The organism is Micromonospora sp. NPDC047793 (assembly GCF_040642635.1).
Classification (GTDB): Bacteria; Actinomycetota; Actinomycetes; order Mycobacteriales; family Micromonosporaceae; genus Micromonospora.
In genome coordinates, this window is record NZ_JBEYSG010000003.1 from 57,672 (window position 1) to 115,342 (window position 57,671).

Here is a 57,671-nt window from a genome sequence, read left to right on the forward strand (position 1 = left end):
GCAGCGCGAACACCAGCCCGCCACCGATGAACCGGGCCGACACGTCCTGCCGCTCCATCCGGTAGCCCACCGACGAGCCGATGTCGGCGTACGCCTCGCGAAGTTCGGCGCTGCTGCCCGCCTCGTAGTAGCCGCCCCCGGACTGCTCCGACACGACCCGCAGGGTCTCCCCGTCGACCGGGACGCGCTGTCCCGCGCCGATCTGGCCGTCGAGCGTGCCGAAGGAGATGGTGTCGACCGGTACCCCGGCCTCCACCGCGTCGCCCGCCGCCGAGGTCGGGTTGCGCCCGGTGGTGTTGGCCCCGTCGGAGAGGATCACCACCCGGGCCGGCGGCGGCTCGTCGACCGCCTGCGCGTCAAGCGTGCGGATCGACTCCAGCGAGGCGTCGATGGCGTCGCCGATCGCGGTGCCCTGCACGCCCGTGACGCCCTCGTCGAGCCGGTCGATGCCGGCCGCCATCATCTCCCGGTCACCGGTCGGCGGCACCATCACCGAGGCGCTGCCCGCGAACGCCACCAACCCCACGTTGAACTCCTCCGGCAGGTCCGCGACGAACTCCCGGGCCGCGTCCTTGGCCGCGACCAACCGATCCGGCGGTACGTCGTCGGCGAGCATGGACCGGGACACGTCCACCGCGACCATCACGGTGGCCCGTTCACGGGGTACGCGCACCTCGTCGGTGGGCCGGGCGAACCCGACCACCAGCAGCGCCAACATGGCGATGAACAGACCGGCGGGCACGTGTCGCCGCCACGCCGGGCGGGCCGGCGCGACCTTGTCCAGCAGCCGCAGGTTGGTGAACCGCACCGCGTACCGGCTGCGTCGCCGCTGCATCACCAGGTAGCCGACGACCAGCGCGACCACCCCGGCGAGCAGCCACAACCTTTCCGGAGACTCCCAGCTCACGCTTGTCCTCCTCCACCGGGTCGGGTGGCTCGGGCGAGCCGTCGTTGGGCGTGGACGTGGCGGACGATGTCGGCGATCCAGTCCCGGTCGGTGCTCAGCGGCAGGTGTGACGCACCGGCCCGACGCAACGCCCGGGTCACCGCCAGGCGCTGGGCGGCGGCGGCCGCCGCGTACCGCTCCCGCAGCTTGCGGCTGCCGGTGGACACCTCGCGGCGCTGGCCGCTCTCCGGGTCGACGAGCGTGATCAGGCCGACGTCGGGCAGTTCCAGCTCGCGCGGGTCGCGGACCTCGACCGCGAGCACCTGGTGCCGGGCGGCCAGCCGCCGCAGCGGTCGCTCCCAGTCCGGCGGCGGCCCGTCCGCGCCGCTCATCCCCTCGTCGGGCAGGCCGTCGAGGAAGTCGGAGACCACCACGGCGAGACCGCGCTGACCGGCGGAACGGCGCAGCCCGTCGATCGCGTCGGCCAGCGGCACCGGCTGGGTGGCGGGCCGCCCCCGGGGCACCTCCATCAACGTCCGCAGCAGATTGATCAGGTGGTGGCGTCCGGTGCGGGCGGGGAAGCGGCGTACCCCGGCGTCACCGAGCAGATGCGCGCCGAGCCGGTTGCCGGTGCCGGCGGTGAGGAACCCGACGGCGGCCACGGCCGCCACCGCCAGTTCCCGCTTCTCCAACTCGGCGGTGCCGAAGTCCATGCTGGGCGTGGCGTCCACGAGCGTCCAGGTCGTCAACTCCCGGTCCGCGTCCACGGTCCGCACGTGCGGCACGGCGGTACGCGCCGTCACCGACCAGTCCATCCGTCGGACCTCGTCCTCACCGGCCCGGTACTCGCGGCTGCCCGCCGGCTCGCTGCCCGGACCGGGCAGTAGCCCCAGGTGCTGGCCGTGCAGCAGCCCGTCCAGGCGGCGGTTGATCGTCAACTCCAGCCGGCGCAACCGACGCTGCGGCGCGAGCCGCCCGACACTGGTCGTGTGCGCGTTCACGCCGCCGCCCCCAGGCCGGGCCCCTGCTGCTCCTGCGCGGGGGCGATCTGCGGCGGCGGCACCGCCTCCACGATCCGCCGCACCAGCTCACCGGCGTCCACGTCGTCGGCGACCGCGTCGAAGCTGAGCACCAGCCGGTGGGTCAGCACGTCGGCGGCGATCTCCCGCACGTCGGCGGGAAGGACGTAGTCGCGGCCCCGCAGCAGGGCCAGCGCCCGTGCCGCGGCGACCAGGCCGAGCGTGGCCCGTGGGCTGGCACCGTACGCGAGCTGGTCCGCCACGTCGGCCAACCCGAAGCGGCGCGGGTCCCGGGTGGCCAGCACCAGGCGGACGACGTACTCGGCCAACGCATGATGGACGAACACCTCCCGCGCCCGGGCCTGGAGCGCCGCGAGCCGGGCCGGGTCCAGCACCGGCCGGGCGGCCGGCGTGCTGGTGCCCATCCGATAGAGGATGCCCAGCTCCTCGTCGTCGGTCGGGTAGTCGACCACCACCTTCATCAGGAACCGGTCCCGCTGCGCCTCCGGGAGCTGGTACACCCCCTCGGACTCGATCGGGTTCTGGGTGGCCAGCACAAGGAACGGAGTCGGCACCGGATAGGTCCGCCCACCGAGCGACACGTGCCCCTCGGCCATCACCTCCAGCAGCGCCGACTGCACCTTCGCCGGAGCCCGGTTGATTTCGTCGGCGAGCACCAGGTTGGCCATCACCGGTCCCAGTTCCACGTCGAAGCTCTCCGTCGACGGGCGATAGATCCGGGTGCCGAGGATGTCCGACGGCACCAGGTCCGGGGTGAACTGGATCCGGGCGAAGCTGCCACCCACCGCCGTGGCCAGGGTCTCGGCGGCGAGCGTCTTCGCCACCCCGGGTACGCCCTCCAACAGGCAGTGCCCCCGGGCCAACAGTGCGGTCAACAGCCGCTCCACCAGCCGGTCCTGGCCGACGATGACCCGCTTCACCTCGAACAGGGTCTGTTCCAACAGTCGGGCCGCCCCGGCGTGCTCGCCGATGACGTCGAATTCGCGGATGTCGGTCGTCGTCACGCACTCGCTCCTCGGTTGCGTCAGGGACGCGGGTACCCGACCTGCGGGGGAGGCCGGGACCCGCTCCTGACCCATTGGGCCAGAGCCCCCCGAAAGCCAACCGAACGACGACCGTGAAGGCCGGGCACCGCCAGGCCGATGGACCGGATTCGGCGAGTGGTGGGGTGCCATGTGGACGCGGTGGTGTGGTGCACAGAGCGTCTGGGCAGGTGGAGTGGGGTGTGCGGGCGCTATCGAGCTGATGGCGCAGACGGATCGCTTTGTGGGATGGCTCGCCGTCGCGCACGCCGACGCCCGCGGTGACAGCACAAACGGTTCAGCTCGACAGGGCTAATACCCACACATGTACGCCGTCTCCGGTCGCGAACTGATTCACCAGATGAGCGGGTGGCTCACCCCCGCCAAGATCACGCTCGATCCTGGACCGAGTGGCATCCCAGCGCCACGATAACCACTCGATCCAGGATCGAGCACGACCTCGATCCCAGCGCGCGAGTGGGCTGGCGCAGTGCGCTACAGCGGTAGCGGGTTCCGGCCTCCGACCTCCAGCATCGCCCGCCTGCCTCCGCCCTCGCGCCCGCTCCACGCCTTCCCGCCCTGCCCAGCCTTTCCCTCCGCCCCTGCACTCCTACGCCGATCATGGAGGCGTGGTCGCTGGATTGTGCCGATACGCCCAACTCCTAGCCGCCACGACTCCATGATCGCGGGGGCGCAAGGCGCGGGCCTGGATGATCAAGAAGTTCTGGTCGTTCACACCGAGGTGGCGTGATGAAAACTTCTTGATCAACTCGCCGGGGGGCCGGGGCGGGGGTCCTGTACCCCCGTGGCCCGTATGAGTTCATCGAGATCGGCGCAACTTCGGTGAAGTTGCTGCCTCGGGGGCGCCTGGAGGCCGCAACCTCGGTGAAGTTGCGCGGATCTTGTTCGGGCCGGCGCAAGCGGACGGCAGGTGAGCATCCGGTGTGCCGAGCCGGTTGCCCGCCGTGACCCAGGTGCCCGCCGTGCCTGGCGTGCCTGCCGCCTTCCTGCCGTGCCGTGACACGTGCCCGCTGTGCTGGGGCGCGCGCCGCCGCAGCGTGCGTGCTCGCCCGCCGTGCGGTGCGCGCGCCACACGACGGGCGCTCGCCCGCTGTACGCGTTGCACACCACGACGGGCTCGCCCGCCGTGGTGTGTCACGCGTCCGGTCAGGGGCGGTTGCGCTGGGTGCGGTAGCGGCGGATGAGGGCGGCGGTGGAGCTGTCCAGCGTCGTCAGGTCGGGTCCGTCGCCGTTGAGCAGGGGAGCGAGCTGGTTCGCCATCACCTTGCCGAGTTCCACGCCCCACTGGTCGAAGGGGTTGATGTCCCAGATCGCGCCCTCGGTGAGGACGATGTGCTCGTAGAGGGCGACCAGTTGGCCGAGGGTCGCGGGGGTGAGGCGGTCGGCCGTGATCGAGGTGGTGGGGTGGTTGCCCACCATCACCTTGTGCGGTACGAGGTCGGCCGGAGTACCCTCCGCCGCGACCTGCTCGGCGGTGCGGCCGAAGGCCAGCGCGGCGGTCTGGGCGAAGAAGTTCGACATGAACAGGTCGTGCATGTCGCCGATCTCGTGATTGGGTTCGCTGAACCCGATGAAGTCGGCCGGCACCAGCCGGGTGCCCTGGTGCAGCAGTTGATAGAAGGCGTGCTGGCCGTTGGTGCCCGGTTCGCCCCAGAAGATCTCGCCGGTGTCGTACGCCACGGGCTGCCCGTCGGTGCGGACCGACTTGCCGTTGCTCTCCATGGTGAGCTGTTGCAGGTAGGCCGGGAACCGGTGCAGGTACTGCGAGTAGGGCAGCACCGCGTGGGTCTGCGCGCCGAGGAAGTTGGCGTACCAGATGTTCAGCAGGCCGAGCAGCACCGGGGCGTTGCGGGCCGGCGGTGCGGTGCGGAAGTGCTCGTCCATGGCGTGGTAGCCGGCCAGCATCTCGTCGAAGCGCGCCGGGCCGATGGAGAGCATCACCGACAGGCCGACCGCCGACGGCAGCGAGTAGCGTCCGCCGACCCAGTCCCAGAAGCCGAACATGTTCGCCGGGTCGATGCCGAAGTCCGTCACCCGCTGGGCGTTGGTGCTGACCGCGACGAAGTGCCGGGCCACGGCCTCGTCGCCCGCGTCGAGTCCGGCCAGCAGCCAGCGTCGGGCCTGGTGGGCGTTGGCCAGGGTCTCCTGGGTGGAGAAGGTCTTCGACACGATCACGAACAGCGTGCTGGCCGGGTCCAGGTCGGCGGTGGTGTCGTGGATGTCGGTGGGGTCGATGTTCGACACGAACCGGCAGGAGATGCCGGCGTCGCGGTACGCCTTGAGCGCCTCGTACGCCATCACCGGTCCGAGGTCGGAGCCGCCGATGCCGATGTTGACCACGGTGCGGATCCGCTCGCCGGTGTGTCCGCGCCACTGGCCGGACCGCACCTGGTCGGCGAAGTCGGCCATCCGCTGCCGGACGGCGTGCACGTCGGCCACCACGTCCTGACCGTCCACGGTCAGCGTGGCGTCGCGGGGCAGCCGCAAGGCGGTGTGCAGGACGGCCCGGTCCTCGGTGCCGTTGATGTGCGCTCCGGCGAACATCGCGGCGATCCGGTCGGTGAGCCCGACCCGCTCGGCCAGCGCGGTCAGCAGGGCCAGGGTCTCCTCGGTGACCAGGTTCTTGCTGTAGTCGACGTAGAGATCGGCCACCTCGACGGTCAACCGCTCGCCCCGGTCGGGATCACCGGCGAACAGGTCCCGCAGGTGCGTCGCGCGGATCTCGTCGGCGTGCTTGCGCAGGGCCTGCCACTCGTCGGTGGTGGTGACGTCCGCAGCCATCGGATCGATCGTCTCCTCGCAGGGTAGGCGCGCCGCCGGCGTCGTCCGGCCGGCGGGATGGGACCAGCCTGCCACACGAAGATCGCCGCACCGGGCCGGACGCGGGGTCACCGGTCACGATCCGCGCGGGTGTCGATGCGCTGTGCGCACGGGCGGCGGACGTCGGCGGGGTCGCTGCCCGACGCGGGAACGGACAGGGCAAGGTGGAGGCATGACGACGCCGGCACCGAAGAATCCCGCAGCCGCCTCCGCGACCTCCGCAGCCCTCCGGCAGACGCTGCTGGTGCTGGGCGCCAGCGGGGACCTGACCGGCCGGTTGCTGCTGCCCGGGCTGGGCCGGTTGCTGGCCAGCGGCGCGGTGCCGAATCTGCGGCTGATCGGCAGCGGCATGGACGACTGGGACGACGAGCGCTGGCGTCGCCGGGTGGCGGACTCGTTCGCCAGTGTCGACGCGCAGGGGCCGGTCGAGGCCGACGTACTCCGCGAGACCCGGTACGTGACCGCCGACGTGACCCGCGAGGAGGACCTGCGGGGGCTGCTCAGCGGCTGTGCCGGCCCGGTGGTGATCTTCTTCGCGCTGCCGCCGTTCGTGACCGCCCGGTCGGCCGCCGCGTTGGCCCGCATCGGCGTACCGCCGGGTACCCGGCTGATGCTGGAGAAGCCCTTCGGCGTCGACCGGATCTCGGCGCGTTCGCTCAACGAGCTGCTGGCCACGTTGGTGCCCGAGGACCAGGTGCACCGCATCGACCACTTCCTCGGCAAGTCCACCGTGCTGAACCTGCTCGGCCTGCGCTTCGCCAACCGGATCTTCGAGCCGGTGTTGAACAACACCCACGTGGCCTGCGTGGACATCGTCTTCGACGAGACCCTGGGCCTGGAGGGTCGGGCCGGCTACTACGACCGTGCGGGCGCGTTGGTCGACATGGTGCAGAGCCACCTGCTCCAGGTGCTCGCCCTGCTCGGCATGGAGCCGCCGCCCACGCTGAGCGCGAAGGAGCTGCGCGGGCGCAAGGCGCAGGTGTTGCGGGCCGTCCGCCTGTGGCAGGACGACCCGGTGGCGGCGAGCCGCCGGGCCCGGTACACGGCGGGCGACATCGACGGCCGCCACCTGCCCGCCTACGCGGCGGAGGAGGGCGTGGACCCGGGCCGGAACACCGAGACCCTCGCCGAGGTGGTGCTGGAGGTGGACACCTGGCGCTGGGCGGGCGTCCCGTTCCGGCTGCGCTCCGGCAAGGCCACGTCGGCGGTACGCAAGGAGGCCGTCATCACCTTCAAGCAGCCGGCCCGGGTGCCCGACGGCCTGACCGGGTACGAGGAGCCGGACCGCCTGCGGATCGGGTTCGGGCCGGACTGTCTCGGGCTGAACCTGAACATCAACGGCCCCGGCAACCCGTTCGACCTGGACCAGGTGCACCTGATGGCGGACTTCGGCCCCGGCGAGCTGCCCGCGTACGGCGAGGTGCTGCGCGGCGCGTTCGAGGGCGACCCGACGCTGTCGGTGCGGGGCGACGTGGCCGAGGAGTGCTGGCGCATCGTCGAGCCGGTGCTGGCGGCCTGGAAGGCGGGGAGCGTGCCGTTGCAGGAGTACGCGGCCGGTTCGGCCGGTCCGGACGATTCGTTGCTCGGCCCGGTACGCGGCTGACCAGGGCGACCGGCGGCTGCACCGCGTGAGGGATTCTCACTGATGGTGACAGTGCGATATCTCTCAGCTACTTTTCAGGCACCGGTGCTAGCTTCCCGTCTCGACGGGATCCATGATGGACGGCGCCGATTCCGTTGCGACACAACGGCTGAGGCGTAGAAGTTTCACGTCCGTGCCACGGTCGCGCCTGTGGTCGAGGGAGAAGCTCGTGGTGTTCAAGAAGATGCTGGGTGCCTTCGGGATCGGCGCGCCCAGCGTCGACACGGTCCTGTCCGATCCGGGCACCCGCCCCGGCTCGGTGTTGACCGGCCAGGTGAACCTGACCGGCGGCAACCAGGACGTGGACATCGACCAGGTCGTGTTGAGCCTGGTCACCCGCGTCGAGGTCGACGGCGCGGACGGCGACCACGACGCGACCGTCGAGTTCCACCGGGTGCCGGTCGCGGGCGGGCTGCGCCTCGCGGAGGGGCAGCACCTGGCTCTGCCGTTCCAGATCCCGATGCCGTTGCAGACCCCGGTGACCGACGTCTACGGCCAGCGGCTGCCCGGCATGACCATGGGCCTGCGCACCGAGGTCGCCATCCGTGGCGCGGTCGACAAGGGCGACCTCGACCCGGTGTACGTGCACCCGCTGCCGGTGCAGGAGCGGATCCTCGAGGCGTTCGGGCGGCTGGGCTTCCAGTTCAAGGGCTCCGACCTGGAGCACGGGCAGATCGCCGGGGCGCGCCAGACGCTGCCCTTCTATCAGGAGATCGAGTACTTCGCCGCGCCGCAGTACGCCCACGAGATCAACGAGGTCGAGCTGACCTTCCTCGCCGACGAGCAGGGCGTCGACATCGTGCTGGAGTTCGACCGGCGCGGTGGCCTGTTCACCGGTGGGCACGACTCCTACGGCCGCTACCGCGTGGCGCACGCCGACGCCGACCAGCGGGACTGGGCCGCCGAGGTCGACGGCTGGTTCCGTCAGGCGCTCGACCAGTACCGCACCCTGCACCCCGGCGCGGCCTTCGCCCAGCCCGGCCCGCAGGGCTACGGCCAGCCGGGCTACGGGCAACCCGGCTACGGGCAGCCGGGTTACGGCCAGCCCGCCTACGGCCAACCCGGCTACGGCCAGCCGGTCGGCTACCCGCCGCAGCAGCCCATGTACGGGCACCACCAGGAGGAGCACCACGAGCGGCGCGGGCCGGGCATGGGCGCGGTCGCCGCCGGTGTGGTCGGCGGTGCGGCGCTCGGATTTGCCGGCGGCATGGTCGCCGACGAGGTCTTCGATTCCTTCGGTGACGACGAGGGCGACGACGGCGGCGAGGAGTGACTCGCTGACTCGTCGCCCCGTCGACGTCACCACGAAGCGGGTCTCCACCCGCGACGGCCGCCCGGTCGCCAGGCTCCCCACTGGTGGCCGGGCGGTGTCGTGTGCCGGGTCTAGGTCTAGTGGCTGGTCAGCACCGGTCGGTCCGCCTCGAACCGGGCCCGGGTGAGGAAGGCGAGCCGGGCGCGCTTGTCCGGCATGTCGATCTCCTCGGCCAGGGTGAACCCCTCGGCGAGCAGTCGGCGGCGGGCCGCGTCGTTGCGGACGTCGGGCTCGACGACGATGCGGTCCCGGGTCGGGTCCAGGAACAGGAACCGGGCCAGGGCGGCGCCGACCGGACCGGCCAGCGCGCGGGGCAGGCCGGGCGGCGGGGCGAGCAGCAGGTGCATGCCGATGTCGCCGGGGCGTACGGGATAGCGCTCGCCGACCGGGTCGGCCGCCGGCTGGTACGTCTGGAACAGGCCGATCGGCACGTCGTCGATCCGGATCAGGTACGCGTGATGGGTGGTCAGAGCGTCGACGAACTCGTAGATCTCGCGCACCTCGTCGAGGGTGTGCGAACCCATGCCCCAGAACACCGCGCGGGGCTGGGTGACCCAGCCGTGCAGGAGTTCGGCGTCGACCATCGGGTCGACGGTGGTCAGGCTGAGGGTGCCGAGGTCGGCGATCTTCTCCTGGTACATGCTGCCTCGCTTCGGATGGGCAGAGCGGGTGGACCCTCACGCGGTCGGAGCGCCGGGTCCTCGCCACGATCGGCGAGTTAGGTTAACCTAACCTAACTTTTCGGGACGGTAGCAGGAGGCACGGGTGAAGCGGAACTGGGAGTCGCTGGTCCTCAAGGCGATGGGAGGACGGAACTTCCGACTGACCGTCCTGGACTCCGCGCCGGTGAACGAGCGGTACCAACGTCTGCTGGTCGACGGTGGCGGGTTGCTCCAGGAGTGTGAGGTCCACCCGACGATGTGGATCCGGCTCTGGTTCGACAACGACGGACGGGCGCACCAGCGGGCGTACACGCTCGTCGACCCGGACCCGGAAACCGGCCGCTTCCACCTGGAGTTCGCGCTGCACGACGGCGTCGCCGCCCGCTGGGCCGGCGCGGCCCGCCCCGGCGACACCATCGAGGCCACCGTGCACGGCACCGGGTTCGCCCTGCCCGACCCGGCGCCCCGGCACCTCTATCTGGTCGGGGACGCGGCCTCGCTGCCGGCGGTGAACAGCCTGCTGGACAGCGCGCGGGACATCCCGGCGACGGTCTGGATCGAGTACGCCCACGAGGACGAGAAGGAACTGGCCGCCCGCGCCCGTGCACACCACGAGGTGGTGTGGGTGCCGCGCCGCGACGACGGGCGGCACCTGGTCGACACCGTCCGCGACGGGATGAAGGCCAGCGACGGCGGCTACTACTGGGTTGCCTGCGAGGCGGCCACCGCCCGCAGCATCGTCAAGCACATCCGACGCGGTCTCGGCGTGGGCCGCCAGCAGTTGACCGGGGTGGGCTACTGGAACGCCCGGTGAGCGGCGGCCCCGGCGGGTCTGCGCCGGGGCCGCCGTCGGTCAGCTCGTCGGGAAGTTGTCCGGGGTCCGGATGCGCTCGCGCATGAACGCGCCCGAGGTGGTCAGCATGGACGTACCCGTGTAGTTGCTGCCGTTGCAGGTGCCCGGCCGCAACGCCGCACTGCCCTCGGCCTTGTCGGAGAACGTCCAGTTGGCGTACCCGATCTTCAGCCGGTCGAGCAGGTCCAGCCACTGGGTGCTGCTGGCCAGGTCGGCGGCGCCGTCACCGGTGTAGTCCACCAGGCCGAACTCGGTGACGAACAACGGCAGCCGCGCGGCGGCCCGCTCGACCTCGGCCCGGTAGTTGTCCCGGTGCGACGCGGCGTAGAAGTGGAACGCGTACATGACGTTGCTCGCGTTCACCGGGTTGTTGACGATCTCGGTGTGGTTGGAGCCCTCGGAGACGCCCAGCGAGGACCAGCCCCGGGTGCCGACGATGACCACCGCATCCGGGTCGTTGGCACGGATGACCGGGATGACCTGGTCGGCGTAGTTCTTGATGGTCGACCAGCTCACCCCGTTGGGCTCGTTGGTGATCTCGTAGATCACGTTGTTCTTCGACGCGTGCCGTGCGGACACCGCCGCGAAGAAGGTCTTGGCCCGCTCCAGGTTGTGCATCGGGTCGCCGGGCGTGAGCGTGTGGAAGTCGATCATCGCGTACATGCCCCGCTCGGTGGCCTCCTCGACCAGGGCGTTGACCCGGTTGGTGAAGCCCGCCGGGTCGGTCTCGTACCCGTCCTCCTGCACGTACATGGCGATCCGGAACAGGTCGGCCCGCCAGTCGGTGGCGAGCGCGTCCAGCGAGGCGTCGTTGTAGCAGTTGCCGAACCACTGGAGGCCGTGGCTGCTCATGCCGCGCAACTGGATCGGCCGGCCGTACTGGTTGCAGAGGTTGACCCCGCAGACCCGCAGCTGCCCGTTGACGGCCACCGGGGTCTGCCCGCCGGGCGGTGGGGTGGTCGGTGGCGGCGTGGTCGGCGGGGGAGTGGTCGGTGTGGTCGAGCCGGTGCAGACCGTGCCGTTGAGGGTGTACGAGCTCGGTGCCGGATTGGCGCCGGTGAAGGTGCCGTTGAAGCCGATGGTGGTGCTGGCGCGGGTGGCCAGCGACCCGTTCCAGCTCAGGCTCCGTGCGGTGACCTCGCTGCCGCTCTGACTCCAGGTCGCCGACCAACCCTGCGCCAGGCGCTGGCCGCCGTCCGGGAAACGGAAACCGAGCGTCCACCCGTTGATCGGGTCGCCGACGTTGGTGATGGTCACGCTGGCGGTGAACCCGCCGGACCAGCTGTTCGTCGTGTAGGTCACCGAACAGCCGGGTGCGGCCATCGCGGCGGTCGTGGGCAGGACGGCCAGCGTGCCGAGGGTCAGCGCGCCGACGGCACCGGCCGCGACCAGGAGGCGCCGGGCGCGGCGCGGAGGATGCTTCATGGGAACCGTCGCAATCTGGTCATGGTGGGGTACGGCCCTCCGGCGAGAAAGGACGAAGGCGCGGGAGCGCTCCCACGGCAGCCTACGATGGTCGGAAACACCCGCGCAATATTTAGCGCCGTCGAAGCGAGGTGACGCGGTGACGCCCCGGGAGACTCTCCCGGGGCGTCACCGTGGACGGTGTCGTGGCGCCGAACGTCAGAGTTCACCGGCGGCACGTCGCCGGTCGGCCTCGGCGTCGGCGGCGCCGACCGGCGTCGGGTCGGTGTCGCGCTGCGCCCCGGTCAGGTCGATGTCGGCGCCGGCCCGGGCGGCGTCGGCCGCCGCGTCGTCCGCGCCCACCACCTCGCCGGCATCGGGGTCGCCGTCGGTGCGTGCGAGATCGCCGGCCGCGGCGAACGCGATCGGCGTGTAGCGGGGCTCGGTCATGTCGTCCTCCTCGTCGCCGGTGTGTCGCTCTGGTACCCGCCACCGGCGCGGCCCACACCGCCGTGTGCGTCCACCCCGGACCAGGAAACGCCATTCCTGAACGCGCGATCAGGAGCCTGGAAGGGTTCGTCGATGTCCCGGATCGTTGCCGGATCGTTGCCTCGCTTGCCGTATGGCAAAGATCACGCTGGGTCCCTATGATTGCCCGTTTCCGTGCGGCGGGAAGCGCGAGATTCGCGGACGGCAGCACAGTGGATACTCAGAGTGATTGTTTCCGGTGGGTGACGTGTCCACGGCACGGGACGGTGGCACAGGTGTGCCACCACGATTTGCGCTGCTCACTACCCTGATTCTGATCATCGGTAGTGAGCCTCTCGACTTGACAAGGGTTTCAGATGAGCGACAGCCACTCTCCGTACGGAGGGCAGCCGGACCCGAACGCCGCCCCGTGGGGTAACCCGCCCGGTCCGCCGCCGATGCCGCCCGGCAGTCCGGCGGGCTACCCGATGCCGCCGGGTGCTCCCACGAGCGGGCCGGGCGCCCCCGGCTACCCCACGAGCGGCGCCCCGGGCTACCCCACGAGCGGGCCCGGTGCCCCCGGGTACCCCACGAGCGGGCCCGGCGCGCCGGGATATCCCACGAGCGGGCCTGGCGCCCCGGGGTACCCGTCATCGCCGTACGGCGCACCCACGCCCCCTCCTCCGCCCTACGCCGTCCAGGGCCAGCAGAAGTCCGGTAACCGGAACGTCTGGCTCGGCCTCGGCATCGGTGCCGCCGTGATGGCCGTGCTGGTCGCCTGCGGCAGCACCATCGGCTACTTCATGCTCGGTGACGACGACGAGCCCACGCAGATCGCCGCCAGCACCAGCCCCTCGCCCGACGGCGACAACGGCGGCGGCGAAGGCTCGGAGCCCTCGCCGACGCCGGCCGAGCCGGACAACGACGGCGGCAACGGCAACAACAACGCCGTCACGGCCCGCAACTCCAGCGACTTCAACGCGGTGTGCGACGGCAACCCGGTGCTGAACGCCGCGCCGTACAGTTCCCCCAAGGGCGCCAAGGTCTACACCTTCGCCAACAACCCGGACCGCCCCGGTTCCTGGCTGAGCAAGTCGGTCGGCTTCAACAAGCCGTACTACGCCCGGACCTCCGACTGGGCGACCGTCTCGGTCGTCGGCTGCCTCACCTTCGTGCAGGGCAGCGAGGGCGAGCCGCGCAAGTGCCAGTACAAGGACCGCGACGACAAGCAGATCACGGTCGACTACATCTCCTCGCGCTACACCCTGACCTTCCACAACGCCCAGACCGGCGAGAAGGTCGGCGACGGCGGTCGGATCAACGCCCCGGCCGGGCGCTGCCCGAGCTTCATCTCCTACAACCGGGAGACCCTGAAGTCGTACGCCCAGCCGGACAACGGCGCCATCGAGCTGGCCCTGGACAAGTTCACCTCCTGAGCACAGGCGCCTGACCGGCGGGGGCGGGACCGAGAGGTCCTGCCCCCGCCGTCGTCGTACCGGCAGGCGCGACCGGCACGGGAAGCGTGGTGCCGCACCGGCCGACAGTAAGGGCGACCGAGGAACGGGCCCGCGAATGACCGCCCGCCGACCACGGCGTCCCGGCCGAGTCGCCGTGATGTCCGACCCGGCGGCTAGCCTGTCGTCGTGTCGCGACCGTGCGGACGGAAGGGGTCCTGATGGCTGACGCGGACGACGTCCGTCGGTTGGCGCTCGCGCTGCCCCACGTGGTCGAGAACGACAGCGATGGCTTCGACTTCCGGGTGGCCGACAAGGGGTTCGTCTGGTCCTACCCCGAGCGCCGGCCCGGCAAGCCGCGCGTGATCCGCACCGACGTGGCCGTGCTCTTCGTCGGGGACGAGGCCGAGAAGCAGGCCCTGCTGCTCGGCGAGCCCGACCTCTTCTTCACCACCCCCGGCTACGACGGGCTGCCCCTGGTCATGCTGCGCCTGGCGGCGGTGGGGGTCGACCGACTCGCCGAGCTGGTGACCGACGCCTGGCGGATGCGTGCGCCGGAGTCGCTCGCCGTCGACCTCGACGAGGCCGCCGTCCGTTGACCGCCGCCGTCCGCCCGGCGAGGGGCGGCGGGCAGTGTCGGGTTTCCTCCTCGGGGACTGCACGGCGTGAAGGCCCGGTGACAGACTGGACGACAGTCGATGTCCCGGGGGTGCGCGATGTTCGGTCGGTGGCGCAAGCGGAAGGCACCACCGTCGGGTGCGCGACGACCGACGGGTACGCAACGACCGTCAGGTGAGGCGCGACCGTCGGCCGGGCCGGGCCCTGGGCTGGGGCCGGGGATCAGCGTCACCCCACTGCCCACCGAGACGGCGGCTCGGCAGGCCGCCCAGGGCGGGTCACCGGAGGACATGAACCGTCTCGGGATCACCCTCAAGCTCGGCGGCCGGGCGGACGAGGCAGCGCAGTGGTTCCGCAGGGCCGCCGAGGCCGGCAGCACCGACGGGATGGCCAACCTCGCCCTCTATCTGATGGGTCAGGGACGCAACCAGGAGGCCGCCGAGTGGTTCCGCCGGATCGGCGACCCGCTGGGTGAGGCGTTCGCGCGACGGTTGTCGTCGGAGCCCGACACTCCGCCCGACCGGTGACCGGCATCCCCGACGCCTGGGGGACACCGCAGTACCACCTCCTCGTCGGCGCCTGCGGTCAGGCCGAGGCCCACCACGACAGTTACGAGCGGACCGGGTCACTGCGGGACCTGGAGTTCGCCCTCGCCGTCTTCACCGAGGTGCTGAGGGTCGCCCGGAACGTCGACATCCGCAGCACCGCCGCCAACGGTCTCGGGACGGCCCGCTGGTCCCGCTACGAGCGCTTCGGTGACCTGGCCGACCTGGACGCGGCGGTCGGGTTGTTCCGGGACGCGCTGGCGATGTATCCGAACGAGCGCACCCCCGCCACGCCGTCCTTCCACGCCAACCTCGGTGGTGTGCTGCGGTTGCGCTGGCGGCGTACCGGCGTCGAGGCGGACCTGGTCGAGTCGGTGACCCAGGTCCGCGCGGCGCTGGCGGCGACCGGTCCCACCCATCCGCGCCGCGCGGGCCGGCTGACCAACCTCGCCGACGGGCTGCTCACCCTGTCGCTGCGGTACGACGACTCGTCCGCCCTCGCCGAGGCGGTCGAGGTGTCCCGCGAGGCGGTCACGGCGGCCGGGCCCGGTGACGACCTCGCCGGGATGCTCTCCAACCTCGCCGAGATACTGCGGCTGCGGTACCGCTCGACGAACGGCCGGGAGCGGGTCCTGCTGGACGAGGCGGTCGAGCGGGGACGTGAGGCGGTGGCGGCGGCCGGCGACCGACACCCGCTGCGGGCGCGGTTCGAGTCGAACCTCGCGCTCGTCCTGGTCGACCGGTACGCCGCCGGGCGGCACCCGGCCGACCTGGCCGAGGCGGGACGGCTCGCCGAGCACGCGGTGCGGGCCACGCCCGAGGGGCACCCCAACCGGGCGGAGCGGATGCTCGTGCTCGCCGGCATCCGACGGGCGGAGGTGACCCGACTCGCCGCCGAGGTACCCCGTCTCCGGGAGGCCCGCCGGCTCGCCCGTGCCGCCCGGGACGCGGCGGCGGCCGTGCCCGAGGGGCACTACCTGCGGGCCGATGCCCTGCTCGGCGAGGCCGCCGCGTTGGCGGTGTGGGCGGTGAGCGGCGAGCCGAAGGCGTACCAGGAGGCCATCACCATCCTCCGGCGGGTGGCGCGGGACCCGACCGCACCGGTCCGCGTACGTGTCGAGGCCGCCCGACGGTGGGCCAACGCCCTCCTCGCCAGCAGCCGGGGACGGGACCTCGCCGGGGCCCGGCAGGCGTACCACCTGGCGGTCGAGCTGTTGCCCCGGACCGCGCCGAGGCGTGTCACGCACGCCGACCGGGAACGGCACCTGGGTGCCTTCGTCGGTCTGGCCCGGGACGCCGCCGCCTGCGCCATCTCGGCCGGTGACCCGCTCGACGCGCTGCGGCTGCTTGAACACGGCCGGGGCGTGCTGCTCGGGCACGCCCTGGACGCCCGGACCGAGCTGACCGAGCTGCGTCGACGGCGTGCCGACCTGGCGGACCGCTTCGAGGCGGTGCGGAACGCGTTCGACCGGCCGGAAGGGATCGGTTTCAGTTCCCTGCCGGACGACCTGACGGTGCCCGGCGAGGACCGGCACGCGCTGGCCCGGGACTGGGACGCGCTGCTGGAGGAGATCCGGGGCGTCGACGATCTCGCCGGGTTTCTGCGCCCGCCCCCCGTCGACGACCTGCTCGCCGAGATCGCCCGGCGAGGTCCCGTGGTGGTGCTCAACATCAGTGGGCTGCGGTGCGACGCCCTGGTGCTCGCCGGGGGCGGGGTGCGGGTGGTACCGCTGCGGCTGAGTCTCGACCAGGTGGTCGACCGGGCCCGGCGGCTGCGCGCGGCCGTCACCCGCACCCACCGGCCGAGCATGCCCGCCCCACTGCGCGAGGAGGCCCGGTCCACGGTCGCCGAGACGCTGGACTGGCTCTGGGTCACCGTCGCCGCGCCGGTGCTCGACGTGCTCGCCCCGCCGCCCGGCTCGCGGCTGTGGTGGGTGCCGACCGGGCCGCTGACCAGCCTCCCGCTGCACGCCGCCGGGCCGGCGGACGGACCGGGCGTGCTGGACCGGGTGGTCTCCTCGTACGCGCCGACGGTGCGCAGCCTGGTCACCGCCTGGCGATCCCGCCCGGCGGCCCGGACGGCCGCGCCGCTGGTGGTGGCCCTGCCGCAGACGCCGGGACTGGGCGACCTGCCGAACGTGCCGGCCGAGGTGCGGATGCTGACCACCCGGTATCCGGGCAGCGCGGTGCTCCTCGGTGCGCGCGCGGTCCGGCAGGCCGTGCTCGACGCGCTGCCCCGGCACCCGTGGCTGCACTTCGCCGGTCACGCGGTCAGTGCCGCCGACGGGAGCGCAGACGGGCATCTCGTCCTGCACGACCACGCCGCCGCCCCGCTGACCGTCGCCGACATCGCGCGGCTGCGGCTGACGCGTGCCGAGATCGCCTACCTGTCGGCGTGCGACACCGGGGTCTCCCACGAGGACCTGGACGACGAGGCGCTGCACGTGGCCGGTGCCTGCCACATCGCCGGGTTCCGGCACGTGGTCGGCACCGCGTGGGCGATCGACGACGCCGTCGCGCCCGGCGTCGCGGCCGACTTCTACGCCCGGTTGAGCGGGGCCGACGACGCCGCGTCGGCCCTGCACCAGGCGGTGCGTACGCTGCGCGCCGCGCAACCGGACCGGCCCGCGCTCTGGGCGCCCTTCCTGCACGTCGGTCCGTGACACGATGGTCGATGTGACCGATCGACGTGACGACACCGACCGGGGTGCCACCGAACTCCTCATCGGCGCGCTGGCCGGGTCCACCCTGCTGCCGTTCGTCCAGGCGCTGGCCACGAAGGCGGGGGAGGACGTCTACCAGCTGATCCGGGACAGACTGTCCCGCCGGGCTCGCCGCGACGTGCAGGACGAGATCCGCACCGAGGGCACCGTCACGCTCACCGCTGCCGCCGCGCGGGTGGTGCTGCGGCTGCCGGAACAGGTCACGTCAGAGATGGCACTGCGGTTGGAGAACCTCCCGCTGCCGCCGTACCGGCCCGGCTGGTTGCTCCTGTCGTGGGACGCGACCCAGCGCCGATGGATCACGACCGCGCTGTCCGGGCCGCCGGAGAACGCCACCAGTCTCGACCCCTGACCGTCCGCGCGGCGCGGGTCCACCACCGGCCGGGAACCCGGGTCCGGCTTTTCGATCTTGTTGGTGCCGTGTGACATGGTGGCGGCATGGAACCGCAGGTGGATGCCGAGCGCCGCGCTCTGCCCGAACCCGTCCGGGTCGCCCTGCGGGTGCTGCGCGACTACCGGCCGACCTTCGCCCGGGTACGCGCCCTGGTGCGCAGCATGGTCACCTCGTTCCTGGTGCTCAGCACGACGTTCTGGCTGCTGCCCGGCGTCACCATCAGCGGCCTGGTCGGCCTGCTCTGGCTGGTGGCCCTGGTCACCGGCGTCGGGGCGGTGCTGCGGCCGGTGCTGCTGGCCCTGGCCACCGCGCTCGGCGGACTCGGTGCGTTGACCATCGGCGTGGGCGTCCAGGCCGTCGTCATGTACGTGGCACTGCAACTGGCCCCCGAGGCGCACGTCGCCGGGTTCGCCGTCGCGTTCGCCGCCGCCTGGCTCGCCGTGGCGCTGGCCGCCGTGGTCAACTGGCTCGCCGACGCCGGCACCGACGACACCTTCGTCAGCGAGATGCTGCGGCTGATGAGCCGGGTCCGGCGTTCCACCGACCGTGATGGTCGCCGCTGGTGGCGCTGGCGCCGCAGCGTCCCGGCCCGGCGGGACACGCCCGGCGAGGTCCCGACCGAGGGCCTGCTCGTCATCCAGCTCGACGGGGTGGCCGCCCCGGTGCTGCAGTGGGCGGTCCGGGCCGGCAACCTGCCCACCATGGGCCGGTGGCTGCGATCACGCAGCCACCGGATGACCCGCTGGCACACCGGGCTGCCGGCCACCACGCCCGCCGCCCAGGCCGGCCTGCTGCACGGCGAGTTCGGTCGGGTGCCGGCCTACCGCTGGTACGAGAAGGCACCAGCCGGCCCCGACGGGACCGTGCCGCCCGGACGGCTCGTGGTGACCAGTCGTCCCCGCGACGCGGCCGAGGTCGAGCGGCGGATCTCCACCGGCCGGGGGCTGCTGCGCGACGGTGGGGTGAGCATCAGCACCGCCTTCTCCGGCGACGCCCCCACCACCCTGTTGACGGTCAGCCACGCCGGGTTGCCCGGCCGCTCCACGCCCGGCTATGCGGCGTTCATGACCAGCCCGTACGGCTTCGCCCGGACGGTGGTGCTCGGTGCCGGGCAGGTGCTGCGGGAACTGCACGCCGCCCGGCGGCGACGGGTGCGCGGCGTACAGCCCCGGGCCGACCGGGGCGGCTCCTACCTGGCGTTGCGTCCGCTGGCCAGCCTGCTCAGCGATCTCAACGTGTCGCTCATCGCCGAGCAGATGGCCCGGGGCGCCCCCGTCGTCTTCTGCGACTTCGTCGACTACGACGAGGTGGCCCACCACGCCGGCCCGGCCCGGCCGGAGGCGATGGCGGCGCTGGAGTCGCTCGACCACACCCTCGGCATCCTGCAACGGCTGGCCGCCGAGGCGACGCGGCGCTATCACATCGTGGTGCTCAGCGACCACGGCCAGAGCCAGGGCGCGACGTTCCGCCAGCGGTACGGCGAGACCCTGACCCAGGTGGTGTCCCGACTGGTCGCCCCGGGCGTCGACGAGCCCGCGCCGGCACCGCGCCGACGCCCACGTGGGCCTGGCCGGGACGCGGCGCTCGCCGGTGGCGAGCACGAGACCACCCGCAACGCCGAGGAGCAGGCCCGGGTCGACACCCTGCTCAGCGAGGTGTCCGGCCGCAGCGGTGTGACCGCCACCGCGACCCGGATGGCGGTACGTGCCCGGCCGGAGGCGGCCCGTGGCCCGCACCCGACGACCCACCCGACGCACGAGCAGGCTGCCGCGTCGGGGCGTACCGAACCGGAGACCGTGGTGGTGGCCTCCGGGAATCTGGCGATGGTCTATCTGACCCGGCATCCGGGGCGGCTCACCCGCGAGCGCCTCGACGAGGTGACGCCGGGGCTGGTGGCGGGTCTGGCCGCGCATCCCGGCGTCGGCGTGGTCGTCGTCGACTCGGCCGCCGGAGCGCTGGCGGTCGGCCGGTCCGGGACCCACCGGCTGACCGACGGGCACGTCGAGGGCGACGACCCGCTGCTGCCGTACGGGCCGAGGGCCCGGCACGACCTGCTGCGGCACCAGGGCATCGACCACGTCGGTGACCTGGTGCTGATCAGCTCCGTGGACCCCGGCCTGGAAGAGGTGACCGCCTTCGAGGAACTGGTCGGCAGCCACGGCGGCCTGGGCGGTTGGCAGAACGACGCGCTGCTGGTGCATCCCGCCGGCTGGCCGCAGGAGGGTGAGCTGGTCGGCCCGGACGCGGTGCACCGCCAGTTGCTCGACTGGCTGTCCCGGCTCGGCCTGCGCAGCCCCGACGAGCCCGACGACCCGGCGCACGGGGTGGGCGACGCACCGACCCGGTCCGGCATGGCGGAGGGGCCCGCCGGTACGGCGGCGGGGTCCGACGCGGGGGACGGGCTCGCTCCGGCGGGCCGGCCGGGTCAGCCGACCCCCCGACCGCGTCCGGGGGAGACCGGAGTGCGGTTACCGGCTATGGCGTCGCCGGTGGATGAGCCGGCTCGGGCCGGCGTCGCCCCAGCAGGCTCCACCCCTGAGTGACCAGCAGGACCAGCACGATCGCGGCGAGCACGCTCTGCCACGGCTCGGGGAAGATGGCCCGGCCGAGCACGCCGATCATCGCGTAGAGGGCCGACCAGAGCAGGACGGCGGGCAGGTTCGCCACCGCGAACCGCCGCCAGGTCATCCCGGCCATCGCCGCGGCCAGCAGCACCGGCAACCGGCCGCCGGGCACGAGCCGGGAGACCAGGAGCATCGGGACGCCGCCCTCGCGTACCCGTGCCGACAGCCGGTCCAGCCGTTGCGGCCCGCGCAGCCAGCGCAGTCGCCGGGCGATGCGTTCGCCGCCCCAGCCGAGCACCGCGAAGACCACCAGATCACCGAGGTACGCGCCGAGCGCCCCGGCGAACACGACCAGGAGCACGGTCACCGGGTCCTGGTGGGCGGCGAGGGCGGCGGCACCGCTGACCGCCGCCCCGGTGGGCACCACCGGGACGACCGCGCCGAACATCACCACCAGCGTGAGCCACGCCAGCGTGCCGAGGGCCGCCGTCATGCGCCGGGCACGGTGAGGGACTCACCCGGCTGGAGGACGCGTACCCGGGTGTCGGGGGAGATCCGTCGCGCGTGCCGGGCGAAGTCGTCGCCCGGCTGGAAGAACCGGTCCGGCCGGACCCGGTCGCACCCGATCGGCCAGAAGGTGCCGTAGTGGATCGGTACTGCCCACGCCGCCGCCACCCGCCGGGCGGTCTCGGCCGCGCCCTCCGGGTCGAGGTGGCCCGGGCCGAGTGTGGGTCCCCACCCGCCGACCGGGATCAGCGCCAGGTCGAGGGGGCCGAGCGAGTCCATCTCGGCGAAGAAGCCGGTGTCCCCGGCGAACCAGGTCCGCGCCCGCCCCTCGACGAGGTAGCCGATGGCCGGTGCCTGGTGCCGCGACCAGGGGCCGCGTCCGGCGGGGTGGGCGGCGGGCACGGCGGTGACGGTGACCTCGCCGATCGTGGTCGCCTCGCCGGGGGCCAACTCGGTGTACCGGTCGGCGGTCGCGCCCAGGCCCCGCCGCACCAGCGGCGCGGCCCCGGCCGGGAGGACGAGCCGGGTGTCCGGGGGCAGCCGGCGCAGCGACGCGAGGTCCAGGTGGTCGGCGTGCAGGTGCGAGACGAGTACGGCGTCCGGTGCGGCCGACAACCGGGGAGTGGGTCCCCGTCGCCGCCGCAGGTGGGCGAGCCGGTCGCGGAGCAGCGGGTCGGTGAGCAGTCGGGTGCCGGAGTCCTCGATCCACACGGTGCTGTGACCGTGCCAGGTCAGCTCGACCACACCGTCACCCACCCCGCCCTCGACACGCCTGCCACCGTAACGGGTGCAGGTCGGCACCCCCTCGGCGGCCGTGGTGCGGGGCGGTGCCGGGCTCCCGCCCGACGCGCCAAGAGATAGATGCCTGTCCTTGTCCGTGTGATCGCTCACATGTTAGCGTTCCCATCGGTGGTGATGGTGAGCACGCCCTCTGCGGCTCTCCGGCGGGCAGCCGAGGAATTGATGTTGTCGCTAACACCGCCTCGGTCACGGTCGACCGGCACCGCTCGTCCCGCCGTTCCCGTCCCCGTACGGCTGGTCCGGCGAGCGCGCCACCACCCTTACAGGAGTCCGTTGTGAGCTTCGTGTCCGCGCTGCCGCGCAGCGCCAGAGCCAGACGTGGGATCGCCTGGCTGACGGTTCCCTTGATGATGGTGATCTTCTTCGCCGCTCCGGCGAAGGCGGACAATCCGCTCGTGCAGCACGTCTACACGGCCGACCCGGCGCCACTGGTGCACAACGGCCGGGTCTACCTCTACACCGGACGCGACGAGGACGGCTCGACCTACTTCACCATGCGGGAGTGGCGGGTCTTCTCCTCGGCCGACATGGTGAACTGGACCGACCACGGGTCCCCGATGAACCTGGGGACGTTCGCCTGGGCCGACGCCAACGCGTGGGCCGGGCACGTGGTCCCCCGCAACGGCCAGTTCTACTGGTACGTGCCGGTGCGGCAACGCTCCAACGGGCAGATGGTGATCGGTGTCGGCGTCTCCAGCTCGCCGACCGGGCCGTTCCGCGACGCGTTGGGTCGGCCGCTGGTCGGCAACAACGAGATCGACCCGCACGCCTTCATCGACGACAACGGTCAGGCGTATCTCTACTGGGGCAACCCGAACCTGTGGTACGTCCGGCTGAACTCGGACATGATCTCGTTCTCCGGCAGCCCGACCCAGATCCCGCTGACCACGGCCGGCTTCGGCACCCGCACCGGCAACGCGAGCCGACCCACCCTCTACGAGGAGGGGCCGTGGGTCTACAAGCGCAACGGCGTCTACTACAACGTCTTCGCCGCCGAGTGCTGCTCGGAGTTCATCGGCTACTCCACCGCCCCCGGCCCGACCGGCCCGTGGACCTATCGGGGCACCGTCATGCCGAGGCAGGGCAGCAGCTTCACCAACCACCCCGGCATCATCGACTTCGCCGGGAACTCGTACTTCTTCTACCACAACGGCGCGCTGCCGGGCGGCGGCGGTTACACCAGGTCGGTGGCGGTGGAACGCTTCACCTACAACGCCGACGGGTCGATCCCGACGATGAACATGACCACCGCCGGGCCGCCCCAGGTGGGCACGCTCAACCCGTACGTGACGCAGGAGGCCGAGACCATCGACTGGGCCAACGGCATCGAGACCGAGGTGTCCAGCGAGGGCGGGATGAACGTCGGGTTCATCGAGAACGGCGACTGGATCCGGGTCAAGGGCGTCGCGTTCGGCACCGGTGCCTCGTCCTTCACCGCCAGGGTGGCCTCGGGCACCAGCGGCGGGACCATCGAGCTGCGGCTGGACAGCAGCACCGGCCCGCTGGTCGGGACCTGTGCCGTGCCGGGCACCGGGGGTTGGCAGAACTGGGCGAACACCACCTGCAACGTCAGCGGCGCCACCGGCACCCGCGACCTGTACCTGCGCTTCACCGGCGGCAGCGGCTACCTGTTCAACATGAACAACTGGCGCTTCACCGGCGGCACCGGCACCGGCGGCAACCTGGTCACCAACGGCGACATGGAGAGCGGCACGACCGGCTGGACGGTCTTCGGCGCCGGCACGCTGGCGTCGAACACCAGCGTGGTCCGGGGCGGCACGCGCTCGCTGCTGCACTCGGGGCGGACCGCGTCGTGGAACGGCCCCAGCCAGGACGTGACGTCGAAGCTGACCAACGGCCGCACGTACACCACGACGCTCTGGGTGCGGTCGCAGAGCGGCACCCCGTCGGTGCGCCCGACGCTGGCGGTGACCGCCGACGGCACCACGAACTACGTGCAGCTGACCCCGGCGGCGACGGTGAACGCGAACGGCTGGACCCAGCTCACCGGCACCGCCACCGTGTCGTGGAGCGGCAGCCTGACCGGTGCCCGCCTCTATGTCGAGACGGCAGCGGGCACCGACGGCCTGTACCTGGACGACGTGTCGTTCCAGTGAGCCGCACGCCGTGGGCCCGGCCGCCGACCGGGCCCACGGTAGTGCCTCTCAGCGGGCGTCGAACCGGTGCCTCTCAGCGGGCGTCGAGCCGGGCGAGCAGGGTCTTGGGCGCCACCACCCGGTACCCGTCCTCGACGACCTCGGCGAGTTCGGTCTCGTCCACACCGGTGTCGAGGCGTACGCCCACCCAGCCCCGATGCCCCACATAGGGCGGACGGAAGTAGGTCTGCGGGGCGGACGCGATCAGCTCCTCTGCCGAGCCCGGTGGCGCGGCGCACCACAGGTGCGGGAAGTCGTTCTGGTGATGGCCGTCCGGCCACACCTGGGCGAAGGACTTCTTGCCCCGGATGAACCAGGCCGGCGTGCCGTGGCTGGGGCGTTCGGTGACCTCGGGCAGGTCCAGGCAGACCCTTCGGATGGTCGCCACCAAGTCGGTCATCGATACACCGTACGGCACCCGGACGCCGGGACCGGCGAACGCCTCGCGAACCGCACCAGCGGGCCGATGCCCCGCCGGCAGCCCGCGCCGTGCTCGACAGACTTTGGGACCCCGGACCGGATCCGCCCCGGCCGACTACTGCCCTGCGTCCCCTTTGCTCTGCTTCAACCGGCGCAACGATCAGAGCGGCAAACCTGTGCGTCCGTTGAAGCAGAGCAAAGGCGTCGAAGGGGACCACTCGGGAGCAGCGACGTGACTCCGGCCGGTGAGCGGACGCGGACGGGTGAGGCGGCGCGGGGAGCGGCCGGAGCCTCAGCGACGCTGCGCGGGCCCGGTGATCTGGTGGTGCAGCCGGTCGAGCCGGTCGAGCACGTCGAGCATCATGATCCGGAGCGAGGCGGTGTCCGCGTCCCGGTCCGTGGTCACCCGGCCGAAGGTCGCACCGTAGTAGAGCGCGGACAGGACGGCGGGGGTGACCACCTTGGTGACCCCCACGTCCCGCAGTACCGTGCCGGCGGTGCCGTCATCGGTCATCAGCCCGAGCAGCAGGTGGCTGCCGGCGATGGTGGCGGACCCGTGTGCGGCGGCCTGGGTGGCGGCCGTGGTCACCGTCGTGCGGGCATCGGCGCTCAAGGCGGGTGGCGTGACCCCGCCGTTCCGTCGCGGGGTGTGGGCCCCTCCCGGCCGACGGCCGACGGCTCCGTCGATCGCGGCCTGGATCGAGGCGGCCGGGAAGCCGAGCAGCTCGACGGCGTTCAGCACCAGGCTCTCGCCCTCGTCGAGGAACGCCTGGAGCAGGTCGACCGGTTCGACGAGCGCCGCCCCGCGAGCCGCCGCGACGTCGTACGCCTGGCGCAGGATCGCCGCGACGTGGTGGTTGGGCGGCGGTGCCAGGTCGACCGGCTCGGGCAGCGCGAGGTCGGCGACCGCGTCGTGCGCGGCCCGGTCGGCGCCGTCGAGCGCCTGGGCCAGCGCGGCCTGGCAGATCCGCGAGACCGGCAACCGGGCCTGGCGTACCCGCTCGGCGAGCGCGTCGGGCAGGTACACGTTGATTTTGGGCATGTGGGGGTCCTGTCGTGGCGGAGGCGGGGCGGGGGTGGGGGCTGGGGTGCAGGTCACAGCGTCCACCGGCTTGATCTCCTGTAAATCCTAGGGGCATACTAGGGTTATGCCAACGCCGCTGACCGCCCGCCGCGCGGTCGACTACGGTCGCACCGGCAGCGCGCTCTGTCCCTGCCGCTGACCCGGCCGCAGATCGCCGAGAGCCCGCGCCACGGCATTCCCCCACCCCACGCACCGGTACACGCACGCGTCCGACCTCGGACGCTGCCTTCGCCTGCCCGCCGCACGGTGCGTCGACCGGCACCCCGACAACGACAAGGCAGTGACGTCATGACTCAGCACATCCCCACCCCCTCGGCACTGCGGGACGCACCCTTCGGTGCCGACGAACTGGCCGCCGCCCGGACCGACCTCACCACCGGCATCAACCGGATCTTCGCCGCCTCGGCGATGTCCGCCAGCGGACACGGCAACATCAGCGTCCGGCTGCCGGGCCACCACGACCTGCTCGCGATCAACGCCGGTGAGCTGCTGCGCCCGTGGCCCGCCGACGACCTGCGCGTCGGCGTACCCGCACTACGCACCGTCAACGACGAGGTCGTCGTGGTGAACCTCGACGGCGAGGTGCTGTTCGGCACGCCCAGCCCGTCGGTGGCCGCCATCCTCACCATGCACGTCGGCGTCTACCGCACCCGCCCGGACGTGGCCGCCGTCATCCACACCCACTCGCCCTACGCCACCAGCTACGCCCTCGCCTCGACCAGCCTGCCCGCCCGGTACGAGGCGTTGCTGGTGCACGGCCAGGCCGTCGACGTCCCGGTCGCACCCTGGGCACCGCGTGGCACCGCCGAGGCGGTACGGGCCATCGCCGACACCTACCGGGCCCACCCCGACACCTACGGCGTCCTGCTCGGCAACCACGGCCTGCTCGTCGCCGGGGACGACGCGAAGCACGCGGCGAGCCTGGTGGTGGCGATCGAGGAGGCGGCCGTGTCGAGCGTCGGCGCCCAGCCGCTCGGCGGGCCGGTGCCCTTCCCGGAGCACGTCAACGACCTCGACCTGCGTCTGCGCTTCTGACCGACCCCGTTCACCCCCTGAGAATCGAGACAGAGCATGTTCCGTACCACCCGGACCCTCCGGCACGTACCCGCCACACCCGCCCTTCGTCGCGGCCTGGCCGGTGTCCTCGCCGTCACGCTGCTGACCAGTTCCCTCGCGGCCTGCTCCGCCGCCGACGACTCCGCCGACGCGGCCGACGGCGCGGACGGCCTGACCACGGTCCGGCTGGCCTCCGCGCCGCTCGGACACCTCGCCCCGATCTACCTCGCCCAGGACAACGGGATATTCGCCAGGCACGGCCTAAGGGTCGAGGTGGACACCCAGACCTCCGACCTGACCTCGGTGCCCTCGGTGCTGGCCGGCAAGGTGGACTTCGCCACCGGTGACCTCACCACGCTGATCGTGGCGCGCACCCAGGGGCTGGACGTCAAGGCGGTGGTGCCCGCGTCCGCGTCGACCGGCAAGGCCGGTGCGGACTACGGCGCGCTCGTGGTGGCCGGCGACTCCGGCATCACCAGCCCCAAGCAGCTCGAAGGCAAGACGGTGGCGGTGAACATCCTGACCAACATCGCGGCGGCTGCCGCCCGCGAGGCGGTCCGCACCGCCGGTGGCGACTCCGACTCGGTGAAGCTCGTCGAGATCCCGTTCCCGCAGGTCCCGGCCGCGATCAGCGAGGGAAGGGTGGACGGCGCCTGGGTGGTCGAGCCGTTCCTGTCGGCGGCCAAGGCGCAGGGTGCGGTGCCGGTCGGCTGGGGTTTCACCGACCTGGCCGAGGACCTGACCGTCTCCGCCTGGTACACCTCGGGCACCTACATCGGGCAGCGCCCGGAGGTCGTCTCGGCCTTCCGCGACGCGATCCGGGAGGCGTACGCGTACGCCCGCGAGCACGAGGACGAGGTGCGCGCAAAGATCCCCACCTTCACCCAGATCACCCCCGAGGTGGCGAACAGCATCACCATCACCGGTTGGCGGGACGAGGTGAGCCGGCAGGCCGCCGAGAAGCTGGCCGGGTACGCCCAACGCGACGGCCTGATCAGCACCGCGCCGAACCTCGACGAGCTGATCCTGCCGTGACCACGAGCAGCCGCGTGCCGGCCCCCACCCGGGGGTCGGCCGGCGGCCCGGTCGCCGGTCGCCGGCTGCTCGGCGTGGTCGGGCTGCTGGTCGCGGCGGCGGGGTACGAGGCGGTGACCCGCGCGTTCTTCTCGCCGCTGCACGTGCCACCGCTCTCCGCCGTCGCCCCGGAGGCGTTCCGCCTGCTCACCGAGGCCCGGTTCTGGACCGCGACCGGCCGCACCCTGCTGGCCGTCGCGTCCGGCCTGGTGATCGCCGTGGTGGCCGGGATCGTCGTCGGCTTCGCCGTCGGCTCGGTGCCGTGGCTGCTGCGGGTCACCTCGTCCACCCTGGACTTCCTGCGCCCGGTCCCGTCGATCGTGTTGATCCCGGTGCTGGTCCTGGTGCTGGACGTCGCCCAGATCACCGTCCTGCTCGTCGCCGTCTCCTGCTTCTGGATCGTGCTGTTCCAGGTGTTGTACGGGCTGCGCGACGTGGACCGGGTGGCCGTGGACACCGCCCGCAGCATGCGACTCGGCACGCTGGCCCGGGTCGTGCACGTCACCTGGCCGACGGTACTGCCGTACCTCGGCACCGCGCTGCGGCTGATCGTCTCGGTGGCGCTCGCGCTGGCCGTCACCGGCGGTCTGGTGACGGGCGCCGCCGGTCTCGGCGAGCTGATCTGGAGGAGCCAGGAGTCCGGCGAGTTCACCGGCATGTATGCGCTGGTGCTGCTGACCGGCGGGGTGGGGATCCTGCTCGACCTGGGCGCCCGCCTGGCCGAGCGCCGGCTGCTGCACTGGCACGTGGCGACCCGGCGGGAGGTGGCGACCGGATGACCGGCCCACGATCCGTCCCGCTGCGTGCCGGCCTGGCCCGGGGGGCCTCCGCCGTCGGATTCGCGCTGGGGCTGCCGGTGCTGCTGTTCACCCTCTGGTGGGTGCTCAGCGCGGACAGCACCACCATCTTCCTGCCGCCGCTGCGCCGCATCGTCGAGGCGTTCGGTCAGGTCTGGCTCTCCGACGTCTTCGTCCGCGACGTGGTGCCGAGCCTGCGTCGGCTCACCACCGGCTACGCCGCAGCGCTGGTGATCGGCGTCGGCGTCGGCTACGTGGTCGGCCGCTGGTCGGTGGTACGCGCACTGACCGGCCCGATCCTCGCCTACTTCCGGGTGCTCCCGGCACCGGTGATGATCCCGGTGCTGCTGGTCGCGGTCGGCATCGGCGACGCCACGAAACTGATCGTCATCGTGCTGGGCGCGGTCTGGCCGATCCTGCTGAACACCGCCGACGGCGTACGGGCCGTGGACCAGGTCCACCTGGAGACCGCCGCCGCGTACCGGCTGCCGGGCTGGACCCGGCACGGCCTGATCCTGCGTGCCGCGAGCCCGCAGGTCTTCGCCGGTGCCCGCCAGGCGCTGGGCATCTCGCTCATCGTCATGGTGGTCAGCGAGATGCTGATGAGCACCGACGGCCTCGGTTTCACCGTGATCCGGTTCCAGCGCACCTTCGCCATCCCGCAGATGTGGAGCGGCGTACTCCTGCTCGGCCTGCTCGGCTTCGCCCTGGCGAAGGTCTTCGAGCTGGTCGAGCGGCGTGCCCTGCGGTGGCACCGAGGCGCCACCGGACGAGAGGAGTCATCGTGACAGTCGGACCCGACCTGCTGCGGATCGTCGCGCTGGGCAAGTCGTACCGGGCCCGGGAACGCACCGTGGACGCCCTGGCCGGGGTGAGCCTCACGGTCGGCGACGGCGAGTTCGTCACCGTCGTCGGGCCGTCCGGCTGCGGCAAGACCACGCTGCTGAAGATCGTCGCCGGGCTGCTGCCCGCCTCGACCGGCGAGGTGTACCTGGCCGGGCAGCGGGTGACCGAGCCGCCGGCCGACCTGGGCGTGGTCTTCCAGGAGTACGGCCGCAGCCTGTTCGCCTGGAAGACGGTGCAGCAGAACGTCGAGCTGCCGCTGCGGCACCGGGGCATCGGTCGCGCCGCACGCCGGGAGGCGGTCGCCGAGGCGCTCGACGCGGTCGGGCTGGGCCAGACGGCACGGGCGTACCCGTGGCAGCTCTCCGGCGGCATGCAGCAACGGGTCGCCATCGCCCGCGCGATCGCGTACCGGCCCCGGCTGCTGTTGATGGACGAGCCGTTCTCCGCGGTCGACGCCCAGACCCGCGGTGACCTGGAGGATCTGCTGGCCGCGCTCTGGCGGCGGTACGCGATGACCGTCCTGTTCGTCACGCACGACATCGACGAGGCGGTGTACCTCGGCCAGCGGGTCGTCGTCCTCGGTGCCGCCCCGACCGGCGTCGTCGCCGAGTTCCCGGTCGACCTGCCGGCGGACCGCGACCAGCTCGGCACCCGCTCCTCGGCCCGCTTCGGCGAACTGCGTGCCCAGGTCTACGCGCGGGTCCGCCGCGCACCCGAACCCGAAACCCCGCGAGCAGAGGTGACCCGATGAGTGAGCAGTCCCCGGAGACCGCACCACGCTGGCAGGACACCGGCGGCGGAGAGGGCCCGCTCTGGTCCTTCCCCGTCGGCGAGGTGGAGGTCTTCCCGATCCGCGAGGTCGACTACCTTCCGCTCCCGACGGACTTCTTTCCGCAACTGGAGACCGAGTCCTGGACCGACGGTGCCTTCTACACCGCCGAGCCCTTCACCCGCGACGGGCGGATCGTGCTCAACCAGGAGGCCCACCTGCTCCGGACCAGGGATCGGCTGATCCTGGTCGACGCCGGTGGCGGCAACGGCAAACCGCGCAACGGCGGTGTCTTCGACCGTGCCGACCGGCCGTTCCTCGAACAGTTCGCCCGCGCCGGGGTCAGCCTCGACGACGTCGACACGGTGGTCTTCACCCACCTGCACGTCGACCACGTCGGCTTCGCCACCAGCGCCGACGGCTCCGGCGGCTGGGTGCCGACCTTCCCGAACGCCCGCTACCTGGTGGTCCGGGAGGAGTTCGACTGGTGGACCGGCCCGCAGGGCGCGGCGGCGATGCGGCGCACCGGCGACTACCTCGCGGACAGCATCCTGCCGCTGCGCGACGCCGGTGTGCTCGACCTGGTGCCGGCCGACCACGTGCTGACGCCGGAGATCCACCTCGTGCCCGCGTTCGGGCACACCCCCGGCAACGTCTATCTGGTGGTCGAGTCCGCTGGCCGACGTGCCCTGTTCGCCGGGGACATGCTGCACCACGGGGTGCAGTTGGAGCGTCCCGAGTGGAGCATCCGGTACTGCGTGGTGCCGGGGGACTCCGCCGACCAGCGTCGCCGCCTGCTGGAACGGGCCGCCGACTCCGGGGACCTGCTGGTGCCGACGCACTTCCCGTTCCCCGCCGCCGGGTACGTGCACCGGGCCGAGCGCGGCTTCACGTACACCTTCATCGAGGTCTGATGCCGCCGTTGTTCGTCGCCGACTTCCACACCCACTACGCCTGTCCGGCCCATCCGGCGCTGCCGCCCCGGCACGCCGCGCCGGAGTTGGCCGACCGTTGGCGCGGGCTGGCCCGCCGGATCGCCGACCTGGAGGGGCTGCTGGCCGACACCGGCCGGCACGGCATCGACCTGCGGGTGCTCAGCGCGCCACCGGCGCTGGTGACCCCGCACGGCGAACGCACCCGCCCGGACGACCTGCGGCGGCTCAACGACCACCTCGCCGAGGCGGTGGCGAGCGCACCGGACCGCCTCCGAGGTCTGGCCACCGTCGACGCCTTCGCCGGTGAGCCGGCGGCCGACGAGGCGGTACGCGCCGTACGGGACCTCGGGTTGTCCGGGCTGGTCGTGGACTGCGCCACCGACGGGCTCCTGCTCGGCGCGAAGGCCGCCCGCCCCACCCTGGTGGTCGCGGCGGAACTCGGCGTACCCGTCTTCGCGCACCCGATCAGCCCGGTGGCGATGACCACCGCCTTCGCCGGTCTCGGCCGGTTCGGCACCTCGCTGGCCCGGGGCACCATCAACGCCGCCGCGTTGCTGTCGCTGCTGGTCGACGGCGTGCTGGCCGACCTGCCGGGGCTGCACGTGGTCTTCCCGATGCTCGGGGTCGCGGGCCTGTCCCTGGCCGCCGCCACCGACGGGGGAGAGGTCCTGACATCGGCGGCGCCCGCGTCGCAGCGCGCGCACGTCTATCTCGACACGATGGGGTTCGCGCCGGCCGCGATCAGGTTCGCCACCGACCTGCTCGGTGCCGACCACGTGCTGGTCGGTGGGGACTGGCCGATCGGTGCGCGTGCCACCAGCCGCGCGCGGGTCGAGTCGGCGCTGGCGCTGGCGGGACTGGACGAGACCGCCACCCGGCTCGTCGCCGGCGGCAACGCGCTGCGTCTGCTCGACGGCTGACGACGGCGACGCGGCAGGGTTGCCCCTTCGGTCGCGTCGGGCGGGTCAGCTCACGGTCGCGCGGCCCAGGTAGCCGGTCACCACCGCGACGATCTCGCCGGTCAGTTCCGGCTCGCCGGTCAGTTCCGGCTGCTGTGCGACGAAGCGGTGCACCAGCGACTCGACGACCGCGACCACGACTCGGGCGCTGCGCTCCGGGTCGGCCGGTGTCAGGTCGGGATCCCGCCGCAGCAACGATTCGACGGCGGCAGCCGCCTCACGCTCGGCCTCGTGGAAGCGGGCCAGCAGGTCGGGCGGGCGCGGTGACTCCTCGAACAGCACCCGGTGCAGGCGCGGGTCGCGGGTGTGCAGCTCGGCGCAGGCGCCGACCACCGCCGGGAGCCACCGGTCCACCGGGACGGGGCCGTCAGGGAGACCGGCGAGGCTGACCCGGACCGCCTGGGCGGTCTCGTCGACGTGTTCCAGCGCCAGGGTCAGCAGGATCGAGTCCTTGTTCGGGAAGTACTGGTACAGCGAACCCACCGAGAGTCGGGCCTCGGCGGCGATCCGGTCGGTGGTGCCGGCGGCGTGGCCGTACTCGGCGAAAACGCGAGCCGCCGCGTCGAGGATGCGCCGACGGGTCTGCCAGGCGCGCTGCTGCCGGGGCGTCTTCCTGGGCTGATGCGGTGCGGGCCGGGGTGGCACCGGGCGACTCCAAACGCGAGTAAACAAAGCGAGGTATTCCTCATATCATAGCCATGAGCAGGTAAAACGATGAAAGGTGGAGTGTGGAATCCGGTCGGCGTACGTACCAGGAGGTCACCCGGTGGCTCGACTACCAGCGCTTCTATCCCACATGGCTGCGCAGCGACGTCGACGACGCCCCGGCCGAGGAGTGGTGGCGCTGGCGGGGGCTGGACGTGCACCTGGACCGGCTCGCCGCACCGGACGCCCCGGTGAAGCTCCTCCTGCTGCACGGTGCCGGTGGGTACGGGCGGATGCTCGCCCCGTACGCGCGGATGCTGGCCCATCTCGCCCCGGTGGAGGTGCTCGCCCCGGACCTGCCCGGTTACGGACTGACCCGCGGTGACCGACCGGTGGCGTACCCGGAGTGGATCGACTGCGTCGCCGACCTCGTGGCGGCGGAACAGGCCCGCGACGGCCGTCCCGTCTTCCTCCTCGGTGCCAGCATGGGCGGCATGCTGGCGTACTCGGTCGCCGCCACCGTCGACGTCGCCGGCCTGGTCGTCACCTGCCTGCTGGACCCGCGTGACGTCACCGCGCGGATGCGGATGACCCGTCTGCCGGCCATGGGCCGCGTCACGCCGTCCCTGCTCGGCCCGGCCCGGCCGCTCGACGCCTGGCGGGTGCCGATGCGCTGGATCGCGAACATGGGCGCGATGAGCAACGACCCGGCCCTCACCGCGCTGGTCGCCACCGATCCCTCCGGCGGCGGCAACCGGGTCGCACTCCGCTTCCTGCGGACCTTCCTCACCTCCGCCCCGCCGGTGGAGCCGGAGGCGTTCACCGCCTGCCCGGTGCTGATGACGCACCCGGCGGACGACCGCTGGACGCCGGTCGCGCTCAGCCGTGCCTTCTTCGACCGCATCGCCGCCGACAAGCGGCTCGTGCTGCTGGAGCGGGCCGGACACCTGCCCGTCGAGCAACCGGGACTGACCCAGTTGGGGCAGGCCGTCAGCGACTTCGTCAGCTGACCGTCGACGCTGACGGCGGGTGGGTCAGCGCGGCACGACACCGTTCTGGTACGCCCAGACCACCGTCTGCAACCGGTCCCGTACGCCGATCTTGGCCATCGCCCGGCCGAGGTGCGACTTGACGGTGCTGGTCTCGATGAACAGCTCGGCGGCGATCTCCACGTTCGACAGACCCTGGGCGAGCAGCCCGACGATCTCGGCCTCCCGTGCGGTGAGCTGGTGCGCCGCCACCGCGTCGGTGCGCGGTGCGGCGGTGCGGCGGGCGAACTCGCTGATCACCCGGCGGGTGACCGCCTGGTCGACGAGGCCGTACCCGCCGGCCAGGCGGCGTACCGCCTCGATCAGCTCGTCGGGTTCGCAGTCCTTGAGGATGAACCCGCTGGCACCGGACTCCAGCGCGCCGAAGACGTACTCGTCGAGGTCGAACGTGGTCACCACGAGCACGGCGGGCGGCGTCTCGGTGGCCTCCGCGACGATCCGGCGGGTGGCGGTGAGCCCGTCGCCGCCGGGCATCCGGACGTCCATGCAGATGACGTCCGGCCGGTGCCGGCGGGCCAGGTCGACCGCCGCGTCGCCGTTCGACGCCTCGGCCACCACCTCGATGTCCCCGGCCTGCTCCAGGATCACCCGGAATCCCATCCGCACCACCGCCTGGTCGTCCACGAGCATCACCCTGATCACGTCGGGTCCCCCTTCGCGGTCGCCGTCGCGGCGCGCGCGGCCTCCGATGCGGTCGGCAGGCTCACGGTGACCGACCAGCCGCCGTCGGCGGTCGGCCCGGCGGTGAACTCGGCACCGATGAGCTGGGCGCGTTCCCGCATGCCCACCAGGCCCACGCCGCCGGTGGTGCGGGCGGCCGGCTCGGGCCGTCGAGGTGGCGGATCGTTGCGTACCTCGAGTGTCACCCGGCGGTCCAGGTAGCGCAGGGCCACCCGGACCGGGGCGCCGGGGGCGTGCTGGCGGGCGTTGGAGAGCGACTCCTGCGCCACCCGGTAGAGCGCCACGTCGGCGATCGGCGGCACCTCGCGCGGCTGCCCCTCCCGGACGAACCCGACCGGGCCGCCGAGGTCACCGGCGGTGCGGACGAGGTCGTCGAGGACGGCCAGGCCGGGCACCGGGACCGTGCCGTCGCCCGCGTCCGCCCCGGTCCGTCCGCGCAGCACCCCCACCACCAGTCGCAGGTTGTCCAGGGTCTGCTTGCCCTGGGCGCGGATCCAGGCCACCCCGGCACGGGCCGCCGCCGGATCGCGGTCGATCAGCCGCTCCACCGCCGCCGCCTGCACCACCATGCCGGAGAGGTGGTGGGCGGCCACGTCGTGCAGCTCCCGCGCCATCCGGGACCGCTCCGCGCCGATCGCCGCCTGCACGCCTGCCCGCTGTGCCCGGACCGCCTCGTCGGCGCGTACCTTGACCAGCTCGACGTAGCGCCGGTAGGTGGCGACGTAACCGCCGACGAAGGCCGCGCCGAGGTAGGTCAGGGCACTGGCGGTGAAGCTGCCGAGCACGGCGAGCAGGACGTCGGGGACGGCGAGGACGGCGGTGGTGACCACCGCCCCCGCCGTCTCCACCAGCGTGGCGGCCCCCGCGATCAGCAGCGCCGTCCGGACCGGCCGCAGCGTGCCGACGGTGTACGCGGCGACGAACGGTGCGATGCCCCGGATCGACATCTCCGGCAGGGACAGCCCGACGATCGCCAGTTGCAGGGCGACGACCAGGGCGAGACAGAGCCGTGGACGCACCCGGCGCAGGCAGAGCAGCATCGTCTGCACGCCGCAGAGCCCGAGCACCGGCCAGGCCCGCTCCGGGTCGACGGAGAGCCCCTCCGCCGGTGCGACGATCCAGAGCAGCAGCGCCAGCAGCAGCAGGGTGAGCACGGTGACCGCCGCCGCGAGCAGGCCGTCCCGGGCGAAGCGGCCGGTCACGCCGAGTCGGGTGAGCTGCTCGTCGAGCCGCCTGGTCAGCCGGGGCGACCGGGGCGTCGCCTCGATCTGCGGATCAGGGTGGGTGCTCATGCGGTGGACATCCTTGCTCCGGTCCGTCCCGGATCGACGTGTCAGAAGGAGATGCTAGGCGCGAGCAGCATGAACTCGACGGCGAACCAGCCCGTACCGGCCAGGGCCAGCAGGATCAGGGCGCTGGCGGTGATCCGGTGCCAGCCGACGCGACGGCGTACGTCGTCGACCAGCCGCACCGTGGCGGGCAGCACCCCGAGCAGGCCGATCAACTGGAGCGCCTGCACGGTGCGCAGCGAGGTGGCGGAGACGTCCTGCAACCCCATGACGGCCACGACGCTCACCGCCCAGCTGGTCAGCGCGAGCAGCGCACCGGCGACCGCGACGCGGCTGAGCACCCGCGCGGTGCGTCCGGCCCGGTCACGACGCGCCCGACCGAGGACCCGTCGGACGAGGGCGCCGAACGGCCAGGAGAGCACCGTCAGCGCCAGCACCAGGACGGAGACGCCGAGCACCGGTACGACCACCGCCGTGGCCCGTGCCGGCTCGACCGGCAGCAGGGTGAACGCGGAGTCGTAGCTGATCGCCGTCACCCGGTCGTCGGTGACCCGCATCGCCAGCAAGCGATGCCCGCCCACCTCACGCCAGACCCAGGGGGTCACCTCCTCGTACAGGGCAGGGGTGGCCGACAGCGGGCCCGGCTCGAACAGCAGTCGGTTGTCGTCGGCGACGCTGACCGTGGTCCGGCCGACCAGACCGATCAGGGTCAGGAAGTTGCTGTGGATCCCGCGTGAGTCGGTGTACGTGCCGACTGCGGCGGCGGCGTGTGCGGCGCTGGTCTCCGTGTCGACGCCCGCCGGTCGCTCCGACATGGCCGGGAAGTAGCGGTCGGCGAAGCCGTTGACCACCGCCTGGCGCAACTCGTGGCTGTCCAACTGGCCCCGGCCACCGCCGTTGAGCGAGAGGAAGATGCCGGCCCGTTCCTGGGGATAGATCTGCAGGTGCGAGTGGAAGTACATGGTGTCGCCGCCGTGGCCGAGGATGTGTCGGCCGTTGCGGCTCTCGTCGAAGAGCCCGAGCGTCATCCGGGGGCCGTCCGCGAGGGTGCCGAGCGAGGTGGCGTCGAGCCCGGGACGCTGCATCAGCTCGCGGGTGGGCGCGTCGAGCAGCGGCCCCTCGCCGACCGTCTCGCCGGTCAACGCCAGCATGAAGCGGGCCATGTCGGTGGCGGGTGCGCTCAACGCGCCCGCCGGGGGAGTGCCGACGATCTCGAACGGGCCGGCGACGCCGGCGGCGTCGTACCCCTTCGCCATCCGGTCGGCCAGAGCCGGGGGCAGCGGCTGCGCGAACGTCGACGACGCCATCCCGGCCCGGGCCAGGACGTTGCGGTCGACGTACTCCTCGAACCGCGTCCCGCTGATGTGCTCGACGATGTATCCGGCCAACGCGTTGCCGTAGTTGGAGTACGCGGGCACGGTGCCCGGCCGGTAGATCTGCTCCGGCGGGTCGGTGGCCAGGGCCTTGCGCAGGTCGGGGCTGCCACCGTCGAGGCCGATCAGGCCGGCGACCCGCTCCTCGAATCCGGCGGTGTGGGTCAACAGGTGCCGCAGGGTGACCGGCTCGTCGTAGCGGCGGGGCACGGTGAAGTCCAGGTACTCGTCGACGTCGGCGTCGAGGTCCAGGTCGCCGCTCTGCACGAGCTGGAGGACCGCGACGGCGGTGACCAGCTTCGACACCGAGCCGACCCGGAACAGGTGCCGGTCCGGGTCGACCGGTACGGCCTGGCCGGAGCCGGAGCCGGAGCCGGAGCCGGTGTCCGCGTGGCCGTAGCTACGGGCGGTCAGGATCTCGCCGCCGCGGACGACCGCGACGGTGGCACCCGGGATGCCGGTCCGCTGGAGCGCGGCGGGCAACAGGCCGTCGAGCCAGGCGTCGAGGTCGGCGGCGTTCAGCGCGGCCGGGTCGGCCGGTACGCCCGGAGCGGGTGGCGTGGGAACGGACAGGACGGTCGGTGCGGCGCCGCACCCGGCGGCGGTGGCGACGGCGACCGCCGCGACCAGGGCCGCGCCGAGTCGACGCAGGCGGAACGCCCGGGACCGGGCGGGATCGTGGCGAGACATGTCGGGCTGCCTTCCAGGCCGATCGGGTGTCCGGAGGGGTCCGTGCGGCGTCACCCGGTGCCTGAGAGAAGCCTGCGGGAACGGGAGAGTGGTGCCATCTGGCGCAGGACGGCATTCGACCTACGACCTTTGTCGGAAAACCACCCCGTTGCCGCGTCCTCGCATATCGCGCCGGCACCCGGGGTACGTCGATCTTCAGCGACCGTGGCGAGGATGGTGCGCCGGTCTCCCGACCGGGAATCCCCGCCGCCGAGGAGGAGTGGATGATGTCGATGCGTAGGTGGCTTGCCGGTGCGGGCGTGGTGGCGTTGGTCGTCTCGACGGGGGCGTGCGGTGACGCCACCCCGGATGCCGCCGCCACCCCCGAGGCCACGGGCACGCCGGCCGCCAGCGCGACCTCCGCCGCGCCCACCCCGACGGAGGCGTCGCCGTCGCCGACCAGCGCCAATCCGCCGGTGCTGTCCGGCGACCGCCAGGTCACGATCACCCGGGTCGACGCGGTCGAGTCGGGGCTGTCGTTGACCGACGAGCGGCTGGCCGAGGTCGACGGCGACGAGGGCCGGCAATTGTTCGTGGCGACCCCGGTCGAGGGGCAGACCTTCCTGATCAAGTCGTACCGGGGTGCCGGCGGTGGCCCCGGCACCGGCGAGCCGGTCTGCTGGCAGGTGCAGAACCCGGGCAACTCGCAGCCGCTGGTGGTGCAGGGCGCGGAGTGCCAGGAGAGCGAGCAGCGGCAGCTCTTCACCATCGCGCCGAACCCGGAGAACGCGGAGACCTACCTGATCAGCAACAACTCGGCGTACCTGCGGAACACGCGGAACAACGGCCTGATCATGGAGGAGCTGGGTGACGCCGCGCCGTTCGACAGCTTCCGCTTCAACGACAACGGCGCCGCGCCGTCGTCGTGAGTGCAAGGAAGGGTCCCCTGCTATACACCAGGCGATAGCAGGGGACCCTTCCTTACATCCGGGGGTCGGGTGTCAGCCGCGCCGCCACTTCTGGTTCGCGCCGCCGAGGCACTCCCAGATGGCGAGGCGGGCACCGTCGGCGTTGACCCATCCACTGATGTCGACGCACTTGTTCGCCTGCGGGTTGACCAGGTCACCCGCGGCGGAGAGGACGAACTGCTGGGCCGCGTTGCCGCTACAGGTAGCGATCTGGATCGCCGCGCCGTTGTCCCGGGAACCCCAGGCCACGTCCATGCACATGTTGTTCTGGGTACGCAACGTGCCGTTGACGAAGCTCCACGACTGCGCCGCCGTGCCGTTGCAGTTCCAGGTCTGCAGCGGTACGCCGTCGGAGAAGTTCGAACTCGGCACGTCGATGCACTTGTTGTTCCAGTTGCTGATCAGCCGGTTCCCGCTGCCACCGCCGCTGGTGACCAGCGTGAGCCCGTACGCGCCGAGGATCTCGTTGACCGGCTGGAACCAGGTCTCTCCGCCGGTGGAGCAGTCGCCCCAGCCGCCGGAGGTGACGCCCTGCGCCTGGTTGCCGCTGAGCCAGGCGCCACCCGAGTCGCCGCCCTGGGCGCAGGCGTTGGTGCGGGTCAGGCCGTGCACGGCACCCTGCGAGTAGTTGACCGTCTGGTTGCGACCCAGCAGCGTGCCGCACCGCCAGCCGGTGGTGCGACCGGACCGGCAGACCGAGCTGCCGATCGCGGCGTCCTGGGAGCCGGCCACCGACACGTTGCCGCCGGAGTAGTTGTTCACCCACGGTTGCGGGGTCCAGTTGCTGTTGGTCCGCACCCAACCGTAGTCGCGGCCGGGGAACGTCGAGCCGGCGAAGGTGCCCTGCGAGACGTTGTTGTAGCCGAGCGTCGGGCTGCCGACCCGGCCGCAGTGGCCGGCGGTGACGAAGCCGCCCTGCACCGCGAAGCCGACCGAGCAGAGCGTGTTGCCGTTGATGACGTACTGGTCCCCACCCCGGATGTCGTAGTTGATCCGGGGCGCTTCGGCGGACTCGACGATCCGGACCAGGGCCGCGTCGACGCCGCTGGCCTTGACGAAGGCGGCGGCCTCGGCGGTGGCACCCCGGCCGGCGGTCACCACGATCCGGTTGGTCGTCACGTCGACCGCCCAGCCGTGGACGGCGTCCGGTGGCGCCTTGCCGGCGTGTCGGTCGAGCGTCCGCTTGATGCCGTCCAGGGTGGATTCGCTGCGGGCGGCGGTGGTCACCTCGGCACCTTCGGCGCGGACGGCGGCGGCCAGCGACGGGTCGGTGACCGCCACGGTCAGCCTCGTTCCGCCGGCCGGGATCCAGGCACCGGCGAAGGCCGTACCGAGTCGGGCCCGTAGGCGTCGCTCGACGGTGGCGGCACCGGCCTCGACGCGGAGCCGGGTCAGCACCTGCGCGTCGGTCAGCCCGAGGTCGCGGCGCATCGCGCGGACCATCTCCGGCGCGAGGCCGGTGACCGAGGTGTCGGCGGTGGGGGTACCGGCGGTGTCGGCGGCGAGCACGGCCGGCGGAGCGGCGAGTGGGGCGAGACCGGCGACCAGGACGGCCGCCAGGGCCGCGCGCAGGGCGCGTGGCGCTCGTGGCATGGGACTCCTCCTACGGGGGTGGGGCGACGCGGGGGCATCACCGGGAGTTCGACCAAGAGAGCGCTCTCACGATCAAGTCTGTCGATGTGACAGGTAACTGTCAAGACTCCTGCCAGTTATGTCGGCGCATGATTCGTCCAGGTCGGACGGCGGGGTGGTCAGCGGGAGGGTGTTCGGGGTGGCAGCCAGCCGACGAACCGCTCATGCAGTTCCGCCGGGCCGGTCCCCGGGTGCCGCTCGGTGAGCTGCCGGAGCGCCTCCTCCCAGAGGATCGCCAGATAGACCAGCAGATCGGTGCGGCGGGTGCCGTACTCGGCGAGGAGGTCCCGCTTCGCCCGCCCGCACGGCCAGTCGGTCCCGCAGGCTCGGCACCGCCAGGTGGGGCGGGACGCCACATGGTCCCGGCAGCGTGCGGTGGGTACGACGTTCGCCGCTCTGGTCGCGGGCACGGCAGATCCTCCTCCGTCGGCGGGGGGTGGCGCCCGCCCGTCGGCGGCCCCCGGAGCGACGTGGGTGGGCCCCCACCGCACCACGTCGCCTGACGGATACCTTGCCCAGAGTCTCCGTGCAATCACACAGCGTTGTGATATTTCCGTCGTCGATCACGGACCGGACGCGGCACCGGCTCGGAGATACCTCCCCGACCCGGTGCCCACCACGCCTGTCGGATCAGGCGACGAAGCGGGTCCGCCGCCGACGCGCCAGCAGGAAGCCGCCCGCACCGGCGACGACCAGCAGGAGACCCGCCCCGGCGAGCAGGCCGGTGGAGGCGCCGGTGATCGGCAACTCACCGCCTGCTCCGCCGCCGGTCGGGTTCACCCGGATCGCGGCGGTGTCGTTGCCGGGGTCCAGATCCGCCATCGCGCCCTCACCCGACCTGGTCTTGAGCGTGACCGTGCCGGTCTGACCGCCGGCCCGGTCGACCCGGAGACCGAACTCGAACGCCACCCGCTCACCCGTGCTGATCGTGCCGCCGGCCTGGCACACGTAGCGCCGTCCGCCGGGCTTGCCGGGCGCGTACTCCTCGGAGTCCAGGTCGCTGCAGGACGTCGGAACGGTGACGGCGGTGACGCCGTCCGGCAGGGTCACGTGCGTCGGGACCTGCAGACCGCTTTGGCCGTCGGCCCCGGCGCGCGCCGGCCCGTTGTTGAGGTAGCCGACCCGCATCGGGACGGTGGCGCCGACCGCGCCTCGGACGGTCGCGCCCTCGGCGGCGACGTCGCCCCGCAGGTCACCGGCGACGTCCAGCCGTACCGAGATCTCGTTGCTGAATCCGTCGACGTCGGTCTGGGGGTGCGAGCGGGCCCGCATCTCGTCCACCGCCGCCAGCGTCAGTTCCTCGTCGGTCCCCCGGGGGCCGAGCGGTCCGGGCTTGCGGATCAGGTCCTGGTACTCCTCCCAGTCGGCCGGGGTGAACCAGGTGTAGTGGCTGTGGTGCCGGTTCGGTGCCCAACTGTCGGTCGGGACGGTCCCGCCGAAGGTGGAGTCCACCCGCACCGTCTCCCCGGGCTCCAGCGAGTCGTCGAACGTGCAGACGAAGACGCTGTCGTCCCGTGCAGGGTCGCCGTACTCGCAGTTCCGGTACCGCTTCGACGGCGTGAATCCGAGCGAGCCGGACACGTACAACCGCAGTCCGTGGGCGGTCGTCGTGCCACGGTTCGACACCGCCAACGGGACGTCGACGCGGGCACCGAGACTGCTGTCGAGGCGGAGGTCGCGGCCGTTCGCGCTGACGAGATCGACGCCCTCGCCGACGGTGACGGTGGCCCGGTAGGTCCCGGCCGCGAAGCGAGGCTCCGTGACGGTGACGACCACCTCACCGCGTTGGCCCGGCTTCGCGTCCGCCGCCGCCGTCACGCGCAGGCTGAACAGCTCCGTACCCCAGTCGGTGTCGGTCGTCAGAGCGCAGTCCAGCACGGGTCCCGCCGTCGTGCAGAGCGGAGGACCGCCCGCGTGTCGGACGTCGGCGAACGCCATCACGTCACTGCGGTCCACCCGCATCCGGTAGGTGGTGTCGTAGTTGCCGCCGCGCTGCTCGACCGACATCCACTTGCCTCCGACGCCGGGAGCGACGGTGACGCTCCGCAGGCGAATGTCGCTTCGCGGCGCGGCCGTCCGGTCGGCGGCGGCCGGAGGCGTCGTGGTCGGAGCCGAGGTGGTCGGCGCGGAGGTCGGTTCGGCCGCGGCGGGCGCGCCGCCGACGGCAGTGGCGACGAGTACGCCGACGACGGCCACACCGGCGAGCCGACGCCGGAGAGCGGAAGATGACATGGCGGATTCCTCAGGGTACGAACGGCGAGGTGGAGCGGGGCTACCCGGCGGACGGCGGGCCGGGTGGGCCGTGCCGGGCGCGGAGCCGGAGCGTGGTGGTGCGGCGGATCCTGGGCCGGGTAAGCCTCTCACGGCGTCGGGCCGGCGCGGATCAGCCAGCCGGTTGCCGTCGCCGGTGGGAGAGGTCGGCATGGTGGTGCCCGCCCGGGTGGCTGTCCGGGTCGGTGTGCACGGTCGCGCTGGTCAACCGGGGCACCGCGTGGGTGAGCCGGTGCTCCGCGTCGGCGGCGATCTCGTGCGCGGCGACGAGGCTGAGACCGGCGTCGACGACCAGGTCCGCCTCGGCGTGCAGGCGGTGGCCGATCCACCGCAGGCGTACCCCGGTCACGTCCCGGACGCCGTCCACGTCGCGCAGCGTACGTTCGGCCCGGTCCACCAGCGTCGGGTCGACCGCGTCCATCAGCCGGCGGTAGATCTGCCGTCCGGCGTCGGCGAGCACGACGGTGATGGCGACGGCGATCGCGAGACCGACCACGGGGTCGGCCCAGCGCCAGCCGAGTGCGGCGCCGCCCGCCGCCGCGACCACGGCCAGCGAGGTGTAGCCGTCGGTGCGGGCGTGCAGGCCGTCGGCGACCAGGGCGGCCGATCCGATCCGCCGTCCGACCCGGATGCGGTAGCGGGCGACCAGTTCGTTGCCGACGAACCCGACGACACCGGCACCGGCTACCCAGGGAACATGACTCATGTCGGTGGGGTGCAGCAGCCGGCCGATCGCGGTCCACGCGGCGGCGACAGCCGACGCGGCGATGGCCGCCACGATGATGATGCCGGCGATGTCCTCGGCCCGCCCGTACCCGTACGTGTAGCTGCGGGTGGCCGCCCTCCGTCCGAGCAGGAAGGCGATGGCGAGCGGGACGGCGGTCAGCGCGTCGGTGACGTTGTGCAGGGTGTCGCCGAGCAGCGCCACCGAGCCGGAGTACACCACGATGACCGCCTGGGCGGCGGCGGTGACACCGAGCCCGACCAGCGAGATCCACAGTGCCCGCAGCCCCTCGCGGGAGGTCTCCAGCGCCGGGTCCACCCGGGTACGCGAGTCGTGCGAGTGCGGTACGGCCGCGTGCCGCAGCCGGTGCCACCGGCCGGGCCTGCCGTGGTGACGGTGGTCGTCGCGGCGGTCGTGGTCGTCGTGGTGGTGGTGATGGTCGTGCCGGCCCTGGGTCACGTGTCCCCCCGAGGAGAGCGGGGCCTGTGGTCCCGGCGATAATATGTGCCCATGTACGCACGCGACAACGTTGCAGGAGCCAGTGAGCGGCAACAACCCACCCCTGGCGACGGTGAGGTCGAGGCGGCCGTGCAGATGCTGCGGATGCTGGCCGACGGCACCCGGCTCCGCCTGATGTGGCTGCTCAGCACGGGCGAACACGACGTCGGTTCCCTGGTCACGGCCGTCGGTGCGGCCCGCCCGGCGGTCTCCCAGCATCTCGGCAAACTCCGCCTCGCCGGGCTGGTCAGCGTACGCCGGGACGGTCGCCGCGCCCTCTACCGCGCCCGCGACGGCCACGTACGCCGACTGGTCGCGGAGACGCTGCACGCCGCCTCCCACCGCGTGACCGGTAGCCCCGAACACGACTGACCGGCCCTGTCGTGGCGCCGGAACCGGAGGTCGAGGGGTCGGCCATCGCGGAGGCGTCTGCGGGACCGTGTCGGAGTGCTTCGCGGTCGGTCCGGTGGGCGGTCCGCTGCGACAGAGCAAGGGGGTACCCGGCCGCTGTCGAGCTGATAGCACAGACGGTTCAGCTCGACAGGGCCCCCGCTGTAGGTCGCCTGCCCTCAGCCTCGGCCACGGCTCGGACGGTCCGGGCACCGGTCAGGACGAGGCGTCCTGCACCAGTCGGAGTTGGCCGATCTCGGCGACGTTCTTCATCAGCTCGGCGTTGACCCAGGCGAGCAGGTGCGCGACGGTGTGTTCCGGATCGCGCGGCCAGGGAAACGGAGCAACCTCGTCGAGGTCGGTGTCGGTGAGCCGGTCCAACACGGTCGACCACTCCGCCCGCAGTTCGCGCAGCCAGGTGACGGTGGGCTCGCCGTCGCCCGGCCAGTGGACGTCGGTGCGCTCCCGGGGTGACCGGCCCTGGAGATGGTCGATGGCCACGCTCCACCACCAGCCCACGTGCCAGGTCAGCCAGGCGATGGTGGGGACCGGCACCGGGTCCGGCTCGGTGTCGGCCCAGTCCGGCACCCACCGGCCGGCGTCGTCCGGGCGGACCGTCCAGGAGAGCGCGGCGACTTCACAGCGGAAGTGCGCCGGCTCCAGCCGGTCCAGGTGGTATTCGAACAGCGACCAGGTCAGGTCGAACTGCCAGCGCAGCAGGTCACGACGGGAAGACGGCATCCGGCGATCCTCACACCCGGTGGCGGCCCGGTCGAACGGTTATCCCGGGCCGGCCGCAGTCGGGGACCAGGGCCAGGGCACGTCGCGGAAGGCCGCCTCGACGAGCAGCGCCTCGACGCCGCGCAGGAACGGCGCGATCCGTTCGGCGGGGAAGTAGCGGGTGTCGGCGGTGACGACCAACTCGACCGCACCGGGCGCGTCGAGCACCTGGACCCGGCAGCGCCACGGGAACCGCTCCAACTCCGGCAGCCAGCGGAACGCGCTGTCGCCGACCATCGCCCGCAGAGCGGTCTCGTCCGGGCCCGCCGTCGTCGGGTCGACGTCGCGGGCCAGCCGGGCGTCGTTGAGGTAGCAGTACGCGGACAGGAAGGTCCGGTGGTCGTGGCCGAGGTCGGTGAAGGTGCGCTCCCACACGGCCGGGTCGTAGTAGGCGTGCCGGTAGGCGTCCAGCGCTCCCCGCCGGGCCCGGGACAGCAGGTCGGCGAAGCCGGGCCGGTCGGCCAGGTCGAGCCGACAGAGCCCGATCTGGTTGAGGGTGCCGACCGCGTCCTGATGCCCCGGCTGGAAGCGGTTGCTGGCCATCACCACGATGCCGCAGGACTCCTGCCCGCCGTCGCCGGTCAGCCCGGCGGCGGTCGCCGCCAGCACGACGTTGGAGGTGCTGACGGCGTTGCGGGTCGCGATCAGGCCGGCCGCGTGGTGGACGGCGCGGGAGACCAGCGACCCACGCCGGTAACGGGGTGCCGGCGCGGCGCCGACCGGGTCGGAGAGGTTCGCCGCCAGGCCGGGCAGCTGCCGCACCCAGTACGCCACCGCCCGCTCCGACCGTCGTCGTCCGGCGTCGCGCTCCCGCCCGGCGAGGTCGACCGACTGGAGGCCGACCGGCGTGTCCAGGGTGCCGTGCCGCAGGAGCCTGCGCAGGTCACGCAGCACGACGTCGGTGGCGTGGAAGTCGACGGTGGCGTGGCTGAACACCAGCACGATCTGGCGTACCCGGTCGTCGACGGTGACCAGGGCGGCCCGCAGCGGCCACTCGGCGACGTGGTCGAAGCGCGACGCGCGCAGCCGGGCGGTCAGCTCCGCCGCGAGCGCGCGGCCGTCGGGGTCGTCCACCGGCCGGGGTACGGCGTGCACGCCGACGGGCAGCCGCCCGGTCGCCGCCATCTCCTGGTGCACCTCGTCGTCCCGGCGGCAGAACCGGGTGCGCAGCGATCCGTGCCGGGCGACCAGTGCGCCGAGGGCCCGCACCGCCTCGGGGACGGTCACCTCGGTCCGCGCCGACACGGCGAGCGTGCGGGGGAGACTCAGCACCCGGTACGCGGCGGGGGACTCGAACTCCTCCACGGTCCGCCACATGGCGCGTTGTCCCCAGGTCAGCGGCGCGCTGGCGGCCCGCCCGCCCGCGAAGTCCGCGTACGCCGTCTCCTCGGCGTGCCCGGCGCGGCGCGGGACCGGCCCGGCGGTGCCGGTGGACGTCGGTGACCAGGGCCATCGCACGTCGTCGAAGGCCGCCTCGACCAGCAACTCCTCCATGCCCCGCAGGAACGGCTCGACGGAGTCCATCGCGAGGTGCCGGGTGTCGACGGTGAGCGTGACGCCCACCGCGTCCGGCTCGTCCACGACGTGGGCCAGCAGGTGCCAGGAGGCCGCGTTCAGCCCGGCGGTCCAGGAGAAGTCACTCTGGGCGGTGGCCGCCCGCAACTCGTCCCGGGTCACCTCGGGCGGCTGGTCGAGGCCGCCGAGTGGCAGCCGGACGTCGTTGAAGTAGTGGTGCGGGTGGAACGCCGTCTCGTAGTCGACGCCCTGCTCCTCGAAGGCGTGCCGCAGCGCGGACGGCTGGTAGTACGCGTGCCGCAGGCCGTTCAGCGACGCCGCCCAGACCCGGCGCAGCAGCTCGGCGAAGTCGGTGCACCCGGCCAGGTCCACCACGCAGAATCCGATCTGACCGAGGTTCGCCACCGCCTGCGCGTACTCGGTGCGGAACCGGTTGTGCGACATCGGGAAGAGGCCGGACAGTTCGTGCCCGGAGGTGCGTACGGCCATCGCCTGGTAGCCGGCGAGCAGTGCGGCGGAGACGCTGACCCGATGTCGGGCGGCGACCAGCCGGGCCGCCCTGTCCATCGCGGAGGAGACCAGGACGCCCCGACGCAGGTGCGGCGTCAGCCCCGGCCCGGCCGGGACCAGCGGCTGCCGGGGGAGCCGGTCGAACTCCCGCTGCCAGTACGCCACCGCCCGCTGTGAGCGCCCCCGGTCGGGTCCCTGCTGGAGCCGGGCCACCTCCGCCGACTGCGGACCGGCCGGAGTGTGCAGGCCGCCGCGCAGCAGAAGCAACCGCAGGTCACGCAGCACGATCTCGACCGCGTGGGCGTCCACTGTGGTGTGACTGAACACCAGCACGATCTGGCGTACCCGATCGTCCACAGTAACCAGTGCGACCCGCAGCGGCCACTCGGCCGAATGGTCGAACGCGACGTCGCCGAGCCGTTCGGCGGCCTGCCGTGCGGCCTGCGCACCGTCACCGGTGCCGGGATGGAGCAGCAGCGGGAACAGCCCGGCGGGGGCGACCTCCTGCCGGGGCTCGCCGTCGACGACCGGGAGCCGGGTGCGCAGCGCGGAGTGCCGGCTGACCAGCGCACCCACCGCCCGGGTCGCGGTCGTCACGGTCACCCCGGCGCGGGGGGAGACCGGCACGGCCCGCCGCAGGTTGAGGAACCGGTGGTTGGAGCCGAACCGGGCGATCGAGCGCAGGAGGACCTGCTGAGCCCAGGTCGGTGGCGCCGTCCCGGCACCACCGCCGGAGAACTCGGCGTAGCGCAGCGGTTCTGCCGCCCACTCGGCGGGGACCACCGTATCCGCGAATCGCATTCCTGACGGTACGACGGTCCGTTCCGCTGCTGGATCGATCGATCGAGTCCTACACAGTGGACCGATCAGCCGATCCACCCTCTGGGAAGCGGGATGCAGACTACTGACTCCCGTCCGTCATCGGATTGAGGCATAGCGTGACGAACGTCGACGTGCCGGCCCGAGACACCACCGTCATCCCGACGGCGACTCCGCCCGCCGGAGCGCCCCGACTCTCCTTCGGCCAGGAACGGATCTGGTTCACCGAACAGCTCGTGCCCGGCACCGCCGCGTACCTCGTCCACTCGACCGTGCGGGTGCGTGGACCGCTCGACGTCGAGCTGCTGCGGGCCGCCGTCGACGCGACCGCCGCGCGGCACGACAGCCTCCGCATGCGGTTCACCGAGAACGCCGACGGCGAGCCCGTCGTGCACGTCGCCCCCGAGGTGCGGGTGCCGGTCACCGTGACCGCCGTGCCCGGTGAGGCCGAGGCCCGCGAGCTGGTGGCCGGCTCGGTCCGCACCCCGTTCGACCTCGGCGTCGCGCCCCTGCTGCGGGTGCTCGTCGTCCGGCTCGGCGACCAGGAGCACCTGGTGCATCTCGCCATGCACCACATCGTCAGCGACGGCTGGTCGCTGACCCTGCTGCTCGACGAGATCGCCGCGACCTACGGCGCACTGCGCGACGGCACGCCGCCGCCCCCGGCACCGGCCACCGGCTACCTGGAGTACGCGGCCTGGCAGCGGGACCGTCTCGACGGACCGGCCACCGGGGACGGGTTCGCCTACTGGACCGGAGCACTGGCCGGCGTACCCGCGCTGGAACTGCCCACCGACCGGCCCCGCCCGCCGGTGCAGTCCTACGCCGGTGCGACCCACCGCTTCACCCTCGACGCCGACCTCACCGACGGACTTCGCCGGCTCAGCCGCGCCCACCGGGCCACCCTCTACATGACCCTGCTCACCGGCCTGCAGGCGGTGCTGTTCCGCTACAGCGGCCAACGGGACTTCGCCATCGGCTCGCCGGTCGCCGGACGGGTGGTGCCGGAGCTGGAGAACCTCGTCGGTCTCTTCGTCAACACCCTCGCCCTGCGCGCCGACCTCTCCCCGGTCGCCGCGACCGCCGACAGCGCCGCCGTCGAACCCAGCTTCGCGACCCTGCTGCGGCGCACCCGCACCACCGTCGTCCGCGCCCTGGCCCACCAGGAGATCCCGTTCGAACGCCTGGTCAAGGACCTGAACGTCGCCCGGGACGTGAGCCGCTCCCCGGTGTTCCAGGTGCTGTTCACCCTCCAGAACTTCGCGCCCGGCGGCACCCGGTGGCCCGAGGACCTGCGCGCCGAGGGCGTCGGGACCGACGTGGCCAACGCCCGCTTCGACCTGTCGCTCTACGTCGGCGAGTCCGCCGACGGGCTGCGCGGCATGGTCGTCTACGACACCGACCTCTTCGACGCCGCCACCGTACGCCGGCTGACCGCAAGTCTCGCCACGCTGCTGCGCGCCGCCGTCGCCCGGCCGGACCTGCCCGTCGTCGATGTGGACCTGCTCGACGCGGACGAACGGGACCGGGTGCTGGCCCTGGGCCGACCCGAGCACGACGCGGTGGCCCGGGTCACCGGCGCGGCGACCACCCTGGCCGAGCTGATCGGCCCGCACGTCGCCGCCACCCCCGACGCCCCGGCGGTGGTCCTCGGCCCGGACACGCTCACCTACCGGGAACTGGACCGGCGGGCCAACCAGCTCGCCCACTGGCTGCGCCGCCGGGGCGTCGGCCCGGACCGGCTGGTCGGGGTGCTGCTCGACCAGTCGGTCGACCTGGCCGCGACGCTGCTCGGGGTGCTGCGGGCCGGTGGGGCGTACCTGCCGCTGGACCCGGAGCAACCCCCCGCGCGGCGGGGCCTGATGCTCGCCGACGCCCGTCCGACCGTGGTGCTGACCAGCTCCGCCCTACGTGACGGGCGGCCCGCCGAGGCGAACACGGTCGCCCTGGACGAGATCGCCGACGAGGTCGCGGCCCAGCCCGACACCGCGCCGGAGACCGGCACCACCGGCGAGCACCTCGCGTACGTCATCTACACCTCCGGCTCCACCGGCACCCCGAAGGGGGTCGCCGTGGCACACCGGCAGGTGCTGCGCTACCTCGACGGGGTGGCCGACCGGTTCGCGGTCGTCCCGGCCGCCCGGTACGGGCTGATGCAGTCGATGTCGTTCGACTTCAGCGTGACCCTCTTCTATCTGGCGCTGGCCACCGGTGGCGCGGTGCACCTGCTGCCCCGCCGGTGCACCGGCGCGGAGCTCGCCGAGCGGCTGCGGACCGCCCGCATCGACTACCTGAAGATCACACCGTCGCACCTGTGGGCGCTGACCGCCGACGCCGCGCCGGGGGAGCTGCTGCCCGCCCGCGCGCTCGTGCTCGGTGGTGAGGCGTCCGACCTGGACCGGGTCGGCCCGCTCGCCGCCGCCGGTCCGGCCCGGGTCTTCAACCACTACGGCCCCACCGAGGCCACCGTCGGCGTCACCACCTACGAGGTCACCGCCGACGCGCCGGCCACCGGACCGGTGCCGATCGGCCGGCCCCTGCCGCACGCCCGGGTGTACGTGCTCGACGAGCGGATGCGTCCGGTCCCGGTCGGCGTACCCGGTGAGGTGTACCTCGGCGGTGACCGGCTGGCGCGCGGATACCTGAACCGGCCCGACCTGACCGGCGAGCGCTTCGTCCCCGACCCGTACGGTCCACCCGGCGCGCGTCTCTACCGCACCGGCGACCTGGGCCGCTGGCGCGCCGACGGGCAGCTCGTCTTCCTCGGCCGCCGCGACCACCAGGTCAAGATCCGTGGCTACCGGGTCGAGCTCGGCGAGATCGAGGCCGCGCTGCGGGACTGCCCCGGGGTACGGCAGGCCGCGGTGCTGCTGCGCGACGAGCGGCTGGTGGCGTACCTGGAGGCGGCACCCGACGTGGCCGCGCCCGAGCCGGCCGCGCTGCGTCGGCGGCTCGCCGACCGGTTACCCGAGCACATGGTGCCGAGCCGGTGGGTTGCCCTGGACCGGCTGCCGTTGCAGGAACACGGCAAGGTGGACCGGCGGGCCCTGCCCGAGCCCGTCGACGACGCCCCGACCGGTGCGCGGGAGACGCCGACCGGGCCGGTGGAGACGCTGGTGGCCGACGTCTGGCGAGCCGTTCTCGGGGTGACCGAGGTCGGCGCCACCGACGACTTCTTCGAGCTGGGCGGGCACTCCCTGCTGGCCACCCAGGTGGTGGCCCGGCTCCGTCGGGAACTGCCCGACGTGGTCGGCACGGTCGCGCCGCCGGTCAGCGTGATGGACCTGTTCCGCCACCGCACCGTACGCGAGCTGGCCCTGCTGGTCGCCGGGGACGGCACGGACCGCGGCGGGCTGCTGCACGAACTGACCCCGCCGATGCCCGCCGGCACCCGGATCGCCACCCTGGTCTGCGTCCCGTACGGCGGCGGCAGCGCGGTGGTGTACCAACCGCTGGCCGACGCCCTGCCGCCCGGGTACCGGCTGCTGTCGGTGGCCGTACCCGGGCACGACATCGGCCTCGCCGACGACCCGGCACCCATCGCGGAGGTCGCCGCCGACGTCGTCGCGGAGATCCTGCACCGGGTCACCGGGCCGCTGATCCTGTATGGACACTGCGGCCCCGGCGGGGCGCTGGCCGTGGAGGTCGCCCGCCGGCTGGAGGCCGCCGGCCGGGACCTGGAGGCGGTGTACCTGGGCGCGGTCTTCCCGTTCGCCCGTCCCGTCGGCGGCCTGCTCGGCCCGCTGCTGCGACTGCGGTTGGCCGAGCGGCTGCGCAGCGACCGGATCTACCGCACCTGGTTGCAGGCGCAGGGCACCTCCATCGGGTCACTGGCACCGGACGAGGTCGCGTTCCTGATCCGCGCCATGCGGCACGACGCCGAGGTCTCCGAGGAGTACTTCACCGAGCTGATGCGGCGACGGGTCGGCCCGCTGCGGGCACCGATCGTCTCCGTGGTCGGCGAGCGTGACCGCAGCACCGACTTCCACGAGGAGCGCTACCGCGAGTGGCACTTCCTCAGCGACCGCACCGCGCTCGCCGTGATCAACGAGGCCGGACACTACTTCCTCAAGTACCGGGCGGCCGAGCTGGCCGAGATCGTCACCGACGTACACCGGCACCTCGCCGCGCCGCCGCCGTCCGCCGCGCCACCACCGTCCGCCGCGCCGCCGCCGTCCGCCGCGCCGGTCCGCGCCGAGCCGGGCCCGCCGTCCGTCGCCTCGCCGCGTCCGGACGGCACGCCGGCCGCCTGGCAGCTCGCGGCCGTCTCCCCGCAGGGACCGGACGGACCCTCGGGCGGGAGCGACGGTACGGCCACCGCGCCGCCACCGAGCATGCGCCGCTTCGGTCTGGTCGCCGCCGGGCAGATCGTCTCCGGCATGGGGACGGCGCTGACCACGTTCGCCGTGCCACTGTGGATCTACACGCAGACCGGGTCGCTCGCCCGGTTCGCGCTCTTCGCGGTGCTCGCGCTGATGCCCGGCCTGCTCGTCGCACCGCTGGCCGGCGCGGTGATCGACCGGTTCAGCCGGCGACGCGTCCTGCTCGGCGCCTGTATGGCCGCCGGGGGCGGCAACGCGGCGATGGCGGTGCTGGTGCTGACCGACGTCGCCCAGGTGTGGCACTTCTACCCCTTCACCGCCTGGCTGTCGGTGGCACTGGCGTTCCAGCGGCTCGCGTTCGTCTCGGCGGTGCCGCAGCTCGTGCCGAAGCGCTTCCTCGGCCACGCCAACGGCCTCGCCCAGACCGCTGTCGGCCTCACCCAGTTCACCGTCCCGCTGATCGCCGTGGCCCTGCTCCAGGCCGTCGGGCTGCGCGGCATCCTGCTCATCGACGTGGTGTCGTACCTCTTCGCGATCGGTGTGCTGGCCGTGGTGAGGTTCCCGCGTACGCTTGCCCTGCGCCGCCGCGAGAGCATCGGTGCGGAGATCGTCGCCGGGCTGCGGTACGCGCTGCGCCGCCGGGAGTTCCGCGCCATGCTGGCGTTCTTCGCCGCGCTGAACTTCTTCCTCTTCCCGGTGCTGTTCCTGCTCTCCCCGCTGGTGCTCGGCTTCGCCGACCTGAACGAGGTGGCGCAGATCGCGCTGACCGGCGGGGTCGGCGCCGCCACCGGCGGTCTGGTGATGCTGCTCTGGGGCGGTCCCCGCAAGCGTCGGATGCGAGCGGTGCTGCTGGGCACGCTCGGCATCGCGGTGGCCGCCGTGGTCACCGGGCTGCGGCCGAACCTGCTGGTCATCGGCGCGGGCGCGTTCGGCATGTACCTCGCGCTCGCCATCGTCAACGGCGTCTACAACACGATCATCCAGACCAAGGTGCCGCCCCGGGTGCACGGGCGGGTCTTCGCGCTCAACCAGATGGTGGCGCAGTCCACCCTGCCGCTGGGCTGGGGCCTGGTCGCCCCGTACGCCGCCCGGGTGACCGAGCCGATGCTGCTGGCCGACGGCGTGCTGGCCGGCACGGTCGGCGCGGTGATCGGGGTCGGGCCGGGGCGCGGTCACGGACTGCTCTACGTGCTGTTCGGGCTCTGCATCGCGGTGACGGCGCTGGTGTCGCTGGCGACGCCGGTGCTGTCCCGCTTCGACGACGAGGTGCCCGACGCACCCCCGGACGACCTGGTCGGCATCGAGGAACGCCGGGCACGGTCGGCCGCCGGCGGTGACGAGCGGGTACCGGTCGCCGCGACCGGCGGAAGGGCGGACTGAGGTGAGTACGGCGTCGCCGGACCGGGCCACCCCCCGTACCGTGCCCGAGCTGCTGGACTGGCGTACCTCCCTGCACCCCGAGCGGGTGGCGGTCGAGGTGCACGGGGTGGCCGAGCTGACCTTCGCCGACTGGTCCGCCGGGGCGGGGGCCGTCGCCGCCGCCCTGTCCCGGCGCGGCCTGCGTCGCGGCGACCGCGTCGGCCTCTACTTCGGCGCCCGGGACTGGACCTGGTTCGCCGTCGCGTACGTCGGGGTGCTGCGCGCCGGTGGCGTCGCCGTGCCACTCTCCGACCGGCTCGCCGCCGGACAGCTCGGACACGCCCTGGACCACTGCGCGGCCACCGCCGTGCTGCACGGCGACGACACCCCCGCCCCGCCGGTGCCGTCCGGCCTGCCGGTCTGGACCTGCGCCGAGCTGCTGGCCGAGGCATACCGTGACGGCGAGTCGGTCGCCCGACCCGGTGACCTCGCGCAGATCCTCTACACCTCGGGCACCACCGGACGTCCCAAGGGGGTCGCCGCCAGCCACGCCAACCTCACCGCCGGTGCCCCACAGCATCCACGCCGGCTGGCCCTGGCCCACTCGGACCGGTTCCTGCACGCCTTCGCGATCGGCACCAACGCCGGGCAGACCATGCTGCTCAACGCGGTGACCGCGAAGGCCGCCGCACTCACCCTGCCCCGGTTCACCCCGGCCCGGTTCGCCCGACTGGTCGAGGCCCCCGGGACCGGCACCGTCTTCGTCGTCCCGTCGATCGCCGTCGAGCTGCTCGACTCCGGTGCCCTGCGCGGGCGGGACACCAGCGGCGTACACCTGATCGGCTCCACCGCCGCGTTCCTCGCGCCGGCGGTCGCGGCCCGGCTCGCCGAGACGTTCCCGCAGGCCACCATCGTCAACTACTACACCTCCACCGAGGCGGCACCGGCCCAGACCACCATGATCTGGGACCCGTCCCGGCGGGACGCGGTCGGTCGACCGGTCGGCGGCCGGCTCATGGTCGCCGACGCCGACGGTAGGCCGCTGCCCGCCGGCACGACCGGTGACGTCTGGCTGCGGGCGCCCTTCCCCCGCGCCTACTTCCGCGACGAGGCGGCCAACCGGGCCACCTTCCGCGACGGATGGGTCCGCATGGGGGATGTCGGCCGGGTCGACGCCGACGGCTACCTGTACCTCACCGACCGGCACCAGGACGTGATCAAGACCGGCGCGTTCAAGGTCTCCACCCTGGAGGTCGAGGCGGCGCTGCACGACCATCCCCTGGTCGCCCAGGTCGCCGTCGTCGGTGTCCCGCATCCGGTGCTCGGCACCGCCGTGGCCGCCGCCGTGGTGCCCCGGCCGCAGGCCGCCCCGGACGGCCTGTCCCTGCCCGCGCTGCGCGGATTCCTCGCCGACCGACTGGCCGACTACCAGCTGCCCGCCCGGCTCCTGCTCCTCGACGAGCTGCCCCGCAACGAGGGCGGCAAGGTGCTCAAGCGGCAGCTCACCGACCTCTTCGAGAACTGACCACCACCAGCACAACCCAGGGAGCACATGTGGGCACCGCCGAGGCGACCTCCGCACAGCACGCCGTCTGGTTCACCGAGCGGGCCGGGGTCGCCGGCACGGCCTACCACATGGCGATCGGCGTACGGTTCGCCGCCGGACTCGACCGTCGGGCCCTCGTCGCGGCCTGCGCCTCGGTGACCGACCGGCATCCGATCCTCGCGGCCAGGATCGTCGGCGACGACGACGGCACCCCGCGCCTGGCACCGGCCGACACCCGTCCGACGGTCGGCTTCGCGGAACTGACCGACGCCCGGGTGACCGAGGAGATCGCCCGGACGTACGACCTGACGACCGGACCACTGGCCCGGTTCACCCTGCTCACCGACGCCGACGACACGCACCTGCTGCTCGTCACCGCACACCATCTGGTCTTCGACGGCATGTCGAAGGACATCCTGCTCCGGGACCTGGCCGCCGCGTACGCCGCCGCCCGTGGCGGTGCCACCGTGGACCCCGGGCCCCGACCCGACGAGTACGCCGGCCTCGCCACCGCCGAACAGCAACGCGTCGCCGTCGACCTGCCCGCCGCCCGCGACCACTGGCGGCGGCACTGGTCCGGGCTCGGTGAGGTGGTCCTGCCCGGCCTGCGGCGGCTGCCCACCGGCGCGGAGCCCGGTGTCGCCGTCCCCGTCGACCTGCCCAGCGATCTGGTCGACGGCGTCGACCGGGCCGCGCGGTCGCTCGGGGTGACCCGCTTCGAACTGCTCCTCGCGGTGCTGCACGCGCTGCTCGCCCGCTACGGCAACCGGGACACCCCGGTCGGGGTGGCGCTCTCCACCCGTACCCCCGACCAGGCCGACCGGATCGGACTGTTCGTCAACGAACTGCCCGTCACCGCCGACCCGGCCGGCGGGACGTTCCGCGCACACGCGCACACCGTCCGGGCCCGGCTGCGCGAGGTGTACCCGTACCGCGCGGTGCCGTTGGCCCAGGCCGTGCCCGGCCTGCGTCCCGCACCGGCGTTGACCCCGGTCAGCATCGGCTACCGGCGGCGCGGCAGCGCACCGGTCTTCCCCGGGGTGGACAGCGAGGTCGACTGGACGCTGTTCTGCGGTGCCGCCCGCAACGCGCTGCACGTCCAGGTGGTGGACGCGCCCACCGGGCTCACCGTCAGCCTCCAGCACAGTCCGGCGGCCATCGACACCGCCGCCGTACGCCGTATCGGCGGGCACCTGCGCACCATGCTGGCCGCCGTGGTCGCCGACCCCGATCAGCCGGTGGCGGAGATGCCGCTGCTGCCCGCCGACGAGTTCGCACAGGTCACCCGCGTCTGGAACGACACCGCCCGGACGTACCCGGTCGACGCCACCGTGCCGGCCCTGTTCGCCGCCCGGGTCGCCGCGGACCCGGACGCGGCGGCCGTGGTCGACGGTGACCGGACGCTGAGCTACGCCCAGCTCGACACCGCCGCCACCCGGCTCTGCGTCCTGCTGCGGCAGCGGGACGTCGGGCCCGGCTCGCTCGTCGCGGTCGCGCTGGACCGGTCGTGGGAGGCGGTGGTGACCATGCTCGCGGTGTGGCGCTGCGGGGCCGCCTACCTGCCGGTCGACCCCGGCCACCCGCCGGCCCGCCAGCAGGCCGTACTCGCCGACGCCACGCCCACCCTGGTGGTCACCTGTGCCGCCGCGCCGGACCCCGCCCGGCCCACGCTCACCCTCGACCGGAGCGCCCTGCTCGACGGCCCGGTCCCGGCCGCGCCCGACCTCTCGCCGAGCGCCGCCGACCTCGCCTACGTGCTCCACACCTCCGGGTCGACCGGGCACCCGAAGGGTGTGGCGGTGCGCCACGGCTCGCTGACCAACCTGCTGCTCGGCGTCCGCGACCTGCTGGAGAGCGGTCCGACGCACCGGTGGCTGCACCTGACCTCGCCGTCGTTCGACATCTCCACGGTAGAGGTCTTCCTGCCGCTGGTCACCGGCGGCACGGTGGTCGTCGCCTCGGCCGTCAGCGCCCTGGACGGCGCCGGAGTCCTGCGGCTGATCCGCGCCGCCGGAGTCACCCACGCCCAGGCCACACCGTCCGGCTGGCGGGTGCTGCTGGAGGCCGGTCTCGGCGACCGGACCGGGTCGGCGGACGGGGACGCCCCGCTGGTCGCGGTCACCGGCGGGGAGGCACTGCCGGTCACCCTCGCCCGCGAGCTGCGGTCCCGCACCGCGCGCCTGATCAACGGGTACGGTCCGACGGAGGCGACCGTGTACGCGACCATGGCGGAGATCCCGGTCGACCCCGACGAGGTGACCATCGGCCGGCCGCTGCCCAACGTTCGGGCGTACCTGCTGGACGAGGCGGGGCGGCCCACGCCGGTCGGGCTCCCCGGCGAGCTGTGGCTGGGCGGCGCAGGGGTGGCCGCCGGCTACCGGGGGCGTGACGACCTGACCGCCGAGCGGTTCGGTCCGGATCCGTTCGGGGCGACCGGTGACCGGCTCTACCGCACCGGCGACCGCTGCCGGTGGCTGCCGGACGGGCGGATCGAGTTCCTCGGCCGCGCCGACGACCAGGTCAAGATCCGGGGACACCGGATCGAGTTGGGCGAGATCGAGACCCGGCTGCTGGAGCACCCCGAGGTCGCCGCTGCGGCCACGGTCCTGCGGCACGACGCCGACGAGCCCCGCCTCGTCGCGTACGTGGTGCCCCGGCCGGGTGCCGCTCCGGAGCCGGCCGGCTTGCGTCGACACCTGGCGTCGAGTCTGCCGACGGCGGTGCTGCCCACCGACTACGTAACGCTCGACCGGTTGCCGCTGAACCCGAGCGGCAAGGTCGACCGGGCCGCCCTGCCCG

At 73.0% G+C, this 57,671-nt stretch carries 43 protein-coding genes and 1 pseudogene (2 of these 44 cut by a window edge); 23 read left to right on the forward strand and 21 right to left on the reverse strand.

What is annotated here, in order from left to right:
- The 4 genes and pseudogenes from ABZ738_RS07985 to pgi all read right to left on the reverse strand — a co-directional run.
- A protein-coding gene (locus ABZ738_RS07985) for a VWA domain-containing protein (protein ID WP_357211852.1) crosses the window boundary here: on the reverse strand, positions 1-907 show its 5' portion. 44 nt of this gene lie to the left of the window's left edge; only the first 907 of its 951 coding nucleotides appear in the window; it begins with the start codon at positions 905-907; the stop codon falls past the left edge of the window.
- Entirely contained in the window at positions 904-1,887 is a 984-nt protein-coding gene (locus ABZ738_RS07990; protein ID WP_357211854.1) for a DUF58 domain-containing protein, read from the reverse strand. The genes ABZ738_RS07985 and ABZ738_RS07990 overlap by 4 nt, the downstream gene beginning before the upstream one ends.
- Positions 1,884-2,861, reverse strand: a pseudogene (locus ABZ738_RS07995) (AAA family ATPase); the annotation flags it as partial. The gene ABZ738_RS07990 and the pseudogene ABZ738_RS07995, both read right to left, overlap by 4 nt.
- Positions 2,862-4,115: 1,254 nt before the next feature.
- A complete protein-coding gene (pgi, locus tag ABZ738_RS08000) occupies positions 4,116-5,750 on the reverse strand; it encodes a glucose-6-phosphate isomerase (RefSeq protein ID WP_357211856.1) in 1,635 nt (544 codons plus the stop codon).
- Between the two features lie 211 nt (positions 5,751-5,961).
- Here pgi and ABZ738_RS08005 point away from each other — a divergent pair, with 211 nt between their 5' ends.
- Together ABZ738_RS08005 and ABZ738_RS08010 are read left to right on the forward strand one after the other, a co-directional pair.
- Positions 5,962-7,392 (forward strand): glucose-6-phosphate dehydrogenase, encoded by a 1,431-nt coding sequence (locus tag ABZ738_RS08005; RefSeq protein WP_357211858.1) that lies wholly within the window; start codon positions 5,962-5,964, stop codon positions 7,390-7,392.
- Between the two features lie 208 nt (positions 7,393-7,600).
- Positions 7,601-8,704: a sporulation protein gene (locus tag ABZ738_RS08010; protein WP_131054935.1), complete on the forward strand. Its 1,104-nt coding sequence runs from the start codon at positions 7,601-7,603 to the stop codon at positions 8,702-8,704.
- Positions 8,705-8,820: 116 nt separating this feature from the next.
- Here the strand turns inward: ABZ738_RS08010 and ABZ738_RS08015 are convergent, their stop codons facing one another.
- Entirely contained in the window at positions 8,821-9,384 is a 564-nt protein-coding gene (locus ABZ738_RS08015) for a GNAT family N-acetyltransferase (RefSeq protein ID WP_357211860.1), read from the reverse strand.
- A gap of 124 nt (positions 9,385-9,508) precedes the next feature.
- On the opposite strand from ABZ738_RS08015, the gene ABZ738_RS08020 reads away from it, so the two are divergent.
- The gene (locus ABZ738_RS08020) at positions 9,509-10,219 is read left to right on the forward strand and encodes a siderophore-interacting protein (RefSeq protein ID WP_131057408.1); all 711 of its coding nucleotides are present in this window, start codon (positions 9,509-9,511) and stop codon (positions 10,217-10,219) included.
- A gap of 39 nt (positions 10,220-10,258) precedes the next feature.
- Here ABZ738_RS08020 and ABZ738_RS08025 read toward each other — a convergent pair whose 3' ends face one another.
- On the reverse strand, positions 10,259-11,683 hold the full coding sequence (locus ABZ738_RS08025) for a cellulase family glycosylhydrolase (RefSeq protein ID WP_131057406.1): 1,425 nt from the start codon (positions 11,681-11,683) through the stop codon (positions 10,259-10,261).
- 198 nt (positions 11,684-11,881) lie between these two features.
- A complete protein-coding gene (locus ABZ738_RS08030) occupies positions 11,882-12,112 on the reverse strand; it encodes a hypothetical protein (protein WP_357211863.1) in 231 nt (76 codons plus the stop codon).
- A 776-nt stretch (positions 12,113-12,888) separates the two neighbouring features.
- Between ABZ738_RS08030 and ABZ738_RS08035 the strand changes: the two genes are divergently transcribed.
- The 6 genes from ABZ738_RS08035 (at position 12,889) to ABZ738_RS08060 (ending at position 20,407) form a co-directional block, all read left to right on the forward strand.
- Entirely contained in the window at positions 12,889-13,566 is a 678-nt protein-coding gene (locus ABZ738_RS08035) for a hypothetical protein (protein WP_236145627.1), read from the forward strand.
- A gap of 239 nt (positions 13,567-13,805) precedes the next feature.
- A complete protein-coding gene (locus ABZ738_RS08040) occupies positions 13,806-14,183 on the forward strand; it encodes an MmcQ/YjbR family DNA-binding protein (RefSeq protein WP_131052126.1) in 378 nt (125 codons plus the stop codon).
- A gap of 309 nt (positions 14,184-14,492) precedes the next feature.
- Positions 14,493-14,729 (forward strand): tetratricopeptide repeat protein, encoded by a 237-nt coding sequence (locus tag ABZ738_RS08045; protein ID WP_131052127.1) that lies wholly within the window; start codon positions 14,493-14,495, stop codon positions 14,727-14,729.
- Entirely contained in the window at positions 14,726-17,410 is a 2,685-nt protein-coding gene (locus tag ABZ738_RS08050; protein ID WP_357211866.1) for a CHAT domain-containing protein, read from the forward strand. The genes ABZ738_RS08045 and ABZ738_RS08050 overlap by 4 nt, the downstream gene beginning before the upstream one ends.
- Positions 17,411-17,423: 13 nt before the next feature.
- Complete coding sequence (locus tag ABZ738_RS08055; protein ID WP_131052128.1) at positions 17,424-17,822, forward strand: hypothetical protein; 399 nt, start codon at positions 17,424-17,426, stop codon at positions 17,820-17,822.
- An 86-nt stretch (positions 17,823-17,908) separates the two neighbouring features.
- Complete coding sequence (locus ABZ738_RS08060) at positions 17,909-20,407, forward strand: phage holin family protein (protein ID WP_357211868.1); 2,499 nt, start codon at positions 17,909-17,911, stop codon at positions 20,405-20,407.
- Here ABZ738_RS08060 and ABZ738_RS08065 read toward each other — a convergent pair.
- Both ABZ738_RS08065 and ABZ738_RS08070 read right to left on the reverse strand, forming a co-directional pair.
- Entirely contained in the window at positions 20,340-20,921 is a 582-nt protein-coding gene (locus ABZ738_RS08065) for a VTT domain-containing protein (RefSeq protein WP_131052129.1), read from the reverse strand. The genes ABZ738_RS08060 and ABZ738_RS08065 overlap by 68 nt on opposite strands.
- The gene (locus tag ABZ738_RS08070) at positions 20,918-21,691 is read right to left on the reverse strand and encodes an MBL fold metallo-hydrolase (RefSeq protein WP_236145629.1); all 774 of its coding nucleotides are present in this window, start codon (positions 21,689-21,691) and stop codon (positions 20,918-20,920) included. Before ABZ738_RS08070 ends, ABZ738_RS08065 begins: the two co-directional genes overlap by 4 nt.
- A gap of 392 nt (positions 21,692-22,083) precedes the next feature.
- On the opposite strand from ABZ738_RS08070, the gene ABZ738_RS08075 reads away from it, so the two are divergent.
- Entirely contained in the window at positions 22,084-23,853 is a 1,770-nt protein-coding gene (locus ABZ738_RS08075) for a family 43 glycosylhydrolase (RefSeq protein ID WP_131052130.1), read from the forward strand.
- A 73-nt stretch (positions 23,854-23,926) separates the two neighbouring features.
- Here the strand turns inward: ABZ738_RS08075 and ABZ738_RS08080 are convergent, their stop codons facing one another.
- Together ABZ738_RS08080 and ABZ738_RS08085 are read right to left on the reverse strand one after the other, a co-directional pair.
- On the reverse strand, positions 23,927-24,292 hold the full coding sequence (locus tag ABZ738_RS08080; RefSeq protein ID WP_131052131.1) for an MmcQ/YjbR family DNA-binding protein: 366 nt from the start codon (positions 24,290-24,292) through the stop codon (positions 23,927-23,929).
- A gap of 312 nt (positions 24,293-24,604) precedes the next feature.
- Entirely contained in the window at positions 24,605-25,354 is a 750-nt protein-coding gene (locus ABZ738_RS08085) for a Clp protease N-terminal domain-containing protein (protein WP_357211871.1), read from the reverse strand.
- Between the two features lie 330 nt (positions 25,355-25,684).
- Between ABZ738_RS08085 and ABZ738_RS08090 the strand changes: the two genes are divergently transcribed.
- The 7 genes from ABZ738_RS08090 to ABZ738_RS08120 are packed head-to-tail and all read left to right on the forward strand — an operon-like array spanning position 25,685 to position 31,793.
- Positions 25,685-26,431, forward strand: coding sequence for a class II aldolase/adducin family protein (locus ABZ738_RS08090; protein ID WP_131052133.1), 747 nt, complete (start codon positions 25,685-25,687; stop codon positions 26,429-26,431).
- A gap of 36 nt (positions 26,432-26,467) precedes the next feature.
- The gene (locus ABZ738_RS08095; protein WP_131052134.1) at positions 26,468-27,487 is read left to right on the forward strand and encodes an ABC transporter substrate-binding protein; all 1,020 of its coding nucleotides are present in this window, start codon (positions 26,468-26,470) and stop codon (positions 27,485-27,487) included.
- Complete coding sequence (locus ABZ738_RS08100) at positions 27,484-28,305, forward strand: ABC transporter permease subunit (protein WP_357211874.1); 822 nt, start codon at positions 27,484-27,486, stop codon at positions 28,303-28,305. The genes ABZ738_RS08095 and ABZ738_RS08100 overlap by 4 nt, the downstream gene beginning before the upstream one ends.
- Positions 28,302-29,111 carry an ABC transporter permease subunit gene (locus tag ABZ738_RS08105; protein WP_357211876.1) on the forward strand — a complete coding sequence of 270 codons (810 nt, stop codon included), beginning with the start codon at positions 28,302-28,304 and terminating at the stop codon, positions 29,109-29,111. The genes ABZ738_RS08100 and ABZ738_RS08105 overlap by 4 nt, the downstream gene beginning before the upstream one ends.
- Positions 29,108-29,920 carry an ABC transporter ATP-binding protein gene (locus tag ABZ738_RS08110; RefSeq protein WP_357211878.1) on the forward strand — a complete coding sequence of 271 codons (813 nt, stop codon included), beginning with the start codon at positions 29,108-29,110 and terminating at the stop codon, positions 29,918-29,920. Before ABZ738_RS08105 ends, ABZ738_RS08110 begins: the two co-directional genes overlap by 4 nt.
- Positions 29,917-30,852 (forward strand): MBL fold metallo-hydrolase, encoded by a 936-nt coding sequence (locus tag ABZ738_RS08115; protein ID WP_131052136.1) that lies wholly within the window; start codon positions 29,917-29,919, stop codon positions 30,850-30,852. Before ABZ738_RS08110 ends, ABZ738_RS08115 begins: the two co-directional genes overlap by 4 nt.
- Positions 30,852-31,793, forward strand: coding sequence for an amidohydrolase family protein (locus ABZ738_RS08120; RefSeq protein ID WP_131052137.1), 942 nt, complete (start codon positions 30,852-30,854; stop codon positions 31,791-31,793). The genes ABZ738_RS08115 and ABZ738_RS08120 overlap by 1 nt, the downstream gene beginning before the upstream one ends.
- 45 nt (positions 31,794-31,838) lie before the next feature.
- Here the strand turns inward: ABZ738_RS08120 and ABZ738_RS08125 are convergent, their stop codons facing one another.
- Positions 31,839-32,477, reverse strand: a complete 639-nt coding sequence (locus tag ABZ738_RS08125) for a TetR/AcrR family transcriptional regulator (protein ID WP_357211881.1) — start codon at positions 32,475-32,477, stop codon at positions 31,839-31,841.
- Positions 32,478-32,560: 83 nt separating this feature from the next.
- Here ABZ738_RS08125 and ABZ738_RS08130 point away from each other — a divergent pair, with 83 nt between their 5' ends.
- The gene (locus ABZ738_RS08130) at positions 32,561-33,487 is read left to right on the forward strand and encodes an alpha/beta hydrolase (protein ID WP_131052139.1); all 927 of its coding nucleotides are present in this window, start codon (positions 32,561-32,563) and stop codon (positions 33,485-33,487) included.
- 24 nt (positions 33,488-33,511) lie between these two features.
- On the opposite strand, the gene ABZ738_RS08135 is transcribed toward ABZ738_RS08130, so the two are convergent.
- Genes ABZ738_RS08135 through ABZ738_RS08145 form a run of 3 tightly spaced genes read right to left on the reverse strand, consistent with a single transcriptional unit; the run spans position 33,512 to position 37,559 of the window.
- Entirely contained in the window at positions 33,512-34,156 is a 645-nt protein-coding gene (locus ABZ738_RS08135; RefSeq protein ID WP_201272317.1) for a response regulator transcription factor, read from the reverse strand.
- A gap of 8 nt (positions 34,157-34,164) precedes the next feature.
- Positions 34,165-35,499, reverse strand: coding sequence for a histidine kinase (locus tag ABZ738_RS08140; RefSeq protein ID WP_131052141.1), 1,335 nt, complete (start codon positions 35,497-35,499; stop codon positions 34,165-34,167).
- Positions 35,500-35,540: 41 nt separating this feature from the next.
- On the reverse strand, positions 35,541-37,559 hold the full coding sequence (locus tag ABZ738_RS08145) for a serine hydrolase domain-containing protein (RefSeq protein ID WP_357211883.1): 2,019 nt from the start codon (positions 37,557-37,559) through the stop codon (positions 35,541-35,543).
- 266 nt (positions 37,560-37,825) lie between these two features.
- On the opposite strand from ABZ738_RS08145, the gene ABZ738_RS08150 reads away from it, so the two are divergent.
- Positions 37,826-38,467: a hypothetical protein gene (locus ABZ738_RS08150; RefSeq protein WP_131054586.1), complete on the forward strand. Its 642-nt coding sequence runs from the start codon at positions 37,826-37,828 to the stop codon at positions 38,465-38,467.
- 72 nt (positions 38,468-38,539) lie between these two features.
- Here ABZ738_RS08150 and ABZ738_RS08155 read toward each other — a convergent pair whose 3' ends face one another.
- From ABZ738_RS08155 to ABZ738_RS08170, 4 genes are all read right to left on the reverse strand, one after another.
- Positions 38,540-40,099, reverse strand: a complete 1,560-nt coding sequence (locus ABZ738_RS08155) for a ricin-type beta-trefoil lectin domain protein (RefSeq protein ID WP_162854376.1) — start codon at positions 40,097-40,099, stop codon at positions 38,540-38,542.
- Between the two features lie 158 nt (positions 40,100-40,257).
- Positions 40,258-40,548: a flavin reductase gene (locus tag ABZ738_RS08160; protein WP_131054587.1), complete on the reverse strand. Its 291-nt coding sequence runs from the start codon at positions 40,546-40,548 to the stop codon at positions 40,258-40,260.
- Between the two features lie 220 nt (positions 40,549-40,768).
- Positions 40,769-42,370, reverse strand: a complete 1,602-nt coding sequence (locus ABZ738_RS08165) for an LPXTG cell wall anchor domain-containing protein (RefSeq protein ID WP_357211886.1) — start codon at positions 42,368-42,370, stop codon at positions 40,769-40,771.
- A 151-nt stretch (positions 42,371-42,521) separates the two neighbouring features.
- Complete coding sequence (locus ABZ738_RS08170) at positions 42,522-43,592, reverse strand: cation diffusion facilitator family transporter (RefSeq protein ID WP_131054589.1); 1,071 nt, start codon at positions 43,590-43,592, stop codon at positions 42,522-42,524.
- A 51-nt stretch (positions 43,593-43,643) separates the two neighbouring features.
- Between ABZ738_RS08170 and ABZ738_RS08175 the strand changes: the two genes are divergently transcribed.
- Positions 43,644-44,003: a metalloregulator ArsR/SmtB family transcription factor gene (locus ABZ738_RS08175; RefSeq protein ID WP_131054590.1), complete on the forward strand. Its 360-nt coding sequence runs from the start codon at positions 43,644-43,646 to the stop codon at positions 44,001-44,003.
- Positions 44,004-44,237: 234 nt separating this feature from the next.
- On the opposite strand, the gene ABZ738_RS08180 is transcribed toward ABZ738_RS08175, so the two are convergent.
- On the reverse strand, positions 44,238-44,762 hold the full coding sequence (locus ABZ738_RS08180) for a DinB family protein (RefSeq protein WP_131054591.1): 525 nt from the start codon (positions 44,760-44,762) through the stop codon (positions 44,238-44,240).
- Positions 44,763-44,801: 39 nt separating this feature from the next.
- Positions 44,802-47,627 carry a condensation domain-containing protein gene (locus tag ABZ738_RS08185; protein ID WP_357211889.1) on the reverse strand — a complete coding sequence of 942 codons (2,826 nt, stop codon included), beginning with the start codon at positions 47,625-47,627 and terminating at the stop codon, positions 44,802-44,804.
- Between the two features lie 137 nt (positions 47,628-47,764).
- On the opposite strand from ABZ738_RS08185, the gene ABZ738_RS08190 reads away from it, so the two are divergent.
- The 3 genes in view from ABZ738_RS08190 to ABZ738_RS08200 are tightly spaced (at most 29 nt apart) and all read left to right on the forward strand, a layout consistent with a single transcriptional unit that may run on beyond the window.
- On the forward strand, positions 47,765-53,347 hold the full coding sequence (locus ABZ738_RS08190; RefSeq protein ID WP_357211891.1) for an amino acid adenylation domain-containing protein: 5,583 nt from the start codon (positions 47,765-47,767) through the stop codon (positions 53,345-53,347).
- Between the two features lies 1 nt (position 53,348).
- Positions 53,349-54,851: an AMP-binding protein gene (locus ABZ738_RS08195; protein ID WP_357211893.1), complete on the forward strand. Its 1,503-nt coding sequence runs from the start codon at positions 53,349-53,351 to the stop codon at positions 54,849-54,851.
- A gap of 29 nt (positions 54,852-54,880) precedes the next feature.
- A protein-coding gene (locus ABZ738_RS08200) for an amino acid adenylation domain-containing protein (protein ID WP_357211894.1) crosses the window boundary here: on the forward strand, positions 54,881-57,671 show its 5' portion. It continues 338 nt past the right edge of the window; the window shows 2,791 of its 3,129 coding nt (coding positions 1-2,791); it begins with the start codon at positions 54,881-54,883; its stop codon lies off the right edge, out of view.

Excerpts from the sequence above, each read along its gene's own strand:
- ABZ738_RS08185 (WP_357211889.1), bottom strand. The coding sequence starts at position 47,627 with ATGCGATTCGCGGATACGGTGGTCCCCGCCGAGTGGGCGGCAGAACCG.
- ABZ738_RS08135 (WP_201272317.1), bottom strand. The coding sequence starts at position 34,156 with ATGCTCGTGGACGACCAGGCGGTGGTGCGGATGGGATTCCGGGTGATC.
- ABZ738_RS08060 (WP_357211868.1), top strand. The coding sequence starts at position 17,909 with ATGGAACCGCAGGTGGATGCCGAGCGCCGCGCTCTGCCCGAACCCGTC.
- ABZ738_RS08140 (WP_131052141.1), bottom strand. The coding sequence starts at position 35,499 with ATGAGCACCCACCCTGATCCGCAGATCGAGGCGACGCCCCGGTCGCCC.
- ABZ738_RS08030 (WP_357211863.1), bottom strand. The coding sequence starts at position 12,112 with ATGACCGAGCCCCGCTACACGCCGATCGCGTTCGCCGCGGCCGGCGAT.
- ABZ738_RS08025 (WP_131057406.1), bottom strand. The coding sequence starts at position 11,683 with ATGAAGCATCCTCCGCGCCGCGCCCGGCGCCTCCTGGTCGCGGCCGGT.
- ABZ738_RS08120 (WP_131052137.1), top strand. The coding sequence starts at position 30,852 with ATGCCGCCGTTGTTCGTCGCCGACTTCCACACCCACTACGCCTGTCCG.
- ABZ738_RS08045 (WP_131052127.1), top strand. The coding sequence starts at position 14,493 with ATGAACCGTCTCGGGATCACCCTCAAGCTCGGCGGCCGGGCGGACGAG.
- ABZ738_RS08065 (WP_131052129.1), bottom strand. The coding sequence starts at position 20,921 with ATGACGGCGGCCCTCGGCACGCTGGCGTGGCTCACGCTGGTGGTGATG.
- ABZ738_RS08095 (WP_131052134.1), top strand. The coding sequence starts at position 26,468 with ATGTTCCGTACCACCCGGACCCTCCGGCACGTACCCGCCACACCCGCC.
- ABZ738_RS08090 (WP_131052133.1), top strand. The coding sequence starts at position 25,685 with ATGACTCAGCACATCCCCACCCCCTCGGCACTGCGGGACGCACCCTTC.
- ABZ738_RS08155 (WP_162854376.1), bottom strand. The coding sequence starts at position 40,099 with ATGCCACGAGCGCCACGCGCCCTGCGCGCGGCCCTGGCGGCCGTCCTG.
- ABZ738_RS08180 (WP_131054591.1), bottom strand. The coding sequence starts at position 44,762 with ATGCCGTCTTCCCGTCGTGACCTGCTGCGCTGGCAGTTCGACCTGACC.
- ABZ738_RS08080 (WP_131052131.1), bottom strand. The coding sequence starts at position 24,292 with ATGACCGACTTGGTGGCGACCATCCGAAGGGTCTGCCTGGACCTGCCC.
- ABZ738_RS08085 (WP_357211871.1), bottom strand. The coding sequence starts at position 25,354 with ATGCCCAAAATCAACGTGTACCTGCCCGACGCGCTCGCCGAGCGGGTA.
- ABZ738_RS08175 (WP_131054590.1), top strand. The coding sequence starts at position 43,644 with ATGTACGCACGCGACAACGTTGCAGGAGCCAGTGAGCGGCAACAACCC.
- ABZ738_RS08145 (WP_357211883.1), bottom strand. The coding sequence starts at position 37,559 with ATGTCTCGCCACGATCCCGCCCGGTCCCGGGCGTTCCGCCTGCGTCGA.
- ABZ738_RS08150 (WP_131054586.1), top strand. The coding sequence starts at position 37,826 with ATGTCGATGCGTAGGTGGCTTGCCGGTGCGGGCGTGGTGGCGTTGGTC.
- ABZ738_RS08075 (WP_131052130.1), top strand. The coding sequence starts at position 22,084 with ATGATGGTGATCTTCTTCGCCGCTCCGGCGAAGGCGGACAATCCGCTC.
- pgi (WP_357211856.1), bottom strand. The coding sequence starts at position 5,750 with ATGGCTGCGGACGTCACCACCACCGACGAGTGGCAGGCCCTGCGCAAG.
- ABZ738_RS08040 (WP_131052126.1), top strand. The coding sequence starts at position 13,806 with ATGGCTGACGCGGACGACGTCCGTCGGTTGGCGCTCGCGCTGCCCCAC.
- ABZ738_RS08165 (WP_357211886.1), bottom strand. The coding sequence starts at position 42,370 with ATGTCATCTTCCGCTCTCCGGCGTCGGCTCGCCGGTGTGGCCGTCGTC.
- ABZ738_RS08105 (WP_357211876.1), top strand. The coding sequence starts at position 28,302 with ATGACCGGCCCACGATCCGTCCCGCTGCGTGCCGGCCTGGCCCGGGGG.
- ABZ738_RS08115 (WP_131052136.1), top strand. The coding sequence starts at position 29,917 with ATGAGTGAGCAGTCCCCGGAGACCGCACCACGCTGGCAGGACACCGGC.
- ABZ738_RS08005 (WP_357211858.1), top strand. The coding sequence starts at position 5,962 with ATGACGACGCCGGCACCGAAGAATCCCGCAGCCGCCTCCGCGACCTCC.
- ABZ738_RS08015 (WP_357211860.1), bottom strand. The coding sequence starts at position 9,384 with ATGTACCAGGAGAAGATCGCCGACCTCGGCACCCTCAGCCTGACCACC.